The following is a 57,671-nucleotide window of genomic DNA, read 5'->3' on the forward strand; positions in this document are numbered from 1 at the left end:
CATTTCAAAATGATCATTAGCAAGATCGATCATCCAAGGTTTAATAAAAGCTTTGCCAAATAAGTTCTGCATAAATGCCCCCATTTTGGCAAACCACTTTGGAATAGCGATGATGGGCATTTTTTCACCATGGATTTCTGTACTGATGATGTCTTGCAACTCCTTGTACGATAAAGTTTCTTCATCTCCAATATTGATAATTGTTTCTGACGGGAGTTCTTTCCTTTGGTCTACGGCCAAAGCTATTGCATCGATGACATCATCTCTGTGTACATAGGTGCTGCCATGGGCTGTATTGGCCGGATAGAGTCGTGCTGCAATTTGTTTTTCGTAAATACGCTGAACTTGATTGGTGATAGGTATTGAACTACCATCTTCGCTGTATACGCCTGCTATGCGCATCATCACTACAGGAATTTCGCCTCGTTTTTCATGCATTACTTTTTCGGTCGTTACTTTCGATTTTGGATAATCCCATTTAGGTTCCAATGGTGAATCTTCTGTAATGAGCACCCCCGGAGACGAAGGTTTGTAAACCAGCATGCTACTTGAGAAAATGAATTGCTCCACTTCAAAATCCTGTAGGAATTTTAACAGTCGTTCTGTGCCTTTGACGGTCACTTTATCGTACAGATCGGAGGGTTCCCCTAAAAAATCATAATAGGCGGCAAGGTGCACTACCGCAGCTATTTTGTTGCCATAGGCATAGCGAACTCTTTTGAAAGCAAAATCCATTCGATCATCGCTCGTAAGATCCACACATACACATTCAGCTTCTATAGGCGGAAAAGGATAGCCATCTTGGTCAAATCCAACTACGTGGTATTTTTCAGCCAGCTTATGAATCAAGGTCGACCCTATCATTCCACTGCTTCCTGTCACAATTACTACTTCGGTTTTGTTTTTCATTTTGCTTGATTTTTTTATTTTCTCATTTCCAGATATTCAACTGTTTCTTTTACTGTAAGGGGGCATGTAGCATTTCCGTTACGGGTAAAAAACACCGTGTTTTCTCCTTTCGACAAATAAGCTGGTTCAGGAGAGTTTTCTATATCTACAACACATACTTTCTCTCCTTGTATTTGATGAAAAGACACATGGTTTTTAAATGAATATTGCTGACCAATATTATTGGCTATGATCTCAAAAATCTTTCTCTCATAGCCATCTGTATTTTTATGTCGCAAGGTTTTAAAATCACTTTCTAACCCTAATATTTCACCTGTGTCATCCACACCTATGATAAGCTTTCCTCCCCTTGAATTCATGAAGCCTACTATAGTTTTTGCAATGACAAGCTCCAAGTCGCGGCTGGGTGTTTTCTTATTATAATCATAGCGAATGGAAGACTTAAATTCCACCCGCTCGTTTTCTCCCATTTCTATGATTTTATTGATGTCGCGCTGAAGAAGTCGCTCCTGCTTATCAATCAAAAGCCTCTTTTCTCTAATTTTTCGCCAGAGCATACCATATCCTCCACCGAGTATTGTTCCGAAAACAGTAAGGGTCGTATTCATACCCATCATGCGAAATGAAAATGATTGCCAGAGTTGATCTTTTAGTACATCTCCAATTAAAGAAAATGAGAAGGGTTGATGACTAAATTCGAATCCATAAAGTACCATCGTAAGTGGGTGAACCAGAAAATAGAACAAAGCTGCTCCTATGAGCGCATGAATTAAAATTATACTGAAGTCATTCCTCACATTTTTAATTTCCACCTCTATCTATCACTTTTATATTTATTTATTTCGATAACCTTTATTGAAGGAAGCGTTGTAAACAGAAGCTATCAAAGCCCCAAACAGCCACCCGAGTATAAACATTTCCACCAGTCCGATCAATGCTTCTGTCCAAGGGACGTCCATTCTGATCAGCGAAGTTGTGTCTAGCCCGTGTAGCAAACTGTTAAAAAACAGAATGGTGCCTTCACGGCCTACGGTGGACATGAGTATAATGCAGCCCAAGTAGAATACCACACCTGCTACTCCCCATGATAATGCGAATTTCTTAATGTTGATGTGTTGCATGATCCTTTTCGTTTTTTGATTGTTTTTCTTCTCTATTGTTGTGCCCAGTATGTCCTCCATGTCCTCCATGCCTACCCATCATAAAGAGGTGAGCTACGAAAAATATGATGATGAATATAAAAAGTGAATTGGATCCGTTGAACCCAAAAACGGGTAGCAGGAATAGTAAAAGGAATATCCCCAGACATCCTATTAACATCCATAGCATGTGATTTTTCATAGTTTTGGTGTTTTAGTGATGGCCAGTGTGTTTTTCTGCCCCAATCTTTTCTTTGTTCTTCATCATTGTTTCTTTATCCATCATGCCTTCTTTATGCATCATTTCCATCATCTGTCCCATCATGTTGGGTTTATCTTTCATCATGGTCATCATGTGGGTGCACATGGACGAATCCGCCTCAGCGATGTTCATCATTTTGTTCATCATATCAGGCTTATCTTTCATCAAAGCCATCATTTGGTCATTGTCTGACATCATCATACCCATCATCTGCTCATTGCCTTTCATCATCATTTGGGTATGATCATCTTCCATCATTTTGGTCATCAATTGTTCAGCTAATTCATGATCTGAAATGATGGTATTAAATATCTCATTTCGGGTATCGTCATTTTCTAACATTGTGCTTACATCCTTCTGTTGCTGGCAGGCAGATAATGCTGCAATCAATAAAGTGAGTGTTACCACTGTTTTCAAAGTATTTTTCATATCGTTATCTTTTAAGGTTAATACTTAGTATAGGTATATCGGCATGGTTTGCCAGGTTTTCGGTAATGCTCTTTCCTATCAGGTTAAAGAAGCCGGATCTCCCATGTGTAGTTAATCCAATAAGGTCAGCATTTACAGATTCGGAAAACTTCAGAATGCCGCGTTCTTCATTTAGCGAATTGTAGATGTTGGTGGTGCAGGTTCCTCCTCGAGGACAGGTTTCGTGAAAAGCATGCATTTTCTCAAGGCTCCTGTCCGTCTCCTCAAATGAAAATGGGACATTGACATAAAGAAGATGCATATTGGATTCGTTGAGATCAGCGAACTTCACCACCGTTTTGAAGGGTTCTTTGACATCTTCTTCAAAATTGGATGCAAAAACCACATTTTTAACGGGCCACTTAGACTTTTCTTTGATGATCAACACGGGTACAGTAGCATCTCTGAGGACCTTTTGCGCATTGGATCCGATAAACATTTCTTTTGCACCCGATGCACCATGTGAACCCATTACTACAAAATCATGGTTATGATGTGGAATATGCTTCAGTATTTCTTCTCTTCCAACATCAAATACCAGAAACTGTTGTGCCTTCAGGCCCTTTGTTTCTGCTTTTTTTACTAATTTATTAAGCTCGTTTTTGGCATGCCCTATCTCTTTTAGGGTTTCGGGAAACCGTACTTCCTTCTCTTTATCTAGTTTGACCCAAGGCACGGGCGTTATCTTTAAATGCAAAAAATGAATTTCCGCACCTGATTTTTCTGCTATAGCTATGGCTATATCAGCCGCCCGGTTAGCAGTTGAGGAAAAGTCGGTAGGTACTAAAATATTTTTCATAGATATATTCAAATTTTATCGACTACTTTGCTTAAGGTGATCCCTTAAAAGAAACCCAAAAAATTTCTTTAAATATCACTGTAGGATCAATCCTTGTTATGTAAGTCGGGTTTTAAAGTTTTTACTTTGACCATATCACTAACCTCTGTGATATAAATAATGCCGTCCCCTGAGTGGGCTGTTTTTCCATTTTGATGTATAATCTGTAGTGCTGTCTTCACTTCCTTATCAGGTAAAACAACTTCCAGTTTTGCTATTTTAGCATGTGAAAATGGGTGCCGCAAAGACGGAAAATCCTTCCGTTCATCCGTGTAGTGCCCAGTTCCCTCTCCTTCAAAGACGGTTAGGCAACAAATTCCTTCTTCACGCAAATGATTTACAATATCAGGTAATCGATTCGGCCTGACGAAAGCTTTAATTTCCTTCATTTTAACAAGGTCTTTTTTATATCTTCATATTCTTCTTTGCTGATCTCTCCTTTAGCGTATCTCTTTTTCAAAAGATCCAATGGAGTTTCCTTTTTCGTCTTTTGTCCGGGGATATCCCAAGGCGTGGCAAAAATCCAAATCATAAAAATCACCCAAATCACCCACCAGATGATGTGCATGCCGCCATAATGTCCTTCAAACCAATGCATAATATCTATTTTTAAATTTTACTAACTTTTAAAATTCCAGTATCAAGCCACTACAGACTCGCACTTACTCAAATTTAGCATATTGTCCCGCACTGTATTTTTGATATCTTGTCTTTGATGTATGATATTTTGCAAACATCAGTCGATTTATTTTTATTCAGCTTCTATTTTACGCTGATGCGTTTGAAATATCTTCTTTAATGGTGTAATGTCCTGCTTTTTTTAGCTCGGCTTGTAATTCCTCAAGAGTAATGGGTTTGTTGAGGGTAATAACTGCACCCGGTGGACGCAATTGTATTTCCACATTTGAAACATCGGGGACTTGAAGCAATGCCTTCTTTACACTGTTCACGCAACCGCCACAACTCATTCCTTGTAATTCATATCTCTTTTTCATGCTATTTGATTTTAGATTTTACTGTTTTTATTATTGCCTTTTTTGCCTTTACTACTGAATCTCTTTTCTGCGTGTTTTTCTGATTTTCTAGCGCTACTTTATGCAAATACCCCTCCATCTAATCCCAATTGAGTGCCGTTGCAATACCTCGAATCGGCAGATGCTAGATAGATGAAAGCTTTCGCCACTTCTTCTGGAGTGCACAGGCGTTTCATAGGTGTAGCGTCTACCCATTGTTTGCGTATTTTCTCAGGGGCTGCACTGAGCAAGGGTGTTTCAACATAATAGGATCACAGCGCATTTGCGCGAATATTCTGAGTCGCATATTGAATGGCTATATTTTTTGTAGTGCCAAGCACACCATGTTTTGCAGCAGTATAGGGTACCAATCCAGGTTCTGCTTTTAGGCCACCTAAAGAAGACATATTGACAATTACTCCTCCTCCTTGTTTAAGGAATTGCTGCAGTTCATATTTTAGACAGTAGAATTGCCCTGTGAGGTTCACACTGATTATTTTATCCCAAACATCTTCTGGCATATCATGAATGCCGGAATAAGGGCTTCCAATACCTGCGTTATTAAAAGCTATATCAAGCCTTCCACATTTTTCAACCGTTAAATTAATAGCCTTCTTTACACTATTAACATCTGATACATCAATGGGTACGAAAAAGCATTTAGCACCCAATGCCCTAATTTCATTTAAGGTTTGTTCATGATCATTTCCAGGAAGATCTGCCACAACTACTGTGGCGCCTTCCCTTGCGGCTTCTAGTCCGGTGGCTTTTCCAATTCCAGAATTGGCTTCATTAAATAAACTTTCTGCTAATATTTTTAGGTCATACAATTTTATGTCTAAAGAAAAGAAAGCCTTTTCAATCGGAATTTTACAAGCAAAAATTTTAAAGTCTGATTTTGATTTGTTCTTCCAGTGGTTTAATTATTCTTATTAGTTGGCTGATTTTAAAAATTCCAAAACTTTTTCTGCTTCCACTTTGGTTAGCTGTGCCCTTATCTCCATATGTTTGATTGCTACATCCCATTCTGTATCACTAAAAGTTGCTGGAGATGCCGTATTATGACATCTGATACAGGACTCTGCCCAGAGCTGGGCGCCACTTTTTTGCAAGACATATTCTGGTACTCCTTTGGCAAAACTCGTACTTTCAGTGCTTGTGGCATTTTGCTGCGTGGCGCATTTCGTAAAAATTATTGTCACAAAAACAACAACAGTAACTAATAATATTATTTTATTGATTTTTTTCATGATTTTAAGTTTTAAAAGCCTAAGGTCCATTGAATATAAAAGGTATTTATATCCAGCGCTACGGATGTCTCAGCGTCTTCAACATGCCCCCCGATTACGTTGTCTATCTGGTAAGCAAACTTGATAGCCGTTCTCCAATCAATCCAATAGTTGAGCCCTATTGCCAATTGCGTACTTTCAGATTCCCAGGGGGCTTCTTCTGGTGTATTTAAAGTGGAATAGCGTCCTACAAGCTCCAAATTTTTGACAAATTGGCTTGACCCAAAAGTGGGACGATAACCAAGCTGGAAGAAAGTTGAGTTGGACTGGTTGTCGAAAGTGTAGGATTCCATCACGCTATCTTCTTCAACTTCATAAGTTTGGTCATCGATATTAATGAAGTTGAGCTGGCCTTTAAGGTCAATCACCCCGCCCAGAATGGATACTTTTCTTACGTAAGTCCAGTCAAAAGCATACAACAAGGCGCCAATATCTTCCAAATCAGAGTCGCGGTCACCGAGCTTGGCTGATTGAGCAGAAAAACCGATTTCCAACGACTGATCTCTGAAAGGGAACAGGCCTAATCGGCCACCTAATGCCTTGTTATTGTTGTTGTCCTCTTGACCTTCGTGCACGATCATTCCTACTTCGTCCGCTTCTTCTTCTCCATCCTCTATGCGAGGGCCGTTCATTACGTAAACTGAATAATTGAACTTCATCCCTGCCAGGTAAGATGCGCCCCTTAATTCCACCCCTAAATCTGAGGTTGGGAGAATTCCATCATGACCATAGCCAAGTGGCACCGTAGGTAAGCGATTAATCCAAGACGGATGTAACCTATCGAAAAATATTCCAAAGGGAATTAAAATTTTACCTACTCTGATGTTTAGGTTGGGAGCGAGACTATAATTGAAGTTTGCATATTCTAACGCTACGTCAATCTCCCCATCCTCAACTGCAAATTCTAGTTCCGCCTCAAAAAACAGTTTGTCTGACTGTTTATATAAGAACAAAGGTACAAATCGTGCATTACCAAAGGTAGTTTCTTCGTCATTAGACATGAAGGTTGCATCTGAATAGCCACGCATCAAAAATCGACTGTTACCTGGTTTGGGATCGAATAATTTCTGTTGATTTTGTGCCTTTGATTCAAATAACACAATTATAATCAACATGGAACTTAAAAACCATCTATACTTCATAAGTCAAACGTTTTATTTTTTCAGTGTTCTTAAATAGTTAACCAATTGCCACCTATTCTCTTCAGAAAGTGTGGCTTTGTAGGATGCCATCGGTGCTCGGCCTTCTGTAATTTTCCAAAAAATGGCTCCGTCACTTTGGTCGTTGAAGGTCTTTGTGGTCAAGTTGGTTGGTTTTGGATTGAGCGCTGCACCAGCTACACCATCTCCTCTACCTTTATCACCATGACAAATGGTGCACATATTGGCAAAAATCTTTTTGCCAGCTTTGATGTCCTCAGAGCCTCCTTTATAAGGGTTTTTTAATGCATCAGCCTCTTTTGGAGCCTTCCATTCTACTGTTTGCTGAATACGTATAAATCCTACTATTAAAACAGTGGCTACGGTCAAAATTGAAACTTTCAAAAACTTAAACTCAAAATTGGTATGATTCATAGTATTGCTTTTTATATTAATGAATGTAAGTGAAAAAAAGGAGGTTCCTTTTTCGAAATCTTGTCTTTATTGTACGAGATTTAGATCATTTCTTTCAATCCCTTTTTTCATTAGGCTCATCTTTTAACTTATCAGAAAGCCTCCTTAAAAACTCCCTGTTTTGAAGATTGCTATTGTCAATAAGTAGTCCTTTCAAGCCATCTTTTGTTTCTATACCATAAATGACAGACTTACCTGCTGCATCTTCATTTTCATCAAACCGGTAGAACTCTGAAATATTCAATTCCTCAATCTGAAAACTGGCGCACAAATCCTTGCATTCCACACAATCATCCTTTCTGTTGAAGTTATAGGTATAGCCCTTTTCTCTTAAATTGCCTAGGGCATCAGATAAGTTCTTGTAGTATCGGTTCTCGCTTCTCATTACTTCTTTATAATCAGTTACAGAAAAACCAGTAACGCGCTTAAATTGGCTGGATAGGTAATGAACAGAACTGTATCCGAGCTTAAAAGCAATCTCACTTAAGTTAAGTTCATCATACTTTATAAGCTCTTTTACCCTATCCACTCTTTTGTTTATGTAGTAGGCCTCTATTGTAAGTCCTTCAATCTTTGAAAAGAGCTTGCTTAGAAAATTGTAATTTTTACCTATTTCGTGTGCCAGAAAATCAGACAACATGATCTCTTTGGTAGATTTTTCCAGCATTTCTATATAATGTTGAATTCCAAGCTTAATCTGTTCCATCAGGATTTCTTCTTTGTCTTCAAGAAGTTCAAAGCCATAAGTATCTAATCTGGACGCAATTTTATCTTTGGTCAGGGTCTCAGGCACTTGTATTGTAGCATGGCCAAGCTGAATTGTTGAAATAAATGCTCCGAGTTCCTCTAATTCATTTCGTACAACCAGAATGCATCTCGGGCACACCATATTTTTAATATTCAGATTTAATGTTTTCATCTGTTATAGGGGTTAAACTTTTTCTGATCCTGGATTAAATCCAGTGAAGGAGTATCGACCGGTTAAAATCTTTGCTTATTGCCAAATGAATTATTTCAACAATAATTTTTGGCCGGCAATACATTGCCCTCGCAGAAAAAGTGATTAAGAATTATTGAAAAGAATAGAATAAGGCTGATAAGCTTGCGGAGTAGAACATGGCAAACTTCATGATCAGCCTAACAGATGAATGCTAATTGAGGAAGGATTGAATAAAAATACGAATATGGTTACCACTAACGGGTGGTGGCAAATTGGTATATAAAAACGGGAGTAATTGTTTATTAAAGATATCTGCTTCAACATCTAAATTATAAATACGATAAAGCATTTGAAAGGCTGGAGCCTCAACTGGTGTTTGCTTCAACTCATATTTGATTAATGAGGCATACAGGTTATTCACTACTTCGTCACAGCACTCCTCCTCGTCAGCATCATGGCTATGCTTATCATCGTGATGATGATCTTTAGGGGCATTGTGATGATCATCAAGGTCATATACTTTTATTGAATGATGAACCATCTCATTAGTACTAGTTGGGTAATTGCCCCAAGAAATCACTCCAAAATTACAAAAAGCATCACAAACAAATACACTAATAAAACCTGTGAGGAGCAAGGTTACTATGTATTGTTTTATGTTGTGCAATTTTATCATCATACCAATAGAAGTGATAACTACTGCATAAATGTCGGTAAAAATCAGGTATAAATCAAATGATAAATGTTAAGTAAAAACATGATATAAGTCACTATATTGACAAAAAATTTCAATGAGCATGTCCTTCTGTAGATTCAAGGAATTTGCCTTGCGGTCCTACCGCTTCTATATGTACCAGTTGTGCCCCGTAATGACCGGTGCGCGACACCGCATAGCCGGAAGCAATAAGTAACAAGGCAACCACTGCTACAGCCCAACGTTTCTGTCTAAAAATAAATTGACTGACCGCCTGAGCCACAAAGCCGGCAATGCTCAAGTATATAGTCCAGTCGGCCCATAGATCATGCTGCGCAAGCACCTGTTTCGCATGCTCCGTTAAATCATGTGTGTGTGGGTGGAACGTTCTCCCTGAAAGATAAGCACCCAACGCACCTACTAAAACCATTCCCGTGATGACCCAATCTACTTCTTTTTTTAGGAGAATCACGTTAACAATAGCTAAGACAGCTCCAATCAATAACAATACGATTGGGAAGTGAACCATAAGCGGATGCAGATTAGGGAAATCGTCCAGGTCTGCTGTGACTTTCTTAGTCTCATGCTCATCGTGTTCATGCTCCTGTTGTGCTTGTATATGAGAATAATCCACTTGGGGCTGCTCCAAATGTGTGGAATCTTCTTTTGTGCTTTTTTCATGTTTCTCCCCTTCATGAGCAGAGAGCACAATGCATGACAACATGAAGTATAATAGTAGTCCTAATTTTTTCATAGCCCTTCAATAATTAAGAAAATTTAAAGCTATGCCCTTTGCCTGGAAACTTCAGTACAAAATCTCAACTTAGATGTATAATATTCTTCAGCCGACTAGCGATTAACAACCAATTTATTGATCATTGCTTCACTCAACGCTTCGGAATAAACACCATAGGCATCTACTAATACGCCTTTAAGTCCATCGGTAGATTTAATGGCGTAAAGAATGGAGTTATCATCCGGGTTGCTCATGCCTTCAAACCGATATACTTCTTTTACTTCAAACTGCTCAGGATGTAGCTCGAGCTTATCGGCCGGGCATTCAATACAATGCGGTTTGAGATTAAAATCGTTGGAATATCCTCTTTCTTTCAGGTCTTTTAATGCTTCAGATAGTGTTTCGTAGGTTTTCATTTTTTTCTTTTTGAAATTCATCCCAGTTACCAGGCCATTCAACGGATTATAAAAGGAATATTACCAAGCCAATGCCCACAATCAGTACGAAAGCATATACAACAACTCTTTTGAAAGAAATACCTCCACCTCCGTGATCATGATCATGGCCTCCATCAGTTTCCTTGTTTTTTGTCCTGAAATTGAAGTATAGCATGAGTGCAGTAAATGCAGCGAAAACGATGTTAAAATAGAAAGTGTAATCAATCTTGAATTGTGTCACTTCTTTTACTTTCCGGCTGCCTTCGGGTAATACGCCTAATAGATCAAAGCTATAATTGAGGATCAATGCCGTAATGACGATGCTGACGTACATCACCCCTGCAATGTAAAGGGCTATGCGGGTACCATAATATTTTCTATTCATATTGACCAGCGGTGGCACCATTAAGTCAGAGTAAATAAAGCCCATCAATCCGGCAAACAGAATGCCGTTCTCGTTGAGCACAGTCGCCAGCGGTATGTTTCCCATGGATCCAATGAATGTAGCTGCCGCTACAAATGGGGCTACCAGCGCGTTTTCCAGCCGGATCACAAAATCAGGTAATTCCCCCTGCATACCATTTAAAAAAATTGCTTCCCAAAAAGACTGAGGGACTAATACAGAAACGAACCCCGCGATGGTAAAGCCAATAAGAATATCCTCCCAGGCCATTTTCCATTCCATCACAAATTTCTTTCCCACTAAAAACCAGCCCTCTTTCGACTTAATCCTTTCCTTCCAATCAAAATCCTCCTCTTCGGCAGATTCATCCTCAACTTTCTCTCTGGCAGCTTTAATCCATTTTTTAGGGTACGTAAGCTTGATGATAAGTCCACTAATAGTTATCAAAATTAGTCCTCCTATTACTTCAGCTACTATAAACTGCCACCCTAAGAAAATGAATATAAGGATACCAAGCTCAATGACTAGATTGGTGGAAGCAAACATAAATGCGACCGTACTTATGAAATGTGCTCCTTTTTGAAAAAGAGACCTCGCTGCTGCTAAGGCAGCAAATGAGCAGGAAGAAGAAATGGAACCAAACAAAGTAGAGAGTGAAATACTTTTAACATTTCCTTTACCCATTTGCTGAGTCAATTTCTTCTTTGGAACAAAGGCCTGAATCATTGAGCTTATTATATATCCTAACACAAAAGCCCAGCCTGATTTCCAGAAAAACCCAATTGCAGTTTTTGAGGATTCTCCCCACAGATCTAATATATCATTCATAATTCCCATGATTTGATTGTCTTTATTGAAATTTTATAAAATAGCTTTAGGCCACAATAATTTCATTATTCAGGTAAACTTTTTGAATCAAACGAAGCACTTCAATCCCTTCCTTTTGGCCTTTTTTTCGAGCTATGATCTCGTATTTTTCATAACATTAAATGGTTAAACGGATGATTATTCGAAATTAGCTTACCGGTAAAAATTTTCTTATTTACCTTCATTTTTGTAATGCTTATAATTCTCAAATCCTTTGAAAACTTTAAAACACCCGACAGCAGATAGAGCTAAAGCAACGATATGGTAGATAAACATTTCAATTTTACCTAAATACATAAGTGTTTCAATTAATCCAGCTAAAAAAAACCACATCATGGCATAGCCAATTTGTCCTTTTACTTTATTTAATTTTGCTTGTCTTTCGTGCTTCATAATTAAAAGTCTAAAATAGTAGTATACTACCCCATTCATATTTTTCTTCTGCTTATGAGAAATATGATCAACGGTAAAATAGAAAATTGTAGGACTGGTGAAAGGCCAACTTCTATGAGAGGAAGCATTGGCATCGTATCAGCATATGACCAATCTCCTCGCCATGTATGCCAAAACTCACCTAAAATAGCCCCTAGAAACCCTACAAGTACTAATAGTAAAGTTCTGGTAAATTTTAAACGTCTGATCCAATAAACGTTGTTGTATATAAGTCCGAATAAGAAGAGTAAAACCAGAACCATGAGCACATCCGCTATTGAGGCCAATGCACAAAAAGAAACGTGTTCAAGATCGTATTGAAAATTTTCATACAAAAATCCGTGAGCTACCTCCCAGCCAAAATTTAGCACAAAAGCTACAACAGATGTTCTAGCTACGAAATACTGATAATTACGCTTATCTGCTGCCTTCCTGAAAAAATGGATATATAACATTATAATCAACGTTAACGTAATAATCGGCACAACAAAAATACCAAAGCTTAGATTATCCATTACTTACACTATTTTAAAATTTCGCATCATTCCCATGTCCTCATGCTCCAGATTGTGGCAGTGGTATACAAACAAGCCTTTAAAATCTTTGAACTGCATGATAACTTTGGCACTCATCCCTGGCATCAACAAAACGGTATCGTGCCAGCCTTCATCTACAAAACCATCTTTTACGGCATCCCATAATTGGGGATCTACATCAGTGACATTTCTTTCTAAAATATTGAACTGCACCTGGTGAATATGGATCGGGTGGGGCATCTGCATCATATTGCCCATCATTCCTCCCCCGCTCATCATACCATCGTCACCTCTCATCATGCCCCCATTACCCATCATGCCGTGACCATCCATCATGCCGCCACCATCGTCATCATTGTCCATCATACCTCCGCCATTGATCAGTTCCCAAACTTCAGTGCTTCCAAGCTTGACGATTTCTTCATCAGCTACTTCAGTCGTTTCCCAGGTACGTCCGTTAATCGTCCATTCCATGTGGCCCATCGCGAAGGTAAATTGCCGCGGGGCGTTTAGATTTCCAGCAGTTGAGGGGTCAATGTAATCCGGCTGAGCTAATTGCCGCGGTAAGGTATAATCATTACTCCCCGAAGCATTGGCAAGCACGGTAAACACAGGATATTCGCTACCTTGTGGCAGGACACTTTTAGCACCTTCCATCATTCCTCCATTGCCCATCATTCCACCAGACATTAACTCAAGAGGGAAAGATGTATTTTTCATGGTCAATTCAGTGCCTTCGGGTTTGTTGGTCAAGTCCAGCCAAACGTCCGCCCTTTTTGCAGGGCCGAGCATGAGATAGGATAATTCTTTGGGTGCACTTAACAAGCTTCCGTCCATGCCAAAAACAGTCACTGGACTTCCATCTTCCCAGGCCAGTTTGTAGATCCTTGAGTTTGACCCGTTCAGTAACCTCAACCTGTATTTGCAACCTGCTTTCAGGTTTAACCTTTGTTCAGGTCTGCCATTAATCAGTATCCGGTTTCCTAAAAAACCAGTCATGCGGCCCATCTGGCCATTTTCAAGATAGACCAGTTGATTATTATCATCAAAAGTTCGGTCTTGGATCACTACCGGAAGATCAAACTCCCCTTGCGGTAAGTTGAGTTGCTGTTCTTCCTCATCGGTGACCAGTAGAAGGCCTGCCAGACCATTATACACCTGTGGACCGGTGCGTCCATGTGGATGGGGATGAAACCAATAGGTGCCTGCCCGGTTCATTACTTCATATTCGTAGATGTATGTTTCTCCACTATCAATTACATCTTGCGGGTGACCATCGTACCGTTCCGGCACATGCATGCCATGCCAGTGAACAATACTCTCTTCCGGCAGATCATTTTGGAAGCGAATACGGACTTTCTGTCCTTTACTTACTTTGATGACCGGCCCCACATAACTCCCTTCTAGGATTTGAAGCGCCTCTTTGTTGCCCTTAATTAATTTCCCCTCATACACCCACACCTTTGTTTTTGGCCCAGATAAAATGGATAAGTCACGCTGTACCGCTTTCAGTTCCAAATCAATATCGGGCTGAAAATCCTTGCCGAGTTCAGGCTTTGCTGTAGTAGAAGATTGACTGTCGCAGGAAGAAAAGAAAGGCCATACCATGGTTACCGCAGCGCCTGCTCCAGCCTTTGCCAAAAATTTTCTTCTGTTTATTCTGAAAGGTTCTTTCATATCTCTTTAGGTTTAAATTATTTCCGTATCTGCTTTACTAACCAGACAATCAATAGAACCAGCACTACCAGCAAAAGAGCCAAATCCAGCCTACACCGTGCATACCATAATTTGTTTCCTGATCCATCATGATTTTCTGTTTTAGTTATTACTTGATTCCTCTTTAAATTTCCTCATTTTCAAAAACCACTTTTCACCTGAGATAATCAGAGTTAGCAAAACTGTCGATACTATAATCAGTAGCATGTCACTCTGTGCTTTCATCCAAATGAAGGCTATTAAAACAACTACGTCAAGCACAATAGTAGCTAAAAGTATCGCTCCATTAGCCTTTATTTCTTTCCGTAAATGTTTAAAAACACCCCATTGTATAATAATATCCATAATAAGGTAAAAAATTGCTCCTAAAGATGCAATTCTGCTGAGATCAAAAAATATGGTCAAGGTGATGGCGATGACTATGGTATAAGTCAACATATGCTGTTGCAGGTTACCCGGCATTCCAAAATGCTTATGAGGTATCAGCTTCATTTCGGTAAGCATCGTTGTCATCCTGGAAATAGCAAATACATTGGCCAAAACACTGGATACGGTTGCAATGATGGCGATACCTACGGTGAACCATAAGCCATATTTTCCGAAAGCCGGTCTGGCCGCTTCAGCCAGGGAGTAGTCTTGTGCTTCTATAATCTTGGGAACAGAAAGATTGACTGATACCGCAAATGCGACCAGCAGATAGACAATGGTACAGATAATTAGTGATATCCATATCGCTCTTCCTACGTTCTTGTGAGGCTTGACAATTTCTTCACCGCTATTGGTGATAGTGGTAAATCCTGCATACGCCAGAATAGCAAGCGCGAGGGCACCTAAATAACTCCCTACGGAATAGTCGCCTGAGATTTCTGAAGGGATAGCTTCTCCAAATGAAAAACCAGCAGCCCAAAGTCCTCCAATGGCAAAAATGGCTATACCCCCAACCTTGACAATTGCCATGATGAAAGAAACCCTGTCAATGACTTTATTACCGGCAATGTTGATCAAAAAAGTAATGACCAATAAAATCACTCCCAGCAGGGGTATCCAGAAATCGTTCTGATTTCCATCAAATAATTGCATGGTATATGATCCGAATGTACGTGCTACTAAACTCTGGTTAATGATCATGGCGAAAGCCATCAATAGCGCAGCTACAGCCGTTATGATACCTTTACCATAAGCTTTCTTTAAGTACATGGCAATACCTCCGGCAGACGGGTAAGCATTCGACATTTTTATGTAGGCATATGCACTAAACCCGGCTATAATTGCCCCGACCAAAAAGGCTATCGGAAACAATGAACCGGATAATTCAGCCACCTGTCCCAGCAAGGCAAAAATAGCTGCACCAATCATTACCCCGGTTCCCAAAGAGATAGCTCCTGTGAGTGAAAGGCTGTTCTTCTTATATTTACCCATTGTCTATTTGGTCTTTTTCAGTTCTGCTTTTCTTTCTTCAAACTCCGCTTTGTCAATTTCTCCTTTGGCGTAGCGGTTTTTTAGCGTCTCCATCGCTGAGCTTTTACTGGTGGATGGACTGGCTCCTTTATGAAAGATACCACCTCTACCCAGCGCAACAATCAGAACGAAGATGAGTATTACCCCTATAATCCATCCATACATCATAATTTGAGTGGTTTTAAGTCTAGATTATTATTTCTCAAAATCTTTCAACTACTGATTTAAGCTTTGATCGGATTTCTTCAGCTATTTTGACTAAGTCTTTATTCCCTACGGCCTGCATAGAGGCTACAGGATCCACTGCTGCTATCTCTACGCCATCATCACTTTGTTGAACGATTACATTGCAAGGCAGCATTGCACCAATTTTATCTTCGGCTAATAATGCCTTGTGTGCGAAGGGCGGATTGCATGCACCGAGTATCTTGTAAGGACGAAAATCTTCATCCAGCTTTTCCTTCAGGGTTTCTTTTACATCAATTTCGGTAAGGATACCGAACCCTTCCTCTTTCAGTGCCTCTGTTACTTTTTGAATGGCTTCTTCGAAGCTTACGTTTGTCAATGTTTTCTCGTGATAGTATTTCATCTGTATATTTTTTACTGTTCTAAAATTTTTTTACGATTATTTAAAATCACTTATTGCTTTACTTAGATCATAAACTGCGACATCAGCAAACTCAGTTGCCAGGATACTCGAGCCTGCTGCCGATCGATACCCACCGGCACAATGTACGACTACTGGCCTTTGATCAGGAACTTCAGTAATACGTTCTCTTAGTTCGGGTAAGGGTACATGGATGGCTTTCTCGAAAATCTTGCCATCAGCTATTTCAGGTTCATTTCTTATGTCGAGTATGGTATAATCATCAGGGTTTTGTTTGAAATCCTGTAGGTCTATCTGCTGATCAGCATACAGGTCGTATTGCTCTAACTGATAGGTCATACCGGTAATATGACTTTCATAAGCTATTTTGGCTGTACGTCTAACCGCCTTTTCTAACATTGCCTGATCTTCAGCAACGAGATTGAAACTCTCATCAGGGCCTACTATTGAACCCAACCAGGTCTCAAATTTGGAACTGTCATCACCTAATTGAATATTAATAGACTGTTTCAGATGCCCTTTTTTAAACTTTTCCTGGTCTCTGACATCTATGATTAATGCCTTCTCATCAATTGTTTTAGCATCAAATATTTTATGAATATCTTCCTCTGCCGAGTCTATACCTTTTCGGTTTACCTTAACCTCGTAGGGGAAGTATATTGGAATGAAAGCCTGACCATCCAAAAAATCCGTTACAAACTGATCCTTGTCTTGGATTTGAAAGGCCCAGTTATTACTTCTTTCCTTTCCTATTGTGGTCTCTAATTCTTTACCCATGTTTTTCCCGCACAGCGAGCCTGGGCCGTGGGCAGGATAGACGATTGTATCATCATCTAAGTTGCTGAAAACCTTATTGATCGTATCGTACATCATGCCGGCCAGTTCCTTTTTGCTAACCTGCATGTTGCCGACACCCTCTCTGAGGTCGGGCCTTCCAACATCTCCAACAAATAAGGCGTCACCCGAAAAAACTGCTTTTTCAGTACCATTTTCAAGTAATAAATAGGCATTATGGTCAGGAGAATGACCGGGGGTAAATAAAGCGCGAAAGATTAAATCTCCAATTTGGACTTCTTCATTGTGTCCCAGTTCGGTGGCATCATAATAGACCCCAGCTTTTGAATTAATGTAGACAGGGACATTAAATCTTTTCGATATTTCCAGGTGACTACTAGCAAAATCCGCATGCGGATGTGTCTCAAGTACTGCCACAATTTCCCCATCGTGTTGTTTTGCAAAATCCAGATAAGGTTGAATATCCCTTGCCGGATCTACCAAGACTATTTGCCCCTGGCTTTCGATGGCGTAAGACAGTTGAGAAAGTGCTTTATCATAAAATTGTTTTATTTCCATAATTTCTTTTTGTTTTGTATTCAACAAATTTTACTCATGCTGACAGACAAAGTTCGTAACATGTGTTACACAACTTTGAGCTAAAGATCAATCTGTTATTCAGTAAGATTTCGTGTTTCTTAATCTAACTTACCTTCAAACTCAGGTAAAGGCCTGCTTTCCTTTTCCTCTTCTGTCTCCACTACACCATTTTCTTTGATGTCATTGATCAACATTGCATATCCATAATCTTCCCACGCTGGCCTTTAATAATTTCGTCAGCGAGTTTTCATACCCTTACATCCTTTATTTGAGCACGCTCACTCTTTAAAATAGCTATAGAATGATGTAGGATCATATCTTCCATGTAGTCAATACCCTTGACGGTGACCTGACTTCTCACCAATCATATACCACCGGCAATCAATACGATACACAGACCGATAATTGCTATTTGTGTCCCTCGAATTATTGCCGTGTTTTTGTTCGTTTTGCATTTTTATAAGTTTTAAAGTTTATTTGTTTTATAGTTTAATAGATTGATTAAAATCTTATGGATAAGCCTCCACCTGCACCAAAGCGATTGTCATAGCTGCCCATTATAGAAAAGTTTTTAGATAGGAGAAACTCCGCACCTGCGTTCCACACAATTTCCTGAATATAGCCCACATTGCTCTCAAGATCATTTACCCAACCGGCATCTAGCTGATATTCATAATAGCCAAAAACAATAAATCTTGGGAAAAGCATTACAGATCGGCCAATACCTACTCTTGGTCTCAATTCGTTATCAATTCGCAAGTCCACATTAAACATATAAGGGGTGAACAATCGAATACCGGCCACTGCCGTGGTTTTTATATCATCCAGACTATTTCGTGTGGTATTTTCAACATTTACACCCCCAAATACACGCACATAATCGTAGAGATAATATTCATAAGAAAATTCGGTTTCTACATTTTTATTCCAGCCATATTCCAGCGAAAAATTGAACTGGTTTCGGATGTTGGATGAAACCACATTAAGTGCACCAGCGTGAGAGGCAATATCAGCCATTCCCCAGGTATAAAACTGATTGGTTTCATGCACAAGTTTGGACACGGGATAGGGCTCCATTCGTGGATCTCTTGGCGTATCATAGCTTACTACACGTGCCATTCCACCCATCAAATGATAGAGAATGTGACAATGGAAGAACCAGTCACCGTATTCATTTCCATAAAACTCAATCGTTACCTTTTGCATCGGTGGCACATTCACGGTATGCTTTAATGGTGAATAATCTCCATTCTCATTGATTACCCTGAAAAAATGACCATGTAAGTGCATTGGGTGGTGCATCATGGTGAGGTTGTTGAAAGTAATCCTTGTTACTTCTCCTTCATTGATTTTAATCTTATCGGTTTCAGCCAATGGTATGCCATTCATACTCCAGATATAGCGGCTCATATTACCTGTAAGGTTTAAGAGAATTTCTTTTACGTGAACATCCTCCGAGTAGGTTGTATTTTCTGTAGACTTGAGATAATCATAGTTATATTCAGAAAACATATTCATTCCGCCCATTTCTGCAGATTCCATATTGGTTGATGGTGGTGAGGTTTGCATCATTTTATCATCACCCATTCCGCTCATTTTAGTTTCTTCAGGATCTTCCTTTTCCATATCCATCCCCTGATGCATTGGCATGTCATTTTTTGCGTTGTCCATGTTCATACCGCTCATTCCATCCTTCATCTGCATTCCCCAGTTTCGCATCATTTTTTCAGGGTCAACTTTTTTTGGACGGAATTTCAGTGCTGGGGCTCCCATACGCATATCCATTTTGGACATTTGCTTCATCATTGCAATTTTATCTGGCCGGGGCACCGCAGGTGCTGGTAGCATTTCACCTTGCCCCAGAAATGCGGATGCGGTACCAGATCCATCTTGCGCAGTGATTTTAAACTCCATTTTGCCTTCTTCTGGAATAGTCACAACAAAATCATACGTTTCGGCTATAGCGATAAAGGTCTTGTTGTGGGCAACAGGCACCACATTAAGACCATCGGCAGAAACAATAGTGGGATTTCCACCACCAAAGGTCATCCAAAACTGCGTTGAAGCTGCGCCATTGATAATCCGTAACCTTACTTTTTCACATGGTTTGAAGTCAGGGTATTCTTGCTTTTGCTCGCCATTCACCAAAAAAGCCGGGTAATAAATATCTGCTATGTCGGCACTTTCCATTCTCTGCCTCCAAAAATTAAGTTGTGCACCCAGTGCTCCACGAGCGATTACCTGGTTCAGTGGCGTGGCCGTTCCTTTTCGCCAGTTATACCATTCTGTCCCCCTTTTTAGAAAACGAAGAACGCTCATTGGATTTTCATTGGTCCAGTCTGAAAGCACCATCACCAACTCTTTATCATACTCAAGGCTCTCTTCCTTTGGTTGAATGACAATAGAGCCGTAAACTCCGCTTTGTTCCTGAAGCATGGTATGCGAATGGTACCAGTAGGTACCGGATTGCTTTAAAGGGAATTCATATTTTTGGGTATGGCCCGGCTCTATGGGCGGAGTGGTCAAATAGGGTACCCCATCATAAAAATTAGGTAAAAGTAGTCCATGCCAATGAACTGAGGTTTCCACGTCCATTTCGTTTTTTACGTAGATGACCGCATACTCTCCTTCAGTGAACCGGAGGGTAGGCCCGGGAATGCTGCCATTAACAGTCATTCCTTTAACATCTTTGCCGGCCTTGTTGACCATTTCCTGTTTAAGCGTGATCGTGTGTTCCCTAACCGGAAGGTTATCCACATTTCCTTCACCTGACTTTTCTGTAAGGTTTTGAGCCTGCACTGAAAACACACTTGTCAACAGGATGCATATTAGAAGTGTAATTTTTGAATTTTTCATAATGTTCGAATTTATTGTTAATTATTTCACTGATCTTGATGAGCTATGGGTTTTGATAATTTTCCATTCATCGTCCATCTTTTTCAAAATTGATGTGGCCGTTGCTTTACGCTCGACCTTGCGGCCATCTTCCTTCAAGACAATATTGTAGATATAGGACTCAGTCGTGAATGCATACGGCATATCCAACACTACCGATATCTCATATTCACTAAAAGTGAATGACTCAAAATGACCAAGTTCCGGCCCGATGTGATTGGCGATATAGTCTCGATATGTTCCTTCTATTTTTCCTTGTTCCAGTACCTCCGAATCCTCGATGAACAATGCGTAGGAATCTGTCACATCCAGACTTTCCAGGGTTTCTTTGTAAGTCTTCATGACTTTTTTAACTGCATTCACTTCTGAAACTAAATCAATAACTTCTTCCTGTTTCATCTCAGTTTTCTGATTTTTGTCCGAGGTGGGCGAATTACAAGAGGAAGCCAGTATTAACGCTGTGAGTAGACATAGAAAATTCTTCATGGTGTTGGTTCTTTTAGTTATTGAGGATTTAGTTTTTCCAAATATTCAATTAATTGTTCCTTTTCCTCCTTGGTCATCTCTGCTTCCGGATGCATCCAGAGGTATTCTTTCAGGGGCATCTCACCATCACTGATTTGTGAAATCATAGAACGAATTTTTTCACGCTGCATGCGCCCGGAATATTCCTGAAAGGTGGAGAAGTTAAGTTCGTCCTTGCCCTCATCAATGTGCTGCTGCAGCAACCAGGCAAATGGCCGAACCCTGCCGTACCACGGATAGTTGGTATTGTTGCTATGGCAGTCATAGCAAGAGGCTTTTATCATATTCTGAATCGGAATTGTTGCCTCCATGGTTTGTAAAAAATCTGCTTCTGATACCTTTTCAGTCTGATTTTTGGGCACAGGAATAAATTGTATTCCTATGCCCAAAATCAAAATAATTATAGCTGCCTTTTTCATAACAGTTATTACAGGCTGATAATTTCCTGTACTTTACCACACTTCATCATCTTAGCACCAAATAGTGGGTTTTTGATTTCCTCACTAGTGCTAAGCCACATACCGCCTTTGTTGTCGTTGTACATTGGGCAATACTGGTGGTATAAGGTTCTGTCTGTACCGACAATAGCAGTCAGGTCTTTTATATCCTGACTCATGGCCTCAAAATGCTCTCTTTGATGCTCAATTTCGCTCTTTGAGATATGCTCACCATGATTTTTAGCTACTTCCACAATCTCCTGCAGTTCAGTTTGCTTGTCGACATCAAATTGAGATATATCCAGACTTGCCAGAGCTGTAGCCAGTGTAGCTCCCGATTTGGCAGCTTCCTCTTGATTGTCATTCACAAGGGCATTCTTCACTGCCAGGTAAGCATCAATAATCGGTGTTATAGCTTTTCCACCTTCTTGATCACTAGCAGCCGTATTCTCTGCTTTGGCTGTCGTTTCATTCGTGGTTTCAGCTGCTCTTTTTTCTGTTTTTGAGTTGTTGCATGAGATAATTGTCAATGCTAATCCGATTGTTAATAGTGTCGTTTTCATTTTTCTGATTGTTTAGTGTCCAAGGACAAAACGCAAACTCATATTTTTCGATAATTTGCGTCACGCCTTAAGCTATTTATTTAATTGTTTTATTTACTTGATTGTTTCTTTTACACTTCCGCACTTCAGCATTCTCTCACCGAAATATGGGTTTTTGATTTCCTTTTGATTGGATAGCCAATAGGCCCCTGCATTGTTATTTGCCATTGGGCAATACTCCAGGTACACTTCACCCATAGAAAGTTCACCACTTTTTACTAAAGAAGCCATCTCATTACTCAACAAATCGAAAGCTTTACGCTGACCATCCAAAGTAGTAGCCGAAACCACCTTTGCCGCCTCTGCCTTAGCTTTCTGGTTTTTGTCTACTTCTCCTAAAGATGCTTCCAGTTTGGTTGCAGCTTTTGTTGCCTCATTCATCTGTGAAGCAACCAGGGTTTCTTTCAGGTGGATATAATGGTCGTAAGCCACACCCAAATCTTTGTCTTTGAACATAGGCTCCATTTTTTGGTCCATTTCCTTTTTGTCATCATGATTACCATGATCGTGTTGCGCAAATGCTCCAAAGCTTACTAAAGCCAGGGTCATTATTAAAACTGTTTTTTTTCTCATTACATTTCTCATTTTATTGTTATTTAATTTAAACATTTGCATAAGGGCTATCCCAATCACGAGGAGAATTACTACACCCCAGATGATACGTCCAGCCCATTTTTTTAATTTTGAAGGGGCTTTTTCATCCCCTGTTTTGCAACATTCTTTCATACAATAATACCTATCAAGCCTTTTTCTTAATTCTCTTTTTATTGGTCACAAAGAATAGAGTAAAGCCAGAGAGTACGGTTAGCAAACCAAAAACAGAAAATATTCTCAACAGCCAATTATTGAAATCATCTCTGCTTTCATAATCCATAGTATGGCCCATCCATAAAAAATCAAACCACCTCCAGGCTCGATGCCTTACTCTTTGAAAACTTCCGTCTCTTTGAGACACATAGGCAGTCAGGTTTTCAGGACTGTCAAACTTTACCGCCCATACAGGTAAAGGCCTGCCCCTATACTCGTGATGTGGTCCTACTTCGGTAAGCATCTCACTTGATTTGATCTCATATTGTTCAATAACGTGTTTTCTTGCTATCGACTCTGCCTCCTTCTTTGTGACACCATTCTTCTTCAAGCCAGTTTGAGTGTGTATAAGCAGTGAGTCATTAATAAAGAAGTATGACTGCTCACCTATGAACCTCAGGGAAATTTCATTGATCTGAACGGTGCTATCTAGTACGGGTAGTATACCTATAGCTGCGCTATGATTGCGATGTTCTTCAATAAAATGATCACCGTGGATCTCATCTATATCGGTCCAACTAAAGTAAAGTCCGCTCACAGTCCAAAAAAGAAATTGCACTCCAATGATTACGCCTAACCACCGGTGCGTTTTTCTTACATAATATTTATTGTTCTTTCTCATTGAGCGTTATTAACTTCAAAAGAGATTTGCCTGTCAGCCCAACTTAAGGATATTCTGGCTGTGTTTTTTTCTAATACTTCAAGGTTATAGGTCAAAGACTCAACGGATTCTTCCAGCTGTTGGGGAATAGTGGCAAATCGTAAAATGTCTTTTTGCTGGTTATAATCATCAGCCAAATGCATGTCCCAAACTTCATTTAATATGATGGTCCATTTCTCTTTTCCCGGTATAGTAAAAAAACCATATTTGCCTGCCGAAATGAGCTTTTTATTAATGATTACATCCTCCTGAATAGTAATGTTAGTTGCCTTGTGCGCACCTGCTACCCATACTTCATCATAAGCCACCAAGCCACCAAATATTTGGCGATTTCTTACACTCGGAGAACTATATTCAATGTGAATATGATTGTCACCTAAATTTGCCATAGCCGTCTGCTTAGGGCTTTTAGGCTTATTTTTATTGTCTTGCGATACCTCTTCAGTATGGTCTGAATGATTATTTTCATTAGATTTATGGTCTGATGTACCACAGCTCCAGAAAATTGTTACGAGTGTTATTAATATAAATTGTTTCATTTAAATATGGGGTTATAGATTATTTTAATATGTTTTCAACCTCTCCGCAAGTGAGCATAGATTCTCCGAAGTACGGATTGCGGATCTCCTCTTCGGTACTCAACCAATTCGCTCCTTTATTATCATCTGCCATAGGGCAATACTGGACATAGAGTCTTTTCTCCAATGGATTAAAAGCTTTGGTCAATTTAATCATTCCTTCAGATACCTGCTGAAATGTAGTCCGGAGTTCAGCTATCGTTTTAAGGTGCTGAACATGTTGCAGTGCATTTTTTAAATCGCTACTATAGCTCATCCATACATTATGAGATTCTCCGGTAAAAATTGACATATTCACTGCATCTAGTTTGGCTTTTAAATCACTAGCCGTGCTCTGAGCCTCAGCTAAATTGTCAGAAACCAGCGCATCCTTGAAATTAAGGTATTCCGCAAAAAGAGGCTTTAAAGCATCTTTAGCATTTTTGTTAATTGATACAGGTTTTACTTCCTCTTTGTTCGTAGGTACTGAAGTTGAAGGAGAGGCCGACATCTCCATATCCCCGTGGTTATGCCCCGTCATGGCCGGACCGCCTTCCGGATTCATCATGCTTGGCTTACCAGCCAACTGTGCTGCCGCATCAATACTGAAGGTACCATTGACTGCTATCTCTTCACCAGCTGTCAATCCACTTTCTACAATGAAGCTGTCTCCAAGGGCAGGTCCTAAAACTACATTGCGCATCATGAAACTTACTCCACTAGCGGTAGTATTTTTCACATAAACTACCGAACGCGTGCCTGTCCACATTACGGCTGTTTTCGGAACAATTACATTGTCAGACTTTTTCGGTAATGTAGCTTCTACCGTACCGGAGGCAAACATCTCCGGTTTAAGAGTTTGCCCTCTGTTGGAAACCTCAACCCTTGCTTTAGCTACTCTTGTCTTAGGATCAATAACAGGATCCAGGAAAGTTATCTTACCTTCAAATGTCTCTCCCGGTAGAGAGGCCACTGTAAAGTTTACCTTATCATCTTTTTTGATCCAGGGCATTTCCGACTCATAAACATCAAACAATACCCATACCTTTGAAAGATCTGCTATTTCATAAATGGCCTCTCCTTTTCGGATATAATCTCCCAGATTTACCATTTTCTCCGTTACATAACCTGAAACATCAGCTTGAACAGCAAATTCCTCTTTCGGTGTCCCCGCTTTGAGAATTTGCTCTACCTGAGTGTCAGTAAGTTTCCAGTTTTTGAGCTTTTCTTTGGCGGAATTAAACAATTGCGGCTGTGTATCTTTAATTTTTTGAGCTTCAAATAATTCCTCCTGTGCAGTAACCAAATCCGGAGAGTATATATAAGCAATGGCCTGTCCTTTCCTTACGAACTCACCTGTGAAATTGACCATCAGCTTTTCTATCCTGCCCGGTATATGGGAAGACTGAGAAAAAACCAGTCGCTCATCCTCCTGTACCTTTCCGTTCAGCCTAACCGACTTAACCGGATCCATGGTTCCTACAATAGCCGTTCTGATATCAGCCAGTTGCATGGCCGTGGGCGACATACTAACAGCCATCGGGTCTAGCTCCTCACCATCATCATTATCCAATGGGATCAAATCCATGCCACAGATAGGGCAGTCTCCGGGTTCACCCTGACGGATCTGAGGATGCATGGAGCAGGTCCATACGGTCTCTCCGGCTATTTCTGTAGTGTGCTGGTGCTCATCATCCATTTTACTTTCGGATGATGAACCACCAAAAATCAACCAACCCAGCAATAAACCTATTGCCAGCGTTGACAGTGCTATGATTACTATTTTTTTATTCGTGTTCATCTTAATATGTTTTTGCAGTTAAGTAATTGAGTTTGGCCAGGGCAATTTGGTACTGCGTTGCGGCCGTTGCCTTCATCTTTTCATATTTTAAGAGTTGTTGCTGCATACGCAGTACCTCTTCAAATTCATTTCCTGAATTACTGTAAGCCGTAAATAATAGATTTAAAGCCTGATTGGATTCCTGAATTTGTTGATCGTATAGCTCAATCAATTCTTGCTGTTGCTGAATTTCAAACCAGGCCATTTCGTAGTTTGACGTTAGGGTATTGGCAAAATCCTTTTTTTGGAGTGAATAGCTTTCCTGCATGAGTTGTGCTTCTTTAACAGCCGCTTTGTATTTACTCCTGAAAATGGGAATGCTGACAGAAACCATAGGCATTAGAATGTCCTGACCATTGTCGGGAAGTTCCACTTCGGGTCTGTTTCCCACAATAGCATAATCCAATCCTACACCTAATTTTGGAAGTCCTTGTTTGTAAGCGACCTCTTCACTTGCCTCACTGGAGGCTATTTTTAAGTCCAGTTCTTCCAGGACAGGGTTTTTAGCCAACAAGGAGTCCTTTCTGAAATTATCAGGCAAGGTTTGAGCAAGGAGTGAATCCTCTACGGTTACCCATGCGTTTTCCTCTCTGTTGAGCAGTTTATTAAACCAGGTCAGCAGAGGAGCTTCCTTATCATTTAGAATGGAAAGGTTGGTAGAGGCATCTTTCAACATAATATCCACACGCAAGAAGTCAACCATGGTACCCACTCCATTTTCAAACTTCTTATTGGCAATGGTTTTATAAGACTCCAGTATTTCAATATTCTCCCGCTCAATCTCTATCCATTGATTAAGTTCATAAAGCGGGTAATAGGCTGCTGCCACTTGGTAGTACAACCTGTTCCGAGCGTCTAAGAAGGCTTGATATTTTGCCTCCGCCATTAAGGTTGCGGCATCACCTTGTGCGCGTAAAGTACCGAACCAGGGAAACATCTGCGTTAGGGAAAACCTTGCCCTTTGCGGCCCTACCCTTGTTTCTACAGGAGATATAAAATACCCGAAGGAAAATGAAGGATCAGGCAGTGTACTCACCTGTGGCACCCGTTGCAATGCCGCTTCAAATTCACGGTATTTGGCCTGTAATCCTGGATTGTTTTCTGCTGCTTTTTTAAAATAGTCATCCAGCGTCTGCGCCTGACTCAGGCTGGTTCCGAGAAAAACAAGTACTATAATATTTATAACGATTTTCATGACTGTATTTTTTTAAGTTTTCTTTCCTCTCTCATAGCGTATAAAACCGGTACTATAAAGTAGGTGACTGCAGCGAAGATCATACCTCCAAAGGCTGGAATAGCCATAGGGATCATAATGTCTGCTCCGCGACCCGTTGAGGTAAGTATGGGTAACAAGGCAATGATGGTGGTGGCAGAGGTCATCACGGCAGGTTTTATTCTTCGTTGCCCGGCTTCCACTGTTGCTGCTCTTATTCCTTTCAGATTGTCTGTTTTATTACGATTAAAACTTTGGTCTAAATAAGTAGCCATTAATACCCCATCATCCGTGGCTATACCAAACAAAGCAATGAAACCAACCCACACAGCCACACTTAGATTAATCGTTTGTATTTGGAAAAGGTCACGGAAATTAGTCCCGAAAAGGGAGAAGTCAGCAAACCAGGTTTGTCCATACAACCATAGCATGATAAAACCACCACTAAATGCCATGGCAATACCTGTAAATACCATTAATGAAGTGGCTACTGATTTAAACTGGAAGTAGAGTATCAGAAAGACAATCCCCAGAACCAATGGAACGATAATAGCAAGCCTCTTTTCAGCCCTTACCTGATTCTCATAACTGCCGGAGAACTTGTAGCTGATCCCGGCAGGAACAATTAAATCCCCAGCATCTATCTTGGCCTCGATAGCCGCCTGTGCGTCATTGACCACTCCCACTTCTGAGTATCCGTCCCTTTTGTCAAATAGTACATAACCTACCAAAAAAGTCTCCTCACTTTTGATCGCCTGTGGCCCCCTCTCATACTCAAAGTCCACCACCTGTCTGATTGGTATCTGTGCGCCCGTAGGCGTGGGCAATAATATTTTGCCCAGTGCTTCAGGATCGTCCCTAAGTTCGCGCGGGTAGCGTACCCTCACTGGAAAACGCTCACGTCCCTCCACAGTAGAAGTAATTTTCATTCCTCCAATGGCTGTTTCAATAGTCTGCTGTACGTCTTCCACATTGAGCCCATAGCGAGAAATTTCATCTCGGTTGATATTCAAATGAAGATAGGGCTTACCCACAATCCGATCAGCAAACACAGCTTCCTTCTTTACTGAAGGGACATTTTTGAGTATTTCCTCCAGTTGAAGCCCGAAATTTTCTATCGTTTTCAGGTCTGGGCCGTACACTTTAATCCCCATAGGGGCACGCATACCTGTTTGGAGCATGACCAGCCGGGTTTCAATAGGCTGCAGCTTAGGTGCTGAAGTTACTCCCGGTATTTTGGTGACCTTCACGATTTCATTCCAGATATCATCCGGGGATTTTATCTGCGTCCGCCAGTTGCGGAAATAATTCCCGTTATCATCAGGGATGAGTTCCTCCAAAACAACCCCTCGATTAATGGCTTCTTCGTTAGAAAGGCTATCACCGCTATTGAGTATGAAGCGATCTTCCTTGTCAACCTTAAACCTTACCCGGTGCCCTTTTTCATTGAGCATGTACTCCGTTTTATAGTTGATGATATTTTCATACATGGAAACAGGTGCCGGATCTAAGGCGGATTCTACTCTTCCAAGCTTACCTACCACCATTTCTACTTCGGGTATATTATTAATCAGCATGTCCAGTTGGCCTAATACCTTGCGATTGTATTCAACACCAGAATGCGGCATAGAAGTTGGCATGAGCAAGAAACTTCCTTCATCCAGAGATGGCATAAATTCTTTCCCCACACCTGGGAAAGTATGGGTTAGGCCTGACCAAACTGTAGTGGTCCGAATGTCCCAGCCGAGCTTATCAATCGTTTTAGGTATAAATCCAAAAATGGAGTTAAAGCCCAACCAAACATTGGCACCAAGCAAAATCAAGAAGGTAGGTATTAATAGAAACTTAACTTTATTATCGAGGCACCATTTTAATATCGATTTATAGTAATATTCTAAAAACCTAAATGACCCAAGGATAAAACCTACCAATAAGCTCACAAAAATAAAGTTGAGTAATAGAGACTTTGAAGCTCCTAGTGGTAGCCAATATTTAGCTAAAAGCCAGGTTACGCCAATAAGAACAATGATCAGCTCGGCATAATTGAAGAGAAATAGTACAGGCTTGGAAAAATTTTCCTTTTTAGTGTCAAAAACATTCTTGACAATTCCTATGGCACCAAACAGTAGTAGCAAAACACCACCCCAAATTTGACTGGTAAAGAGCCCTATAATTCCAAATAGTACTAATGCATAGCCACCATATTTCTTAAGAAACTTATTATTGATTTTGAACCCAAAAAACCAATGTGCCAAGGTCGGCATGATCAATAGACTCACCAACAGCGCAGCTATCAGGGCAAAGGTCTTGGTGAATGCCAAAGGTCCAAAGAGCTTTCCTTCAGCAGCCTGCATGGTAAATACCGGAATGAAGCTGACAATGGTGGTAGAAACAGCAGTGAGAATAGCAGTACCCACTTCCGATGCTCCATTGTAAATAGTTTCTATCAGTTTTTGACCGGGAGGAGCTTCATCTATATGCTTAATAATATTTTCGGAAAGTATAACGCCCAAGTCCACCATGGTACCGATGGCAATGGCAATTCCAGACAAGGCCACTATATTGGCATCCACACTAAAATAGCGCATGGCGATAAACACCATCAATACTGCAATGGGCAGGATACTTGAAATGAGAAATGAAGCTCTGAGATTATACACCATCACGATCACTACCAAAATGGTAATGAGCACCTGAAGCGAAATGGCTTCTTCCAGGGTTCCCAAAGTTTCATAAATAAGCTCGGAGCGGTCATAAAACGGAACGATGGTCAACTGGCTTTCCCTTCCATCTGCCAACATTTTTTTAGGCAGTCCTGGGGCTATTTCTTTGATCTTGTCCTTGACATTGTTAATGACCTGCAAAGGATTGGCCCCATAACGTGCAACAACCACTCCACCTACTACTTCGGCTCCACCTTTATCCAGCAAGCCTCTGCGGGTTGAGGGGCCCAAAGATACTACCCCAATATCTTTAATACGAACGGGAACATTTTCCTGAACAGCAACTACTGCCTTTTCAATGTCCTCTACTTTTTTGATGTAACCCAAACCACGTACCAGGTATTCTGCCTGGTTGATCTCAATGGTTTTAGCCCCTACGTCTTTGTTTGATTTTCGTACCGCCTGCATTACTTTATGCAAGGGGATATCATAGGCTTTAAGGGCATCAGGGTTAACATCAATCTGATACTCCTGTACAAAACCACCAATGGAAGCGACCTCTGAAACGCCTGCTGTTGCGTTTAATCCATATTTGACATAGAAGTCTTGTACAGTACGGATTTCGTGCAAATCCCATCCACCGGTAGGGTTTCCATCCTTATCTCTGCCTTCAATGGTATACCAATACACCTGACCCAGTGCGGTGGCATCAGGCCCGAGTGCGGGTTGAACTCCTTCCGGTAATAAGTCGGAAGGCAAGGAACTTAGTTTCTCAAGGATACGGGATCGAGACCAGTAAAACTCTACATCTTCACTGAAAATGATGAAGATACTGGAGAAGCCAAATATAGAAGAACTCCGTATAGATTTTACGCCCGGAATACCTAATAAATAGGTAGTCAGCGGATAGGAAATTTGGTCTTCTATGTCCTGTGGTGATCGGCCCTGCCACTGGGTAAAAACAATCTGTTGGTTTTCTCCAATATCCGGTATGGCATCTACCGGAACGGGATCAGAAGGTAATGCGCCTATCTGCCAGCCGAAAGGGGCGGTCACAATACCCCAGGCAATGAAGCCAATTAAGATGAGAACGGTAACTAATTTATTCTCAAGAAAGTATTTAATAATTTTATTTAGCATATTCTTAATATTCAAATTTGAACGGATTTACAAGGCATATTAATCAGGCATATCAATAATGCCTAAGGGCTTAACGAACTAAGCCTTGACTGCAATCAAGTGAATGGAATGCTTAAATAAGGAACGACTGAACGAGCACAGGTATATCACGTTCAATCAGCGGGGGAGCATAATTTGTAAACTCTGCTTTATGCTTCGTAGAAAGAAATGACCTGCCTGTAAAAGTAACGACAAAAGTAGAGATGAATTCTAAGTTCAAAGAACTACCAAATACTTGATGCTGAAATTCATCTGCCATCTCAAGAGATTGATACTCATTTTCACAGCAAGGTTTTTTCTTGATTTGCTTTTCTTCGGAAGAACCGTTTTCACAAATCTTATCCATATCGGACATTCCACAATTTAATTCGGCATGACCGAGAACAAATTGCGATTCCACGGCCGATCCTCCACAATAGTGAGTAGCTACTGCCAGACCGGAATTACCGATAAGCAAGATAAATAGTAGCGTTATGGAGATTGTTTTTTTCAAAAAGTTGATTTTCGTCCTGTTAATAGTTTCTGAAACGTAAAATTAAGAATAAATGATTCCAGATTCTGTTTAATATCATGTTTTAAATGTATGAAATTTCGCTCCGACATACCTTCCTCTCAAAGGTAATACCGCTATTTAAGCAATTCATTCAACTGACACTTTTACTATAATTTTTGCAATTAACCACCTTTAATCGGTCTTTCCGTTACCTGATGACTTGCGTGAATTATTCTCAAACCTTTCATTATACCATTGATCTAGTAGATCGGCTTTCTCATCAGAAAGAGATTTCAAGGCTTTTTCATACTCCTTCGTTAAAAGCGTTTTATCAAAACTCACTTTTTTAAGAATATCTTTACAGTATTCAAGCTTGTCCATTTTGTAAATCAGTATTCAGAAAAGTGCCGGAAATAGTATCCGGCACATCTTCCCCTGTTTAAAAGCTAATTACTGCCTCAATGTTGATACCATCAAATTCGCCCCCATTATATTTGGTGCCTGTCCAGCCTTCACCTTCATACTTTTGATTTACATATTCCAGTTTGGCCATTACGTTTTTGGTCATATACCAGCCACCTCCTATATTCAGCCGATTTATTTCTTGCGTTAAAGCACTTTCTACCATTTCTCCGGAAACAGTGTTGTATCGTCCTCCCAGATAAAACTGTTCCGTACTTCCAAAACGATAAAGAAGTTCTCCTGCTAACTGTGTAAAAGCTCCTCCGCCTTGATCGTCACTGTTTGAGGCTACCTCGTATATGCCAAAAAATTCCAAACCTTTATATTTGATAAACGGGTTGATCTGAATAGCAGTTAATTCTCTGAATCTTGGGTTAAATCGTCCTTCAAAAGGCCCTCCATCACCATCTAAGGTCTCCATTACGTTATAATATCTGCTCCCTGCACGGTCTCCACCATAGATCCAGGTTCCTGTAGTGGTTCCTTTGTTAATATACCAGGAGCTTGTCAAACGCAATCTGAAATCATCACTCAACTGGTTATCATAACCCAGTTTTCCGAAAAAGGAAGCTTTGTTGTCAGAGTTGTCATTGACTACTACATTTTGATTCAATTTACCATTTGTTATTCCAATGACTCCCAAAAAACCATTTTTCATAATAGTAAGCTCACCGAAAGCCTCGGTAGAAAAAGCATCCATGATATAATTGCCTACAAATGGGTTAAAAATGGCCCGTGCATTATCACTTCTTCTGAAGTGGGCATCTCCATAATTGAACTCGTCCAAGCCAATGGTTATACGGGCTACATCCATAAAACCTTGTAGAAAACCCGGTTTTATAAAGTCTAATTTGTCAATTTGAAGATAACCTCCTTTTACCCATGCCTCCTGGTGATTTTTGGATGATAAATAAGTTCTCAAATGCATTCTCAATCCATCATATAGCTGGACATCAATGTTAAGATTGGCTGTAGGGAGGTTGAAATTTGTACCCAAATCTACCAGACTATCCAATGAGTTGGTTTGGTTTATACTTTGGAACTGCATGGCAAAATCACCTCCGATTCGTACTCTCACTCTATCAAACTCCACGGTGTCTTGCTTGGAAGGTTCAAATACATTAAGCCCGGCTTTATTATTAGGCCGGAAATGCTGTAGGGCAGGCTGCTGCGCATATGCTACACCTGTTGTAAGAAGCACCATTGAAAGTATGGTGGTTCTATACCAATTGTTGCTCGTTTTCATCATTATCTGAATTTTAATTTATTAACTTAAATGTTATTTTAAAGGAAATTTCTAGTTCATCATCGGCTTTGATTGTTCCAAATACAGCTTTTGGAGAATCAATTTTATATTGCGTGAAAGTAATGGGAAATCCCTTGTTAACGGAATCGCCCATTCCGAAACCTTGTACTTAATTTGAAGTGGTATCATGCAGGTGCTGGTTACTGCAAGAGTGATTTCACCTTCTCTCTTAAATCCCTGATTTGGGGCAAGTACAAGGGTTTGTTGTGCTATTGACTGCCTGCCCGACATCAACCAAACAACCAGCACAAGAATCCAAATGTATTTTCTAGTGCGTCTCATTAGTTATTTTAGTTTCGTAATCATATCCTATAGGTATATATGAGAAAAAATGCATGATTATTATCTTTTTAGAAATCCCCTTCAAATGTATTTAGATATGCTTGAGTAAGCTGTATAGTATTGTGTCTATTATGTATGAATTCTTGTTTTGACAGGGCTGAATGAAAAATATTGATTTGCCCTGCCTGCTAAGGTGACTCCGGACGAATGCCAATATCAGGAATGGAAGGTGTGAAAGAAGAAGGGCAGGTACAATGGTATAAATTGTATTTGCGGAATTACTGATTAGTATTTAATCTCAGAAGCTAAAAAGGAAATTGCAATTAAGAACATATAGTTGATTTCAGATTTTACGTTTTGATTTCAACACCTTTTTTAAACCATAGATCCGATATCAGATGCCATAGACGGATAGGAATAGACCATGTCCCTGATGTCCGAGACCTTAAGCTTTGCCTTAATTGTCATAGCAAAAAGGTTGATCATTTCTTCAGCATGAGGGCCAATGATGTGGGCTCCTAAAATGTACCCTTCTTTATCGGAAATGATTTTATAAGCATAAGTTGATTCATTGATCCGTTTGGCATTGTACCAACTTGATGCTGAGCTGGCTTTTACCTGATATTCTAAACCTGCCTTCTTTGCCTGTGCTTCCGTCATGCCAACCGCGGCAAGTGTGGGCAAGGTAAAGACTGAACTGGGCATTTCCGTGTAGTCAGGCTTTTTGGAGTTACCCCGTATAATATTGGTTGCCACTGCATGGCCTTCCATAACTGCAACAGGTGTGAGATTGAGACCTTTGCTATCAGCCGCATCACCTGCTGCATATACCCGTTCATTGGTTAAACTTTGTAGGTATTCATTTACGTCAATCCCTTTCTTGCCGTAGGAAATGTTTGCCTTTTCCAGGTTCATGCCATCCAACTCCGGTACTCTACCTGCTGCATTCACCACCAAATTCGTTTGAATAGTTTTTTCACCCCCTTTTGATTCTGCCTTTACGGTATAGCCACTATCCTTTTTTTCAACTGCAACCACATCCCACTCAAGGTGAAGTTCAATCCCCAATTCCTCAGTAGCTTTGACCAAGTGCTTCACGATATCAGACTCAAAGCTTTCTAAAGGCATTTTGCCTCGGTGGAATATGGTCACTTTACTTCCGGCCCTGACAGCCAGGTGGGCAAACTCCATCGCTATATATCCGCCTCCAATAAAGGTGATGTGCTCAGGGAGTTTTCCCAGATTTAGAAAATCTGTGCTGTCAATTGGTAAATTACCCCCTGGAATATCAAGAACAACAGGTCGGACACCTGTAGCTATCACTATTTTATCAGCTTCCAGTAGGTCGTCTCCGATGCGCACCGTGTTTTCAGATTCAAAGCTGGCTGTTCCATGATACATTTCTACACCTGACTTTTCATAGCCTTTCTCCACATTTTTAGGCATTTTGGAAACTAACTCATTTTTGTAAGCCATCAAATCCTGCCAATTGATGGAGATATGTCCTTGAATACCGATTCCCTTCATTTTATTGGCCCGGTCTATAATTTCAGCAGCTCCGACTAATATTTTCTTAGGATCACAACCGCGTAGTGCGCACGTTCCACCATACGGTCTGGAATCTGTAACGGCAGTCTTTAGTCCTTTTTTAGCACATTTATTGGCAATGGTCATTCCTCCCATGCCTGATCCGATTACAATTACATCGTATTTTTTCATCAGCAGCAATTGTTTTTACCACCTTCCTGAATGGGAGGACAGGCATTTGTTCCATAGCTGCAATACACGCAGCAATCACCTTGTTTTGGCTTTAATACTTCTTGGCAGTTTTCACATTCGTAAAAGTATTGGCATGCATCCGTAGGCATGATTTCTTCTTTTTGATGTCCACAGTTTGGACAGGTAATGGTGGATTGTAATACGATCTCTTTTTCCATTATTAATCGATTTTAGGTTTTAGTACTTCTGCTTTATAGGTTGTTTTTTCTTCAATTGCTGCAATAAGCTGTTCAGGTTGGGTTTGTTTGGGGTCATAATCCACTACAGCTATATCTCCGGGATATTGCACTGAGTTGTCAATCACCCCTTTTGTTTCTTTCAAAACCTTGTAGAGATGACTGGCACAACCGGCACAGGTGAGCCCGGTGACTTTGAGCTTAACTGTCTCACTTTTCTGAATAGTTTTGACTGTTTTTTGAGGATCAGCAGATTGTGCCATTCCATGTCCTGCAAGCAAGAAGATGAATGCTAGGCTGAAAATTATGGGTTTCATTTTTCTATTAATTTAAGGTTTCTTCTTTTATAATTTTCTTGCCAGTGACTTTATAGCCAGTGGCTTCCTCCACCGCAGTTGCCAATTGCTCAACAGATACTTTTGATTGATCAAACTTTACCAATGCAATACCGTTTTCGTAGGAAGAAGAAGCTTCGAGAACGCCTTCGCTATTATTAAGTGCTGCATTCACGCTATGCTCACAACCGGTGCAGGTCATGCCTTTGATACTAAGCTCAGCATTCAGAATATCATTTTCACTTACCACGATAACATTGGATGTATTGCTATTGTCAGAGAAAAAGATGCCGGAATAAGTCGGAAAAGCAAGCATCAATACAGCAAAGACGGTAACGATTCCAAGAAACTTCTTAGACTGCCAAAAAGTGGGCTGTTCATCGTCCTCGCAAGCGCATTCAATTTCTTCCTGTGTCCTTGGCTTTAATTTCTGGTACCAGGCAAACCCTAACACCAAAACTGTAAGACCTATTAAATAAGGCCTGAATGGCTCCATCCATGAAAAGGACGATGCAATGCCTCCTATGCCTGCGAGTGTCGCAAAAACAGGGGTGACACAGCATAGTGAAGAAGTGAATGCCACTAACAATCCGGCTCCAATGTTTTTTGATGAGGTATTTGATTGGTTTGAACTACTCATGATATTGGTTCTTTCTTATTGTCAATAAACAAGCTCTCTAATACATGTCTTATGATCTGGATACTACCTTCTACCAAAAAGTAGAACACGGTTTGCCCCACCTTCTCACTTGTTACAAGCCCACCTTCTCTCAATTTCTTCAAATGTTGGGAAATGGCAGGTACGGTCATTTCCAAAATGTCGCTCAGGTCACAGGGACAAAGTCTGGTTTCTTTGTTAAGCAGGTACAGAATTTTTAATCGGACTTCATTGCCCGACAGTCTCAATGCCTTAGCTGCCGTAGTTATTGATGGTGCGACTCTGTTAATTTCTTCTTTGCCCTGTTTGATCTGTTCAACATCTGCAAAAACTCTGATACACGATTTACTCATACTTCTAGTTATTTAAGCAACTACTTAAATAACGAAGATAAGAAAATAAAGGTTTAAGCAAATGCTTAAATAAAGTGAATTTCAAAAAAAATAACTTTAATGCAACTTCGTATGCCAGTTCAATGCCTTTTGAGAGTGTAAGCCTCTGCCACATTGCAAACATTTGAAATGTCTATCTTGCCCGTTTACAGTGTGGCTTTTAGGTTTGTAAACGGGTTTTCTTCTAGCTGATAGCAGATTTTCTGCCACTTTTCCAACAAATAGCTCGGCATAGTTATAGCAGGTCACCGCCAGTACTCCGGATAAAAATACTTTGGTGAAAGCAGTGATTAATTATGGTTCGAGGAATGAAAAAGGATTGTTGTAGGAGCAGCTGATTACGGATTCCTATTTTGAGCGTTACCTGCTTCATTTACTACTGCCGGATTTTTTTGAAACCATTGCGATCATTGATGGGATGAAACTAGGGGTGGGGTTTGGGTATCCGGTGATAGGGGCTTCTCGTCAGCCAACGAGCCACTGTGTTGATTCTGCTAAATGCTGTTCCTTGGTAATTGAGCCACTCTTTTTCTGTGCCATTCCTTTGAATCCTGCCGTAAGTCTTCTCCCAGACCAGTTTGAGGATTTATCGTTCTTCCGGCTCTGAAAACACTAAATCTAGATAAAGCACTTTTCGGGCATACTCCCAGAACTGCAGGATGAGTGAAAGTAAGAAAATACGCCCCGCCTCTAGCTTTTGTTTCTGTTTTTCGGCATTATAATGTCTAACTTGCCTTTTTAAGGTAGCTTTAGCATTTCTTAGAATTTAATGCTTCAAAAGCACCTCAAAAAAATTGGGTTTAAATAGTAATTGGAAAGGATTTTAAATCGTGATTTTATTTAGGGATAAATATTTCGCAAGTATTTATTAGCTTTGAAATGTTAATGTTTGAAAAAATCTTATTATAAGTCTAAATTAGTAACTAATACCTTTGATTCATTTCCTATAGTTAAGATTTTTTGTTCAAACTTTTTTAAACAAAGTCTAAAAATTATGTTCAAACCTTTTTAAACAAGTGTTCAAACTTTATTGTTGAGCCCTATAGGGCTTTGAAGCCCTATTTTTTTTGATGAATTTTTATATAAAGCTATTGCTGTCAAAAAAAATAGTAATTAGAAACTATAAGAAAGAACTTAGTCTCTTCTAAAGTTCTTTACTACTTCCTTTTTCTTCCTTTTGATGCTTGTTTTTAAAATTTGATCCAGCATCAGACTTAATAGGATGCACAATACTATTATTATAGGGACTAAAATATTATCACCTAAGAAATCTAATGATAAAGCAATACATATAATTGCAATATTTGTAGCAATCATAATTAAGGTAGTGCCGGAATGGCTAAAGCCTAGTCTCATTAAGATATGATGCAGATGCGTTTTATCGGGAGAGAATGGAGATTTCTTCTTCATTGCTCGAGATATAAAAACTCGGAGAGTATCAAATAATGGTATTATTATTACTGAAATACCGACAGCAACAGAAGAACTAAGTTTGAAAGGAGTTTCTTCCGGTAAGTAATGATTATAATCAATAAATTTGATTGTGACTACTGCCAAAGCAAATCCAATTAATAAGGCACCAGTATCACCCATAAAAATCCGAGACGGTTCCCAGTTGAAATTAAGAAATGCTATTAAAGCACCTATGAAAGCAAAGCAAACCATCGAATAGTAGGTTTGTCCTACTAAAAAGAAATAGATTCCAAAAAAGAAAAATGCAATTATGCCGATGCTACTCGCTAAACCATCCAGACCGTCTATTAGGTTATAAGAATTTGTAATGACAATTAAAGTAGATAGTGAGATAAAAAAACTGATTAAGAACGGTAGTTCCTGTACAGTGAAAATGCTATATAATGAATTTAATTTAATGTCCATTAAGAAAATCACCATGCATGATGACAGAAGCTGGGCGGCTAGTTTGACGGTCGGCCTCACAGGCACTAAGTCGTCCCTTAAACCAACAATAAACATAATACCCATAGCACCATATAAGAACTTAAAGCGTTGTAAACCTGGTAATGGCATCCAAATCAATAATGCAATGATCATCCCAATAAAAATTGCTATTCCTCCCATACTTGGGGTGTCACCAGTATGGATTTTCCTTCCCCCAGGTTTATCCATAATATTTCGCTTTCTAAAAAAACCAATTACTAGAGGCGTAACCAAGAAGGTTAGAATAAAAGATGTTATTAAACTAGCTAGGGTTTGGGGCATCACAAAAATTAATGGTACAAAAATATACAAAATATAATAAAGCGCATAAAATCCAGTTCTTCTTTGTTAGAAGAAATTGTAGTATAGTTTTATTGTTTCACAAACAGTTAGTGAATTACTTTATATACAAGACCCCTAAGCTTTTGAGGAGCTAATCTTACGATTGATCGTAATAGTAGGTTGCGGTAGTATTCATAAACAGTTAAGAAACCCATATTTTTTAAATATTTTAAATAGTAATTTTCGATTCGTTGGTAAGACAAGCCCCCTCTTCTACTTAGCAAAGATTTGCCAGTTCTGGCATTTACTAAGACTTGTGGTATATTAGCAAAATTAAGGCCTTTGTGCAAGAGGGTAGCCCAAAGTACATAATCCTCAATGTTTGTTTTTGGATCAACAGAAGGATAACCACCATGGGAAATCACTGCATCTCTTCGAAAAAAAACTGTCATATGATTGATAGGACATCGTAATTTAGCGAACCTATAAATCTCCTTGTGGTTTGTAGGTACTTTTCGAAGGCCAACTTTATTTTGCATCTTTTCATCGTATTCCATTATCCAACTACCTAAAACATCAATTGAAGGATTATCCTCAATAAATTTTATTTGCTTTTCAAATCTATCTCTCAATGCAATATCGTCTGTATCCATTCTCGCAACCCAATCATGTTTGCATATCTGTAGGCCAGCATTTAGAGCTGTGGCTAACCCGACATTTTGTTTAAGGGGTAGAATATCAAGCTGGTCATTCTTTTTCTCCTTCCATTTCGCTAAAATATCTTCCAAATCAGATGTTAATATGCCATCCTTGACGACCACAACCTGATTGGCATGAACAGTTTGGTTAAAAACACTAGCCAATGCTTCATCTAGAAAAGAAGGTTTTTCTCCTTTATATAATGAGAATAATACTGAAAATCTTAATTTTTGCGCTTCCATTTATATGCCATAAATAAAAAGGTAGAATATGCCATCAAACCCTTTTGTGTGTTTAACAAGTTTTCCGTCCAAAAGCCAATGAGAAAGATTAGTAGAATTGCTAAATATAATTTATTATTCGCAAGTATACCAAATCTAGCCAACCCTATAATAGCTATTACCAATATGCCAAGTCCAATGAAACCATAAGTGATAGCATAAAACAAGTATTGATTATGGGTGTTGTAATAACTACCTAGGCCATCTTCTCTGTATTTGCTTAGTAATGCCTCTTTTTGACCTAATACTCCATAACCAAGTAAAGGCTTTTCTTTGATTAGCTCAATCGCCGTATGCCAGATATAAAGTCGGTGCTTAATTCCGTTGGTCACAAGTTCACCTTCAGTCTTAAAATCAGTTGTATCTTGAAATTGATGGATTAAATCAGAAAATTTGTTAAATCTATATGTAGTACCTGGAAGTTGAAAAAAAAGTAATATAATAGAAAGACCTACAAACAACACTTTAATTTTATTTTTTAAGGGCGCCTTTAAATCAAATAATGACTTTATTATGAATAAAAATATTAGGCTTAAAGTAATAAGTACCAATAGGCGGGAGGCACAGAATAAGATTAGTAATATATTTATTGCAACTATGATGTAAAGCTTAAAGTCATTCTTTTTATTGGATAACTTTATAGTGAAAAAAATCGTAAATAGAGAAAATATCGATATATATGTTGGATGTGCCTGAAGGGCTCTAACAAATTCTTTATAAGTAAATAAATTCCAGTTTATAAAAGAATCCCCCCAAACTTGATTAAATTTCTGCGAGTCAACGGTTCCCCAATTAGTGAAGGTAACATTTGATTCTATCCAAAAATTCCTAATTAATGCTACAACTACAAGTAAAAGAAAGATAAAAACACTTGAAGAAGTGATTGCTTTGCTAAATAATTTTACGTGTGAATGATTTAGACCAGATAGTTTTAGTAAAAATGGAATCAAGATGAGGCCGCTGCTACGTATTACAAAATTTAGCGATTGTCCATTATGTATTAAATATGATAATAAAAGTATTAAAAAGGGTGCCCCGATTAAAAATACTATTAAGTCTGGTGTCAATGACCTTTTTTCCTGTTTTACTATAAATAATCTAATAACTGTCACTCCAATAAAGAAGAAGAGACCAATATTAAATAACTTGATAGGCATTGGTATTAAAAAAGCAAAAAGAAAAAATGAAAGATCCCTTAGCTTATTTATATAGTATTCATTGTTAATCATTTTTAAAAACCTTTAAATAATCAAGAGCCATCTTTTTTGCAGAATATTCATTGTTAATTTTCATTCTTATTTTCTCTCCATAATATTCTCTTTTGGTCCTTGTTTCTTCAATTGCCTTTACTAATGACTCGGCACTATTTAACTGAAAAAATATTATTTCTTCAGGGAATAATTCTCTAAATATTTCTAAGTCAGATGCAATTACTGGAATCTTGAATTGGCCAGCCTCAAGCATTGAAAGCGGAAACCCTTCTGAAAAAGAAGAACAAACATAAACATCTATAAGTGGATAATAGCTAAATGGTTCTTGTTCGAAACCCAAGAATAGAATTTTTTCTGTCACGCCTTTAGAAGTCGCTAAATTTTTTAAGTTCGATAGTTCTGGGCCATCACCAATAATTAGCAGTTTAACGTTTTCCAAGTATTCAAGAATTTCAATAATTTGATGTATTCCTTTGCGCCTAATAAGCTGAGCAACAACGCCTAGTAACATAGAATCCTGCTTGAAGTCCTGAACGGTTTGTAATTTATCCTTATCGGACACTACGGTCTTGGAAATTGTCCGCCCATTATAGATTACTTTTAATTTAGATTGATTGATGAATTTGGAATAATAATTTTTCATAAGCTGAGATAGACAGACAATATAGTCGTGACCTTTTAGAATATATATCCACAACAATTGTATCAGTTTACCATTGAACTTTCCATATACAGAACCTAAATCTTGACTGATGTAGTTATGCATTGTGCTAACTTTAACTCCATCAATTCTTTTCCTATTTAGATAAACGAAAAAATCAGGCCTGATACCATGAGAGTGAACTACGTCAAATTTCTCGAAATTCAGTCTATCGAATATTTTAATTTTTTCAACTTTACCAGGGAAATCTATTTCAACTTTCTCATCAAAATAGTACACATGAATTTGTACATTGTATTTAAATAATGCGTCAGCCAATTCCTTTGCAACAAGAATAGGGCCCTTTTTGGCAAGTGATGGTAAAATGATTGCTATTTGCATTTATGCCTATTCAATTTTGATTGTTCTATGAGATAGATTAGTCCTACCGTACCATAAAGATACGGGACAAAAGTGGTTATTGCCGAGAAAGAGGTAACTAAATACGGAATCAAAACCCATAGTGCTTTTTTTCTAGTGTAGTATACAAAAGATGAGAATAGCATTAAGATAAATGTTAGACCAATAATTCCAGATTCTAAAAGAAAAACTATAAAAATATTATGGCCATATATGCCTAATACTTCCTCTGACTTAAAAAAACCAACACCAAAGATTAAATTCATGATATCAGCGCTTTTCAGATAATCATATGTGGTTTCTAATATGTATAATTTAGACAAGAAGCTTATGTCACCAGATATTTTTGAGTATCCTATTCCTAAAAAAGCAACTATAATACCAGAGGTACTCATAAAAATTATAAATCGTTTGAAATATTTACCTTTAAACCCGTAAATATATATCAGACCAATTATTGCACCAAGCCACGCAGCTCGGGAAAATGTAAAAATCAATAAAATAATAAGACCCCATCGAATAAATAAGAATTTTTTCTCTCTTTCTCTAGCCCAATATAAGATAAAAAAGAATAAGCAGATTATATGAAGTCCAGTGGCATTACTATCCGTATACATGATACCATCAAATTTGTACATGTAAATCCAGCGGCTATCGACACCTTTAAATTGAGCATACTTCATCTCTGGATCAATTAACCTTGAAATACCTTCACTAACTAGGATAATAAAACTGAAAATAATGAAGAAATTAATTACTTTTTCAAGTTCTTGTGTTTTTAGTTTGCTACCAAAGTATACTACAGGAACAATGTAGAGAAATGAGCAAAGCAAGCCAAAGACTCTATGAAGACTGGGAAAAAAAAAAGGCTGAGTAGTGAGTAAATAAATTATAAAAAGAATCGGTATGAATAGAATGTTATGATATTCAATTCTTGGTTTATTAATTAACGTCAAGGTTAAAAAAAACATTGATATTAAAAATAAAAAAATGGTTGGCGGAATGCTCAGTAAAGTATGACTGATAAGACTCATGAAGCCCGATACCAGCCAAAAACCGAGATAATTAATATTTGCCACTTGCTTATGCATTACTTATTTTTATTGTTAAGCTAGTATTTGATAAGGTCATTGGCTCATTAATTCAAAAGTTAATTTTGTTAAATTAAGTAAGTATGCCAAAATCTGTAGAGAATTAAATACCAATGAATTTAGAATTAATTCGTATTTACTGTACCTCGTCAATTTTGCTTTGAATAAAGTTAAACCTTTTTTCCCATGTGTTATCTTGAGCAAAAGATATTAAATCCTTTCGAAAAATCACCTTCTTTTGAGACAGGTCTTTTATGTAGTTAATCATTTCTTCAGAAGTCTTATAAATTTTCAAAAATGGTTTTTCATATTGCAGTATATCTGGCAATGCGGAGCTTATTATGGGTACTTCACAAGCAGCATACTCGAATAATTTCGTAGGGAAAACGCCAGAGGTGAATGGAGTCAGTTCATAGGGGATAAGGCCTACATCAAAGATGTGATAATAGTTGACAAGTTCTCTTTTATCCTTTCGACCTAAAAAAAGGACATTGTCAAAATGAGTTAATATACTTGATTTTTTATCAACTATATTTCCGACAAACAGAAAAATATAATCAGGTAATGCTTGAATTACCGTCCTCAAAAGCTCATAGTTTATAGAAGCATGAAGTGCTCCACAATACCCAACAATTTTTTTACCTTCTTTTTTAAATTTTATTAAATAATCAATAGGTTCCGGTTTTGTGAACATTTCAATTCCCACACCTTGCGGAACATAGTATATTTGATTATTTAGATCTTTATAATCTAAATAGGTATTGTAGTTATCCACAAAGACAATATTTGCATTTTCTACGGCAATTCTTTCAGTTTCTTTAGCTCTTTTACTAATCAAATTCATTACTTGTCTCCTTGCGGCCAAATCTATAACACTGAAAGAATTCTTAGAAATCAGTTTTATAGTAAATCCATTCACATAAGTAAACCAATAGAAAACTTTTGTATTTCGTTTAATCTTTAATTTCATCTTTAAGAAAAAGAAATTAACTAAGTCGATAGATTTTATAAAATGGAACGGAATGTAATTTAATTGTCCGAAAACCATGTTATTTAATTTAGGGTTTTCACTATTTTCAAAAGTTGATCTTTCTTTTAGTTTTATAAATATCTTACCTACAATATTCCAGAGACTGTAATTAATTAATCCAAGAGGTTGCATGATCAGAACTTTTCTTTGTACAGATGCAGTTATTCTGTATATAAGTTCATGCTGCCGCTCCCAATTATGAGACCAATATACAGACGGGAAAAAAATTATTTTATCATATTTTTTAAAAGACATTAGCTATGTTAATTCGAAAGAAGTAGATGATTTAATACTTTATTATCTTGAATGGTTTCAAGAAAGGTAAATGTATAAATTCCTTAATTGAAATAAGTGGTTTTGATTTAAAAGATCGAACAAAAATTTTAAACCACATTCTTAATAGTATATAATTAAATATTTTTGAGGAAAAAATTCTTGTTTTATTATTTTGAGCGTGTATTTTTTTCAACCAACTTCTTCCCGTTTTGAAAAAATCTTTTGAGCCTTCAAACGTACTATTAGCAATATTATAGTGAAGTTCAATTTCGCTTGCAGTGGCATCGATTCTCAACCATTTCAATTGTTCTCTGTAATTATTTTTTATTCCGTTAATTTGAATATCTCTATTTGTATGTGAAATGCTGCTAGAGTGTACTCTGTATTTTATTAATGGCTTTTGCAAAGAATATATACTATATTCTTTCGCTATTCGTACCCACAGATCATAGTCTTCTGCAGGAGGAAATTCAGGTCGGTATCCAAACTTCTGTATTATCTTCCTCTTACAAATTATTGATGACTGAATAATATAGTTGTTAAATAACATTATGGAGGGGTATGCAGCGGAAGGCGCTTTTTGAATGTATACTTCACCTGTCTCGAATCCGTTTTCATCTATAATTATCGCACTACTTCCCAATAGTGCTATATCCGGATTTTTTTCTAGAAAATCTATTTGATATTGAAATTTTCCTTGAATTGCAATATCATCTGAATCTAACATAGCAATATATTTGCCTTCTGATAATGATAGTCCTCGATTTCTGGTAAAAAATAATCCCTCGTTTTTTTTGTTCTTGTAATACTTAATCCTTTCGTCATTAATTGACATTATAATTTTGTGAGTTTCATCCGTTGACCCATCATTTATTATAATTAACTCGAAATGTCTGAATGATTGATTTAAGACACTGTCTATAGCATCTTTAATATAGGCCCCAGCATTATAGGCAGGCATGACAATTGATAAGATTGGAGAAGAATTTTCCATTTCTAATTTCTCAATTTCTTTAAAGAAAAATAAATTTTTGATAGTATTCTCCAAGGCAATTTTGGCACTACTTTTTTTCCTTTGAAAAATGCCCTGTCTACTCCAATCTGTTTGGTATATTTAAACTCCTCCCCAAACTCCCTTTGCCAATTCCCAACCTTTATGGCATTAAGTTTTGGTTTTGGTGCTAAGTCTTTTTCAATCAATTCAATCACTTGAGAGTGAGAATCGGGATTGTAGCTACAATCAAGATTTTCATATAAAGCTCTTCCAATAACGATAGTCGGTTTGTTCCAAAATGTAGCCTCAAGCCCTATTGTTGAGTTAAAAACTATTACCTTGTAACAAATATCAAGTAAAGAATAACTGTCAATATTGTCTTCTGCAGGTATTATGTTTAAATGTGTATGCTTTTGCCTAAGGTTATTAATGCTTTCAATTTGAGAATTTTCCAAGTTTGATAGGTTTGGATGAACCCTTAGGAATAATTGATAATCGTCCTTGCCTTTCATGGAAGTGGCAATTTTATCTATAGCGTCATATTCGGAGTTATAAAGAGTTTCCAGCCAACCATCAACTGATTCAAATTCGTCTCTAGAAGAATTAAAAATACAAACAAGTTTCTTATTGGGATTGTATGCATCTGGAATTTTACCTTTTTCTTGTTTTTCAGAATGAACAAACCAAGACTGTATTACTTTGTCTCTTCTTTCTTTAAAAAAAAGCTCCCCTCGTCTTTTAGACTCAATTGGGTCTTTTTGCCATAACTGTTCAATTTCAAGTTCAGCTTGACTGCGAGAGTGAGGAGTTTCATTTATTCGAGCCATGTACGTACCAAAATTCCCCCCTCTTTCGTGTATTAAAAAGTCTAATTGAGTTGTTTTACAATACTCTACAATCGGGTGATATGATGCAAACCTTCCATTAAAAATAATAATTAAATCAGGTAATGTTGCTTCAATTATTCTTTTGCACTCGTTCAAAAGATGCTTCGTATTATTTAATTCTTTATTTATTTCGTCCTTTCTTGTTCCTAAATTGATTTTTGGTTCGCGATATCTTGAAATCACGCTGGATGCTACTCCTTTTCCTATATTGATATTGTTTTCCGTGATACTCTTTAGTTCTTCAATCGAAGAGAACTTGTAGTTAATACTATTCTTGGAATTGATTGGTGCAATTGGGATAATATTTGGTTCAGATCCACCTATTAATTTCAAACCCTCCTTCCTTTTGGATATACAAATATTGCAAAGTAGGTTATTATGATTCGGATTGAAAAGACAAGTTTCAATACTTTTATCGCAAAAAGCTATATTAAGATCTGAACCTCTATCAGAATATAATTGCAGTAGTTCTAATTCGGTTTCAAAATGCGGGGTCTCTGGGTATATTGAGAATAATAGTATTTTCATTTATTTTGATAAATATTTTTTAATTTTTCTTTTATTTTGGCGGAAATGGATTTGTTTAACCCAAATATTTCTGGAAAAATAAAGATTAAAATTAGACATATACATGTATATAAAAAACCCTTTGTAATAAATTCAAAATAAATGGAATTAAATGGGAGAAAATCAATAGAGTAAATAAGGCTAGAAATTCCATAGAAGATTATGATTATTATGGAAATTTTTAATATGAAATTTTTAAGTGAAAATTTCAAGTATCGAGAATTCAGAAGTAATATAATTACAACACTCAAGGATTCAATAGAAACCTGTTTTATTGCTAAGCCAGTTGCGCCAAGGCCGTATCCAAAATCTTTGCTGATTAAAAGCACTAATAATAATATATGAATAGGGCCAAATATCAATATTAGGTTTCTAAAAATTTTAGTTCTATTTGTAGTATAAATAACAGTACCGCTCATATTTGAAAATGTAGAAACCAAAGGGTAGAAAAACATTATTTTAATAGTCTGCTCAGCACCTAAGTAACCTTCATCTGCAAATATCAAAATCAAATCTTCGCTAAAAACTGAGCAAAAACAACAAATGAATGCTACAAATGTGAAAATTATAGGTGTATATAATAAGAATACATCTTTCATTTTAGATTTGTTTCCATTTTGTGTAGAAAGCTCCTTTGTGTAAAGTGGTAATAATGACGTAAGAAAAATAAGTATGATATTCGACAATAAAAATGCGAAACCATAGTATCCTTGCTCTATACTACCACCTATTTTTTGAAGGAACCATCGATCAAAAATAGCAATAAAAGTACCAACTAGCAGATATATAAATAGTGGGCTGATATAATCAAATTGCTTTTCAAAGAAATATCTAAATCTTAAACTCGAGTACTTTAATACTTTTCTTAGGTTCGGTTTTAAGAATACATAAGCTGATAGTATAGAAATGAATACTACAGATATAGAATAAAAGAAATATGTAAACAGATTAAGGTTCGTAGTAAAGAAAAGTGATAATAGAAGGATAAGGCCTACTATCCGACCTATTATTTTAAATATTTCTACTTTTTTAGTCTCACCTATTGCATCCATTAATTTAGTAAATATGTCTTGAAACCAAAAAAAAAGAACATATAGTAAGCCTACTAGAATTATTTTTAAGGAGATATTTTCAAATATTAGATCACCGATTGGAGTTATTTTGATCAGTATAATGACCAATGTAAATAGTGAGCTTATAGAAATCGCATATAAAAAATAGAAGCTTAAAAAATATTTATCTCTTGTGTTTTGTGAATATTTAATATAAAAATAGGTCGATGACCTTAAATCAAATAAAGCAAAAATCTTGGTTAGAACATCGGTCAGATAACTAAAAATTCCGTAATTACTAGCTCCTAGGGTCTTGGGTACTATTGCAGTTGTTATAAATCCTATAATAACTGTTAGGAGGTTGGAAATTAATTTAAACCCATAATTGATAAGGAAGTTATTTTGCTTATTTCTCATTATTAGTGATCACAATTTCATATCGGCCTATGCCTGTCACGTAATCATTATTGTTTGTTATGGGCGAGTCATGATTTTTTTCTGTACCTGAATAGTATAAGAAATAAGTAGAATCATTATCAGATTTTACTAAAGAAGGAGAGGCATAAATGGCTTTATTGTCCCAAGAGTTCTGCGATTGCTTCCAGTCAATTTTATTATTGTACTTATAAAATGTATTGCCATTTCTACTGTAAGCTAAGCCAAGATAGATATCGCCTTTTGATTTATTGAATATTGACGTTAAACAAAGAATTAAATTGTCATATTTAATTGCGCCATTAGTGTAAACATCTTCTTCGAAATTGTTTCTATAAGCTAATTCTGCTTGTTCAAAGAATAATGAGGAGAATCGATTTATTCTAGAAATCCCAACTGCTCTTTCGCCTGTGGAAATTTCGCCTATCCATTTTCTTACAAATAATTTTTTCTGATCATTGAAGTTCAATAAGACATTTTGTGTGTCCGAATAGCCATCGTATATTTTTGAAAATTTGCTCCAATTTACTCCATTTTCTGAGTATGCTACTGCAATTGAATATTTTGGAGAATCATTGTCAACTATAATTTGATTTACAATTAAGTGATAGATGCCATTCTCTTTATAGATGAAGGGTCCATGAATTCCATTGGTTTCTTGGCCGGAAAGAATAATATTATTCTCAGAACTACCCTCGAAATTTACTAAGCCTAGTTTTGGCTTTTCCCAATTGATTCCATTTTTTGATGTAGCGTAGCATAAGTAAGACTTATAGTCATCGTTTGCAGTAGGCGCAAAACTTTCGTACCACATCTGCCAAAAATTCTCATCACTTTTAAGTACCATGCAGTATCCTATCAGGCCATTTTCCCAAGGGTTTGAAGCACTAATCAGTGGTGCATTGGTTTTGTTTAATACTCTAAAATCAATTGGTGCTTGCTCTTCAGTTTTTAATCGGATATCCTCTAATTCATTTTTACAGCTTAACAATGAAATTAGTATTAGAATTAGTATAAGTCTATGCTTCATTGGAATCAATAATTTCAGCCTTTTGTATATTGTAAAGATAGTACAAACTTTATATTTTTCCTTAAGAGGTATCGATTCCGTATGATTTTAGGATATCAATTTCTTTTCTATTTAATCTATAGCCTTTATTAAAGTCTTGAGACTTAGTTTAGTGGATATCTAGGTCCAACTTACTGATTGTTTAATATTGCTAATATCTGGCTAACTTTGTTTTATTTCTCCTTATCTTTCTTTAAGGTAAGCAGACATAGTTGAATAGGTTAAGGTATCTGCCATCTTATTAAAGAGAATATTAATTGAAGAAGGGTTTCCACTTCCTAAATTGAAAACTTAACACTTTAAATCACTTTCAGCTGCTTGAATTAAGCAATCTGCTACATCTGAAACATAAATTAATACCCTGATTTATTCAACGTCTTCATATACTTCAATTGGAAAATCATGAATCATTTTGTCACAGTATTTGTCGTTGTTTGTTTATAAGATGATACCCTATGAATCCTGCTTCACTGCGAACACTGTTGTTTTTTTATATAATTTGTCTTCATGATGTTAATTTGTAGTTAATGTTACTTTAAGACTAACTAACTTGCTGATTAAAGCCTACACGTCCAAGTTTTAATATCTGTCTTCAGAATAGATTAAGCTCTCGTTATTAAGATCTAGAGTGAATGTTTTGGGGTCGATATTTTTGTCAGTTTTGCTTTGAGTTAGGCCAAAGGCCAATTAAAGTATAAAGTTATATACTATAACTTTATCCAGAAACGTTTTTCCAACTCAATTTTCAGTATTTTCCCAATTAAATCTTTGCTAACATATCTTTAGAATATCTGATATTTTCTAAATTAGTAATATAATCTTTTCAAAAAGTAAAGTGCTTTTTTGCAATCATTTTTGTAATCTATTATGGTTATCTGCTTTGTAATTGTTTTAAAGGAGAGTTATTATATCATAGATTATTAGTGAGTTTTAATGTGTCTAGTTTGTTTTTGGGAATATACAATAATGTATAATTCATACTATCTATGGCATTTCTTGCTGAGTCCAAATTGAGTCCTTTATAATGATGAACCGTCATTTCACCGGTTTTGTAATATTGATCTTTGTAAGTAGGGTAGCCATAAGTTCTGTAATAGTTATCATCCAAATATTTAGGGAGTGCACCAATAGTTTTTATACCTGTTAGAGCGGGAATGGACAAACCACTTAACCTGTCATTATTAAAAAGCGACCAAAGCAGGTTTTGCTTCGGAACATATATGAAAGATTTTGATTTTAGATTCACATCAAAAGAGTTCACGGAATCCAAAAGACTAAATAGCTTGTAGTTAGGAGTTATTTTAAGCCCTTTAAATGGGACATTGATCATTTCATCCACCTTTTTATCTAAATCACTGAATTTCCCAGAAGTGTACTGAAGAATGTCTGGTTGTGCACCTTTTATAAACTCAGTGCTATCATTTGCATCTTTATAGTAATTAGCCATTTTTATTCGACTGCTAAGATTATTATTAAAAGCAGTCTCAACTTTAATGAAAATATTGTTTAATGAAAATATGATCAGCAATGGCACAATTAGTAATATTCGTCTTAGTAGTGTAGAGAATTTATATGAATTCATATAATTTTCTAAGACAAACAATAGAACTAGAGAGATACTAACTCTTGCTTGAATATCCGTAAAGTAATAAGCACTTCCACCGTCAATTCTAAGTAAGGAGGTGGGAATGAGACCCATAATGGATATAACAATCAGTATTTCAACATCCAACAATTTTCTTTCAAAGAGTAATTTTTTGAAATTTGTAAAATTAACATGAAGGTTTTTGAACTTTAGGTATATATATATAAATGTAAAGAAGTAATGAAAGTAATAAAAGAATCCTTTCCAACCGTCTTGAGTCCATCTTTTAATAAAATGGAATAAATAGAAATTGTCATTTTCAACATCCCCTAAATAATTTGTTGCTTTAAAAATTATGTATCCAAGAATAATACTTATAGCAAGAGCAAGACTGCTAACCCAATTAATATATAACTTTAGCCGTAAAAATAGATAGCAACATGTGGCTAATAAAATAATTAACAGTGATATTTTTAATAGTCCAATTAATGGTAATAGGATACTTAGTGCTAACGCATATAATGCAAAAATCTTTGCATTTTCAATTTTAGTGTAAGCTCTAATAATTACGCTTGATAAAAGAAAGAAATAAAGTAGGCCGACCAAGTAAGATTCAGATCCTACCCAGGAATCCCATATAGCCCACTTGCTAGTGAAGGTATAGGGTAAAAACCCTACTATCAAAAGCAAGAAAGCTAACCAAAAAATAACTCCAGTTTTGTATTTGGAAGTATTATTGTTTCTGAGGTCAAAGAGATCTTTTGAAAAGATAAGTACGCTTTTAAGGAAAATAGGAATTAATAAGCAAGGATATAGAAGATTATACGACAGCGTAGAACTGATATTCACCAAGATACTTAATCGGGCCAATAACCAATGGCTTCCCCAATGATAGGGTAAATAGGGAGTGTCATTTAGACCAGTACTAGGAATACCATTGGTTTTGATCATTTCTAAAATAGAAGAATGAAAAATGGTGTCTTGAGAGATTATTCCAATAGAAAAGTTTTCGAAAGCTAATGGGCTGTGATATCCGCTGTATACTCTTCCAAATAGCCATAATCCAATAAGAACCCCAAAGAGAATCATTGAAGTGGCATACAGAAGGGGCTTGGCCTTAAAAAAGTATATTAAATGCAAGAGGAATAAGAGATAGCCTATGTAAATGGAAGACAAGAAAAAGATATTAGAAATAGTCTTCGGCAGGAAGGAAATCAATATCAAAGTTAGAAATAAGAGTAAAGTTATTAATGCTGAAAGTCCTATGGTACTATTAGATATTTTGTTTATTCTGATGTAGTAGCCGGGCAAGCATAAAATAAAAAAACCTAAGCCTACAATCTGATGAATCTCATATAAGTATGATTCAAATCCAGCCCTCGAGAAGTGAAAAAATACTAAAACTGTCGTTAATATAATTGAAGTGAAAACTGAAACTTCAATCTCGAATCTGTTATGCTTTTTTAAGACAATGGATTCTTGCAAAGATAAATTTAGATGTGTTATTGATTTCATCATATGAGCCAGATCAATTGATTTGAGTAGCCAAAGGGTAATTCTGTTACAAGTGTAGAGTGCTCACGATAGTAAACCCTGGACAAGATTTTTAGTAGAAATTCTCCTTCTAAGCATGAAAAATATTGAAACAGTAATCTATTTTTTATAATAGGCATATTCAAAGTCGTAAAAGTAATAAAAAATGAACATAAAGAGTGTTTTTAATACTAAATACTACAAGGTTTCTTCCTGTTAAGAGGTATGAAAAAAGGTTGTTTAATTCGGGAAATGCCTAGAAAGAAAAGAAATTTATGATACTATACTTATCACTTGTTAATTAACTCAAGTGAAAGACGAGTCCCTGCTTCTAAATCTGTAGTAAAAGTCTTTCCTAAAATTGAACTTAAGTATTTGGGATGAAGACCGAAACCAGGACGAACACTACGCACATTCTCTTCAGTTATTGTTTCACCTTTTTTAACATCAGTCGCGATGTAAAGAGATCGTGAAAAATCTTTGCCTTTTCTTTGTTTTTCCGTCAATCTGTAATCTACTATTCCAACAGCTTTTTCAGCCTCTCGTACTGCTTTTACCATGTCACTAAACTCCTGCTCGTCCATTGAGAATGATGCATCCGGCCCCCCTACTGATTTGTCTAAAATAAAATGTTTCTCAATGATTTTCGCACCTAGAGATGTAGCCACAATTGGAACTGTGCTCCCTAAGGTGTGATCTGAAAGCCCGGAAATGACTCCATAACGTTTAGCTAGATCTTTGACCATTATCATATTAGCTTCTTCAATCGGAGCAGGATAACTTGAGGTACATTTTAATAATCCGATAGCATTATTTCCCATTCTGTTACAGGCGTCTAGTGCCAATTCTATGTCTTCTTTTTCAGCAATACCGGTCGAAATAATAACGGGCTTACCCTTTGAGGCTGTATATTCAATTAAAGGGATATCGGTGATCTCAAAGGAAGCAATTTTATAAGCAGGTGTATTTAATGTCTCTAAAAAATCGACTGCTGTTTTGTCGAAAGGTGAGGAAAAGCATACTAGTCCTTCTGCTGCCGCTGCTTTGAATAATGTTTCATGCCACTCCCAGGGAGTAAAGGCCTCTTTATATAAATCGTAAAGATTTTTTCCTTGCCAAATAGTCCCTTTGATCATAAAGTCATCTAGCTTTGAATTAAGAGTTATGGTATCTGCGGTATATGTTTGTAATTTAATGCAGTCTGCCCCAGCTCTTTTGGCGGCTTTTATAGTGGCCAAGGCAGTCTCTAAGCTACCGTTATGATTGGCGGAAAGTTCAGCGATTATAAAAACAGGCTTATTCGGTCCTATATAATGATTTTTGATTCTCATGCTATTGTTTTTTCAAATTTGATCTCTCTATCGTTCTGGTAACTGATACTGAATTTAAGCTTTTCAAATATTCGAATAGAGGCAATATTTTCTTTTATAACAAACCCATAAACGTGGTCTATGTTCGGTTTTGTCTGAACTAGCTTTTTTATTCCATTTTCCAGCAAATAAGTTCCGTAACCTCTGCCAGTACATCTAGGATCTACAAGATAACTTATCATGGCACTACTTCCCATATCGTCAATATCAAAACGAATTGAACCAGCAATCTTATTCTTATTCTCTTCAAGAATATAATATTTACAGTTATTGGAACTGAGCTTACTTAAAAACCATTCAGAGTGTTCTTCTTTTTCAATGCGTTTTTGATTATAGGCAAATGTTCTAACAAGTTTATCATTTGCCCAGGTGTAGGTGGTTTCCAAGTCATCACTTGCAGCTTCCCTCAAAATCATAGTAAGCTTAATTTTTGAATGAATTAAAACATCAACAAATTTTCCCTCAAATAAGCAATGCTCATTTAATGTAGCTTCTTTCCTAAATTCTCTATTTGCAAGTGCAATGTACAATCTTGGTCTTAAATCGAATGCATAAGTGTAAATTTTATGAAAGTTCAATTGCTCAAATGCAACTTCCTCTATAAGTTCCAAATACTTACTCCAATGATATTCAAAATACTCTTCCTCTAGTGATGTATCCATTATAAAGGAGATTTCCGCATTTTTATCTTTCCAATTGATGTGAACTAATCCACCGTAACCGATACATTTATCATTTTTCAGATATGAAAATAGAATTTGATTTGGACTTTCCTGCGGAAATAATTTTGAAACTACATCTGTGAAGTATTGATCCTGCTTTTCTTTTGTTAATAGCTCATCTTGACGTAAATGATAGATTTGTTCATTTCGCCATTGCATAATCGAATACCTATCTTCATGTCTAATAGGAACTAAGGAATAATTTCCGGAACTAAAAGTCTGCTTCTTAAAAACTCTATATCGGTCCAATTTTGTTAGTTTAAACGTTTAAAACCAGCATGGCAAACAGGTCCTTCCAGTAAATGATCTATTGTTTTATCCCCCTTTTCACAATCTGAGATCGTCTTATAAATATCAGATAGAGCTTCAAAGTACTTTTCAAAGTCATTCTCAGAATGTGCAATTGATGCATAAAAAATAGTACTTGCTAAAAATCCCTTCTTCAACATCTCCTGTGTAATGTAAGTTTTATACTTTAAATGATTCTCACTGTCAAATGAGTAAGAGGAAAGCGAAGGAATCCCTGCAATTTTAATATTTAAATTAAATTCATTAGCAAGTCTCTGCCAACCTTCCCTCATTAATTGACCCTTTTCTGTAATGATTTCCCATGATTTAATTTTATCCATTACTTCTAGGGTTTTTAAAGCTGCAGTTGGGCCTATTCTTTCCGTCCAAAAAGTACTACTTATAAAAGTTTTCTGAGCAGCTTCCATTACACTTTTTTTCCCTACTACTGCCGTTAATGCGTAACCATTGCCTATAGTTTTCCCAAACATTGCCATATCTGGCTCGACTCCATATTTTTTGTAGATACCACCGAATGTCTCTCTAAAACCAGAAGTACATTCATCGAAAATTAGTACAATATTATTTTCAGTAGCTAAATCCCGCACCTTTTGCAAGAAATTATTATCAGGACCAAAATTCCGGACGACTTCCATTTTTATGACACCAATATCTCCCTTTGAAACTATTTCTTTTAATCCTTCAAAATCATTGTAATTAAATGGAACAGTGGTATTTTTCAATTCTTTGGGTACACCTGTTGGATCAAGTCCAGGTAATAGATGATTACCTAAGCCATCTCCTGAGCCTAAATTAGTTGATATATACCAATCGTGCCATCCATGGTACCCACAAATTGCAACTTTATCTTTTCCAGATGCAGCTCTTGCTATCCGAATTGCAATTGCATTTGCTTCTCCACCACTTCGGGCGAATCTTACCATTTCAGCCCAAGGATTAATTTCTATTAATTTTTCTGCTAAATGTACTTCTTCTGGGCAACATAAGGTACTCATATTGCCTTTTTTGACAGTCTCGATAACGGCTGAATCAACTTCTTCATTTCCGTAGCCAAGAGTGTTCGTACCTATGCCCATAATACTCATATCAGTAAGTTCGGTTCCATCTAAGTCCCAAACCTTACATCCTTTGGCTTTTGAAAAGTAGGAGGGCCAATGTTCAGGCAAAAACATCTCAGGTCTTTTAGAAAGCAACATAGTGCCACCAGGAATGATTTGTTTTGCTTTTTTATATAATTCTTGTCCTTTTCCCATATTAGTAACTGTTGTTATCCTTTTTAAGTGACTTTAGATATCCTTCGTTTCGAATAATTTTTTGATTATTGAACATATCCTGATTAGTAAGTATGAAATCACTATAATCTAACCAGGATTTTTCTGAACCAAGTTCTTTAATTAAAGTCTGAATTGTCTTAAGATCATCTGGCTCATCAACTGTCATTCTGATATCTGAAAATTGTGAATCAACTGAAAGGTTTTGAGCTTTAAAGAGATGACCACCATTATAATCTGAATTTTTTCTAATGTAGGGTGTAACATGTTCTCTGTCAGAAGCTATTTTTGCATCTTTCCAAGCTTTTTCTAAAGACTTCCACCTGATTACCTCTATATCTTGTCCGTCAGGGAAATCTTCCTTTAATACATTAGAAGCATAATCAAGATCATTCTGAATAGCAAGCGAAATTACTTGATCTATCAAATCAGCATCAATCAATGGACAATCTGAAGTTACTCTTACTATATAATCAGGCTGATGATTTTTCGCAGCTTGATAAAACCTATCCAAAACATCAATAGTAGAACCTTTAAAAGATAGGACTCCTTCAGATTTAGCTATCATTTCTATCTTTTCTGCCTTTTCTTCAAAGGTAGTAGCTACAATTATTTCACTATATAATCGAGAATGTTTCAGTCGCTGCAAATGTAAAGCCAGCATTGACAATCCCGAATCCACCTCATGCAACACTTTTTCAGGAAACCGACTACTTCCTACTCTTGCTTGAGTGATAAATACGATTTTTAAATTTTCCATTTTGAAGGGTTCAGCAAAAAATTGTCAATTACATTTATTTCATCAATAGCATTTATAAGATCTTCAGGAAGTTGTGGATTTATGTTTGCCATATTTTGATTCAATTGGCTTACATTATCTACTCCAAAAAGTACACCATCAATATATTTTTTATTCAATACATAATTTAAGGATAATTCTTGTACACTAATATCGTATTGATTGCATAACTTTTTAATTTCATCTAAAAATGGAATCAGCGGACTTAATCCTTTTG

58 protein-coding genes and 1 pseudogene (2 of these 59 cut by a window edge) are annotated in these 57,671 nt (G+C 37.3%); all 59 read right to left on the bottom strand.

The genetic code is table 11. The annotated features are described in order from the left end of the window. A protein-coding gene (locus B9Y84_RS06490) for an NAD-dependent epimerase/dehydratase family protein (RefSeq protein WP_085516280.1) crosses the window boundary here: on the bottom strand, positions 1-909 show its 5' portion. Its footprint begins 132 nt before the window's first position; the window shows 909 of its 1,041 coding nt (coding positions 1-909); it begins with the start codon at positions 907-909; the stop codon falls past the left edge of the window. A 14-nt stretch (positions 910-923) separates the two neighbouring features. Continuing rightward, positions 924-1,721: an AlbA family DNA-binding domain-containing protein gene (locus B9Y84_RS06495; RefSeq protein WP_139827962.1), complete on the bottom strand. Its 798-nt coding sequence runs from the start codon at positions 1,719-1,721 to the stop codon at positions 924-926. A gap of 21 nt (positions 1,722-1,742) precedes the next feature. Further along, complete coding sequence (locus tag B9Y84_RS06500) at positions 1,743-2,030, bottom strand: DUF5676 family membrane protein (RefSeq protein WP_085516282.1); 288 nt, start codon at positions 2,028-2,030, stop codon at positions 1,743-1,745. Beyond that, positions 2,011-2,250: a hypothetical protein gene (locus B9Y84_RS06505; protein WP_085516283.1), complete on the bottom strand. Its 240-nt coding sequence runs from the start codon at positions 2,248-2,250 to the stop codon at positions 2,011-2,013. The genes B9Y84_RS06500 and B9Y84_RS06505 overlap by 20 nt, the downstream gene beginning before the upstream one ends. A 12-nt stretch (positions 2,251-2,262) precedes the next feature. Then, positions 2,263-2,739 carry a hypothetical protein gene (locus B9Y84_RS06510; RefSeq protein ID WP_085516284.1) on the bottom strand — a complete coding sequence of 159 codons (477 nt, stop codon included), beginning with the start codon at positions 2,737-2,739 and terminating at the stop codon, positions 2,263-2,265. Between the two features lie 4 nt (positions 2,740-2,743). Then, entirely contained in the window at positions 2,744-3,589 is an 846-nt protein-coding gene (locus B9Y84_RS06515; protein WP_245830830.1) for a universal stress protein, read from the bottom strand. 74 nt (positions 3,590-3,663) lie between these two features. Continuing rightward, the gene (locus B9Y84_RS06520; protein WP_085516286.1) at positions 3,664-4,005 is read right to left on the bottom strand and encodes a P-II family nitrogen regulator; all 342 of its coding nucleotides are present in this window, start codon (positions 4,003-4,005) and stop codon (positions 3,664-3,666) included. Beyond that, positions 4,002-4,214, bottom strand: a complete 213-nt coding sequence (locus tag B9Y84_RS06525; RefSeq protein WP_085516287.1) for an SHOCT domain-containing protein — start codon at positions 4,212-4,214, stop codon at positions 4,002-4,004. Before B9Y84_RS06525 ends, B9Y84_RS06520 begins: the two co-directional genes overlap by 4 nt. Positions 4,215-4,383: 169 nt before the next feature. Next, complete coding sequence (locus B9Y84_RS06530) at positions 4,384-4,611, bottom strand: heavy-metal-associated domain-containing protein (protein ID WP_085516288.1); 228 nt, start codon at positions 4,609-4,611, stop codon at positions 4,384-4,386. 98 nt (positions 4,612-4,709) lie between these two features. Then, a pseudogene (locus B9Y84_RS06540) lies at positions 4,710-5,459 on the bottom strand (SDR family NAD(P)-dependent oxidoreductase). A gap of 102 nt (positions 5,460-5,561) precedes the next feature. Further along, the gene (locus B9Y84_RS06545; RefSeq protein WP_139827963.1) at positions 5,562-5,879 is read right to left on the bottom strand and encodes a hypothetical protein; all 318 of its coding nucleotides are present in this window, start codon (positions 5,877-5,879) and stop codon (positions 5,562-5,564) included. Between the two features lie 11 nt (positions 5,880-5,890). Continuing rightward, positions 5,891-7,060: a hypothetical protein gene (locus B9Y84_RS06550; protein WP_139827964.1), complete on the bottom strand. Its 1,170-nt coding sequence runs from the start codon at positions 7,058-7,060 to the stop codon at positions 5,891-5,893. Between the two features lie 12 nt (positions 7,061-7,072). Next, positions 7,073-7,492: a c-type cytochrome gene (locus tag B9Y84_RS06555; protein WP_085516293.1), complete on the bottom strand. Its 420-nt coding sequence runs from the start codon at positions 7,490-7,492 to the stop codon at positions 7,073-7,075. A 94-nt stretch (positions 7,493-7,586) separates the two neighbouring features. Beyond that, positions 7,587-8,450 (bottom strand): helix-turn-helix domain-containing protein, encoded by an 864-nt coding sequence (locus tag B9Y84_RS06560; protein ID WP_085516294.1) that lies wholly within the window; start codon positions 8,448-8,450, stop codon positions 7,587-7,589. Positions 8,451-8,682: 232 nt separating this feature from the next. After that, positions 8,683-9,150: a hypothetical protein gene (locus B9Y84_RS06565; RefSeq protein WP_085516295.1), complete on the bottom strand. Its 468-nt coding sequence runs from the start codon at positions 9,148-9,150 to the stop codon at positions 8,683-8,685. Positions 9,151-9,259: 109 nt separating this feature from the next. Further along, positions 9,260-9,919 carry a DUF2231 domain-containing protein gene (locus B9Y84_RS06570; RefSeq protein WP_085516296.1) on the bottom strand — a complete coding sequence of 220 codons (660 nt, stop codon included), beginning with the start codon at positions 9,917-9,919 and terminating at the stop codon, positions 9,260-9,262. A gap of 95 nt (positions 9,920-10,014) precedes the next feature. Continuing rightward, positions 10,015-10,317 (bottom strand): hypothetical protein, encoded by a 303-nt coding sequence (locus B9Y84_RS06575; RefSeq protein ID WP_041650609.1) that lies wholly within the window; start codon positions 10,315-10,317, stop codon positions 10,015-10,017. A 46-nt stretch (positions 10,318-10,363) separates the two neighbouring features. Beyond that, positions 10,364-11,569, bottom strand: coding sequence for a permease (locus B9Y84_RS06580; protein WP_085516497.1), 1,206 nt, complete (start codon positions 11,567-11,569; stop codon positions 10,364-10,366). Positions 11,570-11,779: 210 nt separating this feature from the next. Then, positions 11,780-12,001, bottom strand: coding sequence for a hypothetical protein (locus B9Y84_RS06585; RefSeq protein WP_139827965.1), 222 nt, complete (start codon positions 11,999-12,001; stop codon positions 11,780-11,782). A 35-nt stretch (positions 12,002-12,036) separates the two neighbouring features. Continuing rightward, on the bottom strand, positions 12,037-12,495 hold the full coding sequence (locus B9Y84_RS06590; protein ID WP_221406413.1) for a hypothetical protein: 459 nt from the start codon (positions 12,493-12,495) through the stop codon (positions 12,037-12,039). Between the two features lie 63 nt (positions 12,496-12,558). Then, on the bottom strand, positions 12,559-14,253 hold the full coding sequence (locus tag B9Y84_RS06595) for a multicopper oxidase family protein (protein WP_085516298.1): 1,695 nt from the start codon (positions 14,251-14,253) through the stop codon (positions 12,559-12,561). Positions 14,254-14,394: 141 nt separating this feature from the next. Further along, positions 14,395-15,711, bottom strand: coding sequence for an APC family permease (locus B9Y84_RS06600; protein ID WP_085516299.1), 1,317 nt, complete (start codon positions 15,709-15,711; stop codon positions 14,395-14,397). A 3-nt stretch (positions 15,712-15,714) separates the two neighbouring features. Next, positions 15,715-15,918, bottom strand: a complete 204-nt coding sequence (locus B9Y84_RS06605) for an SHOCT domain-containing protein (RefSeq protein WP_085516300.1) — start codon at positions 15,916-15,918, stop codon at positions 15,715-15,717. A 34-nt stretch (positions 15,919-15,952) separates the two neighbouring features. Then, positions 15,953-16,339, bottom strand: coding sequence for a DUF302 domain-containing protein (locus B9Y84_RS06610; RefSeq protein WP_085516301.1), 387 nt, complete (start codon positions 16,337-16,339; stop codon positions 15,953-15,955). A 36-nt stretch (positions 16,340-16,375) separates the two neighbouring features. Further along, positions 16,376-17,710 (bottom strand): MBL fold metallo-hydrolase, encoded by a 1,335-nt coding sequence (locus B9Y84_RS06615; protein ID WP_085516302.1) that lies wholly within the window; start codon positions 17,708-17,710, stop codon positions 16,376-16,378. Between the two features lie 522 nt (positions 17,711-18,232). Continuing rightward, on the bottom strand, positions 18,233-20,587 hold the full coding sequence (locus tag B9Y84_RS06625) for a multicopper oxidase domain-containing protein (protein ID WP_085516303.1): 2,355 nt from the start codon (positions 20,585-20,587) through the stop codon (positions 18,233-18,235). A gap of 21 nt (positions 20,588-20,608) precedes the next feature. Next, positions 20,609-21,025 carry a DUF4440 domain-containing protein gene (locus B9Y84_RS06630; protein ID WP_085516304.1) on the bottom strand — a complete coding sequence of 139 codons (417 nt, stop codon included), beginning with the start codon at positions 21,023-21,025 and terminating at the stop codon, positions 20,609-20,611. Positions 21,026-21,129: 104 nt separating this feature from the next. Next, positions 21,130-21,570 (bottom strand): heme-binding domain-containing protein, encoded by a 441-nt coding sequence (locus B9Y84_RS06635; RefSeq protein ID WP_085516305.1) that lies wholly within the window; start codon positions 21,568-21,570, stop codon positions 21,130-21,132. An 8-nt stretch (positions 21,571-21,578) separates the two neighbouring features. Then, entirely contained in the window at positions 21,579-22,151 is a 573-nt protein-coding gene (locus B9Y84_RS06640; protein WP_085516306.1) for a DUF3347 domain-containing protein, read from the bottom strand. A gap of 93 nt (positions 22,152-22,244) precedes the next feature. After that, positions 22,245-22,763: a DUF3347 domain-containing protein gene (locus tag B9Y84_RS06645; RefSeq protein ID WP_176223736.1), complete on the bottom strand. Its 519-nt coding sequence runs from the start codon at positions 22,761-22,763 to the stop codon at positions 22,245-22,247. 166 nt (positions 22,764-22,929) lie between these two features. Beyond that, positions 22,930-23,619: a hypothetical protein gene (locus B9Y84_RS06650; RefSeq protein ID WP_085516307.1), complete on the bottom strand. Its 690-nt coding sequence runs from the start codon at positions 23,617-23,619 to the stop codon at positions 22,930-22,932. Continuing rightward, a complete protein-coding gene (locus B9Y84_RS06655) occupies positions 23,616-24,197 on the bottom strand; it encodes a DUF2911 domain-containing protein (RefSeq protein WP_139827966.1) in 582 nt (193 codons plus the stop codon). The genes B9Y84_RS06650 and B9Y84_RS06655 overlap by 4 nt, the downstream gene beginning before the upstream one ends. Before the next feature lie 19 nt (positions 24,198-24,216). After that, positions 24,217-26,016, bottom strand: a complete 1,800-nt coding sequence (locus tag B9Y84_RS06660; protein ID WP_085516308.1) for an efflux RND transporter periplasmic adaptor subunit — start codon at positions 26,014-26,016, stop codon at positions 24,217-24,219. Between the two features lies 1 nt (position 26,017). Beyond that, a complete protein-coding gene (locus B9Y84_RS06665) occupies positions 26,018-27,250 on the bottom strand; it encodes a TolC family protein (protein ID WP_085516309.1) in 1,233 nt (410 codons plus the stop codon). Next, positions 27,247-31,071 carry an efflux RND transporter permease subunit gene (locus B9Y84_RS06670; protein ID WP_085516310.1) on the bottom strand — a complete coding sequence of 1,275 codons (3,825 nt, stop codon included), beginning with the start codon at positions 31,069-31,071 and terminating at the stop codon, positions 27,247-27,249. Before B9Y84_RS06670 ends, B9Y84_RS06665 begins: the two co-directional genes overlap by 4 nt. 112 nt (positions 31,072-31,183) lie before the next feature. Continuing rightward, entirely contained in the window at positions 31,184-31,603 is a 420-nt protein-coding gene (locus B9Y84_RS06675; RefSeq protein ID WP_013454239.1) for an HYC_CC_PP family protein, read from the bottom strand. A gap of 192 nt (positions 31,604-31,795) precedes the next feature. Then, positions 31,796-31,984: a hypothetical protein gene (locus B9Y84_RS06680; protein WP_013454240.1), complete on the bottom strand. Its 189-nt coding sequence runs from the start codon at positions 31,982-31,984 to the stop codon at positions 31,796-31,798. Positions 31,985-32,042: 58 nt separating this feature from the next. After that, positions 32,043-33,311 (bottom strand): hypothetical protein, encoded by a 1,269-nt coding sequence (locus B9Y84_RS06685; protein WP_041650617.1) that lies wholly within the window; start codon positions 33,309-33,311, stop codon positions 32,043-32,045. Positions 33,312-34,028: 717 nt separating this feature from the next. Continuing rightward, the gene (locus B9Y84_RS06695) at positions 34,029-35,372 is read right to left on the bottom strand and encodes a dihydrolipoyl dehydrogenase family protein (RefSeq protein WP_085516312.1); all 1,344 of its coding nucleotides are present in this window, start codon (positions 35,370-35,372) and stop codon (positions 34,029-34,031) included. Next, positions 35,372-35,590, bottom strand: a complete 219-nt coding sequence (locus tag B9Y84_RS06700; RefSeq protein ID WP_013454244.1) for a GDCCVxC domain-containing (seleno)protein — start codon at positions 35,588-35,590, stop codon at positions 35,372-35,374. The genes B9Y84_RS06695 and B9Y84_RS06700 overlap by 1 nt, the downstream gene beginning before the upstream one ends. Before the next feature lie 2 nt (positions 35,591-35,592). Next, on the bottom strand, positions 35,593-35,925 hold the full coding sequence (locus tag B9Y84_RS06705) for a heavy-metal-associated domain-containing protein (protein WP_013454245.1): 333 nt from the start codon (positions 35,923-35,925) through the stop codon (positions 35,593-35,595). A gap of 7 nt (positions 35,926-35,932) precedes the next feature. Then, positions 35,933-36,583, bottom strand: a complete 651-nt coding sequence (gene merTP / locus B9Y84_RS06710) for a mercuric transport protein MerTP (RefSeq protein ID WP_085516313.1) — start codon at positions 36,581-36,583, stop codon at positions 35,933-35,935. Then, complete coding sequence (locus tag B9Y84_RS06715) at positions 36,580-36,954, bottom strand: ArsR/SmtB family transcription factor (protein ID WP_085516314.1); 375 nt, start codon at positions 36,952-36,954, stop codon at positions 36,580-36,582. The genes merTP and B9Y84_RS06715 overlap by 4 nt, the downstream gene beginning before the upstream one ends. A 1,173-nt stretch (positions 36,955-38,127) precedes the next feature. Further along, positions 38,128-39,120, bottom strand: a complete 993-nt coding sequence (locus B9Y84_RS06720; protein WP_245830831.1) for an MraY family glycosyltransferase — start codon at positions 39,118-39,120, stop codon at positions 38,128-38,130. Positions 39,121-39,320: 200 nt separating this feature from the next. Further along, a complete protein-coding gene (locus B9Y84_RS06725) occupies positions 39,321-40,154 on the bottom strand; it encodes a glycosyltransferase (RefSeq protein WP_085516316.1) in 834 nt (277 codons plus the stop codon). Beyond that, positions 40,136-41,422, bottom strand: a complete 1,287-nt coding sequence (locus B9Y84_RS06730; RefSeq protein ID WP_085516317.1) for an O-antigen ligase family protein — start codon at positions 41,420-41,422, stop codon at positions 40,136-40,138. The genes B9Y84_RS06725 and B9Y84_RS06730 overlap by 19 nt, the downstream gene beginning before the upstream one ends. Next, positions 41,415-42,446, bottom strand: coding sequence for a glycosyltransferase family 4 protein (locus tag B9Y84_RS06735; RefSeq protein ID WP_085516318.1), 1,032 nt, complete (start codon positions 42,444-42,446; stop codon positions 41,415-41,417). The genes B9Y84_RS06730 and B9Y84_RS06735 overlap by 8 nt, the downstream gene beginning before the upstream one ends. Then, a complete protein-coding gene (locus B9Y84_RS06740) occupies positions 42,437-43,498 on the bottom strand; it encodes an O-antigen ligase family protein (RefSeq protein ID WP_139827967.1) in 1,062 nt (353 codons plus the stop codon). The genes B9Y84_RS06735 and B9Y84_RS06740 overlap by 10 nt, the downstream gene beginning before the upstream one ends. A gap of 193 nt (positions 43,499-43,691) precedes the next feature. Next, a complete protein-coding gene (locus tag B9Y84_RS06745; protein ID WP_085516320.1) occupies positions 43,692-44,840 on the bottom strand; it encodes a glycosyltransferase in 1,149 nt (382 codons plus the stop codon). Positions 44,841-44,871: 31 nt separating this feature from the next. Beyond that, entirely contained in the window at positions 44,872-45,855 is a 984-nt protein-coding gene (locus B9Y84_RS06750; RefSeq protein WP_139827968.1) for a glycosyltransferase family 2 protein, read from the bottom strand. 2 nt (positions 45,856-45,857) lie between these two features. Beyond that, positions 45,858-47,270 carry a capsular polysaccharide export protein, LipB/KpsS family gene (locus tag B9Y84_RS06755; RefSeq protein WP_085516322.1) on the bottom strand — a complete coding sequence of 471 codons (1,413 nt, stop codon included), beginning with the start codon at positions 47,268-47,270 and terminating at the stop codon, positions 45,858-45,860. Beyond that, positions 47,267-48,778, bottom strand: a complete 1,512-nt coding sequence (locus B9Y84_RS06760) for a lipopolysaccharide biosynthesis protein (protein WP_085516323.1) — start codon at positions 48,776-48,778, stop codon at positions 47,267-47,269. Before B9Y84_RS06760 ends, B9Y84_RS06755 begins: the two co-directional genes overlap by 4 nt. Further along, a complete protein-coding gene (locus tag B9Y84_RS06765) occupies positions 48,768-49,826 on the bottom strand; it encodes a glycoside hydrolase family protein (protein WP_085516324.1) in 1,059 nt (352 codons plus the stop codon). The genes B9Y84_RS06760 and B9Y84_RS06765 overlap by 11 nt, the downstream gene beginning before the upstream one ends. Before the next feature lie 949 nt (positions 49,827-50,775). Next, positions 50,776-52,968: a hypothetical protein gene (locus tag B9Y84_RS06770; protein ID WP_139827969.1), complete on the bottom strand. Its 2,193-nt coding sequence runs from the start codon at positions 52,966-52,968 to the stop codon at positions 50,776-50,778. Positions 52,969-53,273: 305 nt separating this feature from the next. Next, positions 53,274-54,314, bottom strand: a complete 1,041-nt coding sequence (pseI, locus tag B9Y84_RS06775; protein ID WP_085516326.1) for a pseudaminic acid synthase — start codon at positions 54,312-54,314, stop codon at positions 53,274-53,276. Continuing rightward, entirely contained in the window at positions 54,311-55,324 is a 1,014-nt protein-coding gene (locus B9Y84_RS06780; protein WP_085516327.1) for a GNAT family N-acetyltransferase, read from the bottom strand. Before B9Y84_RS06780 ends, pseI begins: the two co-directional genes overlap by 4 nt. Before the next feature lie 5 nt (positions 55,325-55,329). Continuing rightward, on the bottom strand, positions 55,330-56,637 hold the full coding sequence (locus B9Y84_RS20740; RefSeq protein WP_221406414.1) for an aminotransferase class III-fold pyridoxal phosphate-dependent enzyme: 1,308 nt from the start codon (positions 56,635-56,637) through the stop codon (positions 55,330-55,332). Between the two features lies 1 nt (position 56,638). Continuing rightward, complete coding sequence (locus B9Y84_RS20745; protein WP_221406415.1) at positions 56,639-57,415, bottom strand: cytidylyltransferase domain-containing protein; 777 nt, start codon at positions 57,413-57,415, stop codon at positions 56,639-56,641. Beyond that, positions 57,403-57,671 carry the 3' end of an aldo/keto reductase gene (locus B9Y84_RS06790; RefSeq protein WP_085516328.1) on the bottom strand. Its footprint extends 604 nt past the window's final position, so 269 of the gene's 873 nt are visible here — the last part of the coding sequence; the start codon falls outside the window, past its right edge; the stop codon is at positions 57,403-57,405. The genes B9Y84_RS20745 and B9Y84_RS06790 overlap by 13 nt, the downstream gene beginning before the upstream one ends.

Source organism: Marivirga sericea (assembly GCF_900177665.1).
GTDB lineage: Bacteria > Bacteroidota > Bacteroidia > Cytophagales > Cyclobacteriaceae > Marivirga > Marivirga sericea.

Excerpts from the sequence above, each read along its gene's own strand:
- B9Y84_RS06530 (WP_085516288.1), bottom strand. The coding sequence starts at position 4,611 with ATGAAAAAGAGATATGAATTACAAGGAATGAGTTGTGGCGGTTGCGTG.
- B9Y84_RS06635 (WP_085516305.1), bottom strand. The coding sequence starts at position 21,570 with ATGAAAAAGGCAGCTATAATTATTTTGATTTTGGGCATAGGAATACAA.
- B9Y84_RS06700 (WP_013454244.1), bottom strand. The coding sequence starts at position 35,590 with ATGGAAAAAGAGATCGTATTACAATCCACCATTACCTGTCCAAACTGT.
- B9Y84_RS06705 (WP_013454245.1), bottom strand. The coding sequence starts at position 35,925 with ATGAAACCCATAATTTTCAGCCTAGCATTCATCTTCTTGCTTGCAGGA.
- B9Y84_RS06745 (WP_085516320.1), bottom strand. The coding sequence starts at position 44,840 with ATGTCTTTTAAAAAATATGATAAAATAATTTTTTTCCCGTCTGTATAT.
- merTP (WP_085516313.1), bottom strand. The coding sequence starts at position 36,583 with ATGAGTAGTTCAAACCAATCAAATACCTCATCAAAAAACATTGGAGCC.
- B9Y84_RS06555 (WP_085516293.1), bottom strand. The coding sequence starts at position 7,492 with ATGAATCATACCAATTTTGAGTTTAAGTTTTTGAAAGTTTCAATTTTG.
- B9Y84_RS06735 (WP_085516318.1), bottom strand. The coding sequence starts at position 42,446 with ATGCAAATAGCAATCATTTTACCATCACTTGCCAAAAAGGGCCCTATT.
- B9Y84_RS06720 (WP_245830831.1), bottom strand. The coding sequence starts at position 39,120 with ATGGATAAACCTGGGGGAAGGAAAATCCATACTGGTGACACCCCAAGT.
- B9Y84_RS06600 (WP_085516299.1), bottom strand. The coding sequence starts at position 15,711 with ATGGGTAAATATAAGAAGAACAGCCTTTCACTCACAGGAGCTATCTCT.
- B9Y84_RS06685 (WP_041650617.1), bottom strand. The coding sequence starts at position 33,311 with ATGAAAACGAGCAACAATTGGTATAGAACCACCATACTTTCAATGGTG.
- B9Y84_RS06560 (WP_085516294.1), bottom strand. The coding sequence starts at position 8,450 with ATGAAAACATTAAATCTGAATATTAAAAATATGGTGTGCCCGAGATGC.
- B9Y84_RS06660 (WP_085516308.1), bottom strand. The coding sequence starts at position 26,016 with ATGAACACGAATAAAAAAATAGTAATCATAGCACTGTCAACGCTGGCA.
- B9Y84_RS06570 (WP_085516296.1), bottom strand. The coding sequence starts at position 9,919 with ATGAAAAAATTAGGACTACTATTATACTTCATGTTGTCATGCATTGTG.
- B9Y84_RS06770 (WP_139827969.1), bottom strand. The coding sequence starts at position 52,968 with ATGATGAAATCAATAACACATCTAAATTTATCTTTGCAAGAATCCATT.
- B9Y84_RS06590 (WP_221406413.1), bottom strand. The coding sequence starts at position 12,495 with ATGTTATATATCCATTTTTTCAGGAAGGCAGCAGATAAGCGTAATTAT.
- B9Y84_RS06760 (WP_085516323.1), bottom strand. The coding sequence starts at position 48,778 with ATGAGAAATAAGCAAAATAACTTCCTTATCAATTATGGGTTTAAATTA.
- B9Y84_RS06575 (WP_041650609.1), bottom strand. The coding sequence starts at position 10,317 with ATGAAAACCTACGAAACACTATCTGAAGCATTAAAAGACCTGAAAGAA.
- B9Y84_RS06610 (WP_085516301.1), bottom strand. The coding sequence starts at position 16,339 with ATGAAATACTATCACGAGAAAACATTGACAAACGTAAGCTTCGAAGAA.
- B9Y84_RS06500 (WP_085516282.1), bottom strand. The coding sequence starts at position 2,030 with ATGCAACACATCAACATTAAGAAATTCGCATTATCATGGGGAGTAGCA.
- B9Y84_RS06585 (WP_139827965.1), bottom strand. The coding sequence starts at position 12,001 with ATGAAGCACGAAAGACAAGCAAAATTAAATAAAGTAAAAGGACAAATT.
- B9Y84_RS06640 (WP_085516306.1), bottom strand. The coding sequence starts at position 22,151 with ATGAAAACGACACTATTAACAATCGGATTAGCATTGACAATTATCTCA.
- B9Y84_RS06670 (WP_085516310.1), bottom strand. The coding sequence starts at position 31,071 with ATGCTAAATAAAATTATTAAATACTTTCTTGAGAATAAATTAGTTACC.
- B9Y84_RS06580 (WP_085516497.1), bottom strand. The coding sequence starts at position 11,569 with ATGAATGATATATTAGATCTGTGGGGAGAATCCTCAAAAACTGCAATT.
- B9Y84_RS06510 (WP_085516284.1), bottom strand. The coding sequence starts at position 2,739 with ATGAAAAATACTTTGAAAACAGTGGTAACACTCACTTTATTGATTGCA.
- B9Y84_RS06645 (WP_176223736.1), bottom strand. The coding sequence starts at position 22,763 with ATGAGAAAAAAAACAGTTTTAATAATGACCCTGGCTTTAGTAAGCTTT.
- B9Y84_RS06525 (WP_085516287.1), bottom strand. The coding sequence starts at position 4,214 with ATGCATTGGTTTGAAGGACATTATGGCGGCATGCACATCATCTGGTGG.
- B9Y84_RS06630 (WP_085516304.1), bottom strand. The coding sequence starts at position 21,025 with ATGAAACAGGAAGAAGTTATTGATTTAGTTTCAGAAGTGAATGCAGTT.
- B9Y84_RS06565 (WP_085516295.1), bottom strand. The coding sequence starts at position 9,150 with ATGATGATAAAATTGCACAACATAAAACAATACATAGTAACCTTGCTC.
- B9Y84_RS06595 (WP_085516298.1), bottom strand. The coding sequence starts at position 14,253 with ATGAAAGAACCTTTCAGAATAAACAGAAGAAAATTTTTGGCAAAGGCT.
- B9Y84_RS06715 (WP_085516314.1), bottom strand. The coding sequence starts at position 36,954 with ATGAGTAAATCGTGTATCAGAGTTTTTGCAGATGTTGAACAGATCAAA.
- B9Y84_RS06695 (WP_085516312.1), bottom strand. The coding sequence starts at position 35,372 with ATGAAAAAATACGATGTAATTGTAATCGGATCAGGCATGGGAGGAATG.
- B9Y84_RS06550 (WP_139827964.1), bottom strand. The coding sequence starts at position 7,060 with ATGAAGTATAGATGGTTTTTAAGTTCCATGTTGATTATAATTGTGTTA.
- B9Y84_RS06730 (WP_085516317.1), bottom strand. The coding sequence starts at position 41,422 with ATGATTAACAATGAATACTATATAAATAAGCTAAGGGATCTTTCATTT.
- B9Y84_RS20745 (WP_221406415.1), bottom strand. The coding sequence starts at position 57,415 with ATGGAAAATTTAAAAATCGTATTTATCACTCAAGCAAGAGTAGGAAGT.
- B9Y84_RS06725 (WP_085516316.1), bottom strand. The coding sequence starts at position 40,154 with ATGGAAGCGCAAAAATTAAGATTTTCAGTATTATTCTCATTATATAAA.
- B9Y84_RS06605 (WP_085516300.1), bottom strand. The coding sequence starts at position 15,918 with ATGATGTATGGATGGATTATAGGGGTAATACTCATCTTCGTTCTGATT.
- B9Y84_RS06625 (WP_085516303.1), bottom strand. The coding sequence starts at position 20,587 with ATGAAAAATTCAAAAATTACACTTCTAATATGCATCCTGTTGACAAGT.
- B9Y84_RS06755 (WP_085516322.1), bottom strand. The coding sequence starts at position 47,270 with ATGAAAATACTATTATTCTCAATATACCCAGAGACCCCGCATTTTGAA.
- B9Y84_RS06750 (WP_139827968.1), bottom strand. The coding sequence starts at position 45,855 with ATGGAAAATTCTTCTCCAATCTTATCAATTGTCATGCCTGCCTATAAT.
- B9Y84_RS06650 (WP_085516307.1), bottom strand. The coding sequence starts at position 23,619 with ATGAGAAAGAACAATAAATATTATGTAAGAAAAACGCACCGGTGGTTA.
- B9Y84_RS06545 (WP_139827963.1), bottom strand. The coding sequence starts at position 5,879 with ATGAAAAAAATCAATAAAATAATATTATTAGTTACTGTTGTTGTTTTT.
- B9Y84_RS06765 (WP_085516324.1), bottom strand. The coding sequence starts at position 49,826 with ATGAAGCATAGACTTATACTAATTCTAATACTAATTTCATTGTTAAGC.
- B9Y84_RS20740 (WP_221406414.1), bottom strand. The coding sequence starts at position 56,637 with ATGGGAAAAGGACAAGAATTATATAAAAAAGCAAAACAAATCATTCCT.
- B9Y84_RS06615 (WP_085516302.1), bottom strand. The coding sequence starts at position 17,710 with ATGGAAATAAAACAATTTTATGATAAAGCACTTTCTCAACTGTCTTAC.
- pseI (WP_085516326.1), bottom strand. The coding sequence starts at position 54,314 with ATGAGAATCAAAAATCATTATATAGGACCGAATAAGCCTGTTTTTATA.
- B9Y84_RS06680 (WP_013454240.1), bottom strand. The coding sequence starts at position 31,984 with ATGGACAAGCTTGAATACTGTAAAGATATTCTTAAAAAAGTGAGTTTT.
- B9Y84_RS06520 (WP_085516286.1), bottom strand. The coding sequence starts at position 4,005 with ATGAAGGAAATTAAAGCTTTCGTCAGGCCGAATCGATTACCTGATATT.
- B9Y84_RS06740 (WP_139827967.1), bottom strand. The coding sequence starts at position 43,498 with ATGAGTCTTATCAGTCATACTTTACTGAGCATTCCGCCAACCATTTTT.
- B9Y84_RS06655 (WP_139827966.1), bottom strand. The coding sequence starts at position 24,197 with ATGAAACAATTTATATTAATAACACTCGTAACAATTTTCTGGAGCTGT.
- B9Y84_RS06665 (WP_085516309.1), bottom strand. The coding sequence starts at position 27,250 with ATGAAAATCGTTATAAATATTATAGTACTTGTTTTTCTCGGAACCAGC.
- B9Y84_RS06505 (WP_085516283.1), bottom strand. The coding sequence starts at position 2,250 with ATGAAAAATCACATGCTATGGATGTTAATAGGATGTCTGGGGATATTC.